Here is a 47,464-nt window from a genome sequence, read left to right on the forward strand (position 1 = left end):
ACCCTCTATCGCTACGTCGATGCCAACGGAAACCTCAGGGACCACGGAAGGCGCGTTTTATCGGCTTAGCGTAGGATTTAGCACCGTCCGGCAGCAGACCCCAAGAAGGTCTCCGAATAGCCCGCCCAAGCCCGCGGGGCCGAGCCTGCCGGCCAGCCCTTCGGAACGAAAAGGGCAGGACGAAAAGGGCAGGGAAGTCGCCCATCCCCGCGCGTCACGCCGAATCAGACGATTCCGGCCTTCTTTCTTGCCGAAATATCCTCGGGGGTGAATTGCGGCCCCAGGCCGCAAGAGGGGGCAGACAGCCCCCTCCGCCTCCCTTGACGCTCGGCCGAGCTTGCTCAGCCGACGATGGTCGCCTCGGTCGCAGCGCGCAGCTCGGCCTCGCTCACGCCATCGGCCAGCTCGACGAGCTTCAGCCCGCCCGGAACCACGTCCAGCACGCCCAGATTGGTGATGATCCGGTTGACCACCGCCTGGCCGGTCAGCGGCAGGGTGCAGGATTTCAGCACCTTCGACTCGCCGTGCTTCGACGTGTGGTCCATCACCACCACCACCCGGCCGACGCCCGCTACCAGGTCCATCGCGCCGCCCATGCCCTTGACCAGCTTGCCCGGGATCATCCAGTTCGCCAGGTCGCCGTTCTCGGCCACCTCCATCGCCCCCAGGATCGCCATGGCGATCTTGCCGCCGCGGATCATCGCGAAGCTCTCGGCGCTGTCGAAATAGGCGGTCTGCGGCAGCTCGGTCACCGTCTGCTTGCCGGCATTGATCAGGTCCGGGTCCTCCTCGCCCTCATAGGGGAAGGGGCCGATGCCCAGCATGCCGTTTTCCGATTGCAGCGTCACATGCACCCCCTCGGGGATGAAATTCGCCACCAGCGTCGGGATGCCGATCCCGAGGTTAACATACCAGCCGTCCTGCAGTTCCTGCGCGGCCCGCGCCGCCATCTGGTTGCGGTCCCAAGGCATCAGACAGCCTCCTTCTTGCGGGTGGTGCGCTGCTCGATGCGCTTTTCATGCTGGCCCTGGACCAGGCGATGGACATAGATGCCCGGCAGGTGGATGGCGTCGGGGTCGAGGCTGCCGGTCGGCACGATCTCCTCGACCTCGCAGACGCAGATCCGGCCGCATTTCGCCGCCGGCACGTTGAAGTTGCGCGCCGTCTTGCGAAAGATCACGTTGCCGGTTTCGTCCGCCTTCCAGCCCTTGACGATGGAAAGGTCGGCGACGATGGCGCGTTCCAGGATATAGGTCTGGCCGTCGAAATCCTTGTGTTCCTTGCCCTCGGCGACCACGGTGCCGACGCCGGTCCGGGTATAGAAGCCGGGAATGCCGGCGCCGCCCGCGCGCATGCGTTCGGCCAGGGTGCCCTGGGGGTTGAACTCCAGCTCCAGCTCGCCCGAGAGGTATTGCCGCATGAACTCGGCGTTTTCGCCCACGTAGGAGGAGATCATCTTGCGGATCTGCCGGCTGTCGAGCAGCTTGCCCAGCCCGAACCCGTCCACGCCGCAATTGTTGCTGGCAATGGTCAGATCCTTCGTTCCCGCCCGCAGGATCGCCTCGATCGCCAGTTCGGGGATGCCGCAAAGCCCGAAACCCCCGGCCGCAATCAGCATCCCGTCCTTCAAGAGCCCGTCCAGTGCGGCATCCGCGCTGGGATAAAGCTTGTTCGATCCTGTCATTCGCACGCCTCGATATGATGATCCGACGGCCGGCTTTCTCCTCCGCCGCGACCGAGCTTGTCGCATGCGGTGGAAATACTCTATCCGTAGGAATACGTAGTCGAATAGGTATTCCATGCAGCCAGCCCATCGCCAGTTGACGGCCAGGGATTACGACAGCCTTGGCTTTCAGAACGCCCCCGATGCGACCCTGGTCCTGGCCGAGCGCGTGATCGTCCGCGCCAGCCTGATGGTCGAGGCGGTCTTCGGCTGGACGCCGCAGGAGCTGGCGGGGCGGTCCATGCGCTGCCTTTACCCCGGCCAGACCGATTTCGACCTGGTCGGCGAGCGGGCACGCAAGGCGCTGCGCGAGCGGCCGTTCTATCGCGACGAACGCTTCATGCGGCGCAAGGACGGGCAGATCGTCTGGATGGAGGGTCGCGGCCGGACCATGGACCAGGCCGACCCGCACCGGCTGGCGATCTGGACCTACCGGCCGCTGGATTCCGCGGTTGGTGCCGGCAGCCTGCTGACTGCGGCCGAGAAGCGCGTCGCCGGCTATCTGGTCAATGGCTTTACCAGCAAGGAGATCGCCAAGTCGCTGGGCTGTTCGCCCCGCACGGTCGAGGTGCATCGCGCCAACATGATCCGCAAGATCGGCGTGCGCAACAGTTTCGAGCTGGTGCGGCGGCTGCTCGACACCGGTGCGGGCTGATGACGATAGGTTCTGGTGCCGACGATCAGAGATCGCATTGATCTGCCTGGATCGGGATGGGGCTGGCAGTTTATTTACATAACTCCGGTTATCGGTGGAATACAGCCTTGGGGGTCGCATCGTCACGGCGCAAGCGGTGATTTACCTGTCGCGGTTCTGCTGTGAGGCATGACATGAAAGCCATTCTTCCTGTGTTCGTGAAAGCCGTGCTGCCGGTGTCGTGGGTCGCCGACCATGGTCCCAGCCTATCATGCCGCCGCTTGTGGCAGCGGCGGATGCCATGTTTGCTGCTCCTGTGTGGATAGGCTTGTGGGTGGGATGTGAAAGGCCCGCCCGGTCATGACGACCGGGCAAACCAAAGGGCTCGGGAAATACGGATCACTGCGCCAGAAGGTCGGTTGATCGGCCCGGCCATGACGCAGAGGTCACGATCAAAGCGCAGCTTCGACCTTTTCCGCGACTTCGGCGGGAACCCATTTCGTCCAGATATCCTTGTTCTCCTCCAGGAAATGCAAGGCCGCATCCTCTCCCATGGCCTGATTCTCGGCTTGCCAGGCCATCAGGCTGGCGACGGTGTCATTGCTCCAGCCGCGGGTGTTGAAATAATCCATGATCGCCGGGTGTATGCGGTCGGCGAAAGCCTTGGTCACCACGGTCATGACCGTGTCGACGGGCCATGCCGTCACCTTGGGATCGGGGCAATCCAGGTTGGTGATGCACCTTTGCCATTCGGCGGCATCCTGCTCGGCATTGGGTTCAAGCAGGACCAGATCATACCGGCCCAGAAGCGCGGTCGGCGCCCAGTAATAGGTGATGAAGCCTTCCTGACGCTCATAGGCTCGGGCGATGGCGCCATCCAGGCCCGCGGCCGAACCCGGCCGCATCAGGTTGAAGCCCTTTTTCTCGGCCTCGTAGGCCTTGAACAATTGCGCGGTGACCACCGTCGCCCCCCAGCCTTCGGCGCCGTTGAAGATCACGCCCTTGTCGGGGTTTTCCGGGTCGGGGAAAAGCTCGGGATGCGCCAGGGCATCTTCGACCGTCTTGATGTCGGGATGCGCGTCGGCCAGGTATCTGGGGATCCACCAGCCCTGGATGCCGCCATCGGGCAGGGCCGGCGCGCCATAGACGATCTTGCCGTCCTTGAGCCCCTGCGGCACGATTTCAGGCAGAAGGTCCACCCAGGTTTCCGAAGAAACATCGGGCGAGCCTTTCTCGATCATGGATGTGGTCGAGGGAACCGTATCCCCCGGAATGGTCTCGACACGGCAGCCATAGCCGTTCTCGAGGATGAACTTGTCGACATAGGTCAGCAGTTCGGCGCTTTGGACGTTATGGAGCGCAAGGGTCACGTTGCCGCAATCCTGCGCGGCGGCCGACCAAGCGCCGCCAAAGACGCCGGCAGCCAAGGCTGTGGAAGCGAGTAGTCTGTGCACGTTCTTTCTCCCTGTGTGCGGCATTGATCGGGACAGGGCGCCGCCATTGTTCTCTCCTGACCCAGTTCCAAGTGATCGGGCATTCCACATGCGCGATGGATCGGTCTTGCGTATATTCGTATACGATATTTATGCTACGAAATTTTCTGTGTGAAGGCGATTCTGTCAAGCGATTTTTCCGCATGGGCATGCCGCCAGGCGTTCCCACGCCTGACGGTTTGTCGCGATCATGTGCCGGTGGCGGGCCATTATCGCTGATACGAAGCGACGGGCGCGCCCAGCACATCAAGGCGCGGGGTCACGCCCAGGCCCGGCCCGTTCGGGGCACGGACATGCCCCGCCTCGACACCGAACGCCCCGTCCGCCGTCTTCAGCGAGACCATGTCGCGGCATTCCAGCAAGCATCGCAGCTGACGCTCGGGCACCGTCTGGCCAAGATGCACGATGGCCGCGAAGGCGATGTCCGAGCCGGTGGTCTCCTGCACGCTGACCGTATAGCCGGCGGCCAGGCAGATATCGCGGTGCCGCCGCCCACGGGTCAGCCCGCCGTTCTTCGAGATCTTCAGTCCGATGCCTTCGGCGGCGTCATCCGCGATCAGCTGGATGATGGAAGCATCGCTCAGCGCCAGCTCGTCGAAGATGATCGGCACGTCGGTACGGCGGCGCAGGGACAGGCATTCGCGCCAGGTCGCACAGGGCGCCTCCAGTACGAAATCCAGGCCATGCGGCAGCAGGCGCAGCATGCGCAGGGCGGTCTCGACACTCATCCCGCCATTCGCGTCCACGATGAAGAACTCGCCCGGCCGCTTGTCGGCCAGCGATGCGGCGATGCGCGCGGCATCTTCTGCCGGATCGCCGCCGATCTTGACCGAATGGCCGATATAGCCCCGCGCCCGATGCTCGGCCACGCGGCGGCGCATGTCCTCGGGATCGCCCATGTAGATCGACGAGATCACCGGCATCCGCGCATCGGTGCGCCCGCCCAGCAGGTCGCAGACCGGCATGCCCACGGCTTTGCCGAAGATGTCCCAGCAGGCCACGTCCAGCGCGGTCTTGGCATGCTCGTGCCCCAGCAGCGCCTGATCCATGGCGTCGTTGATCCGATCCACCCGGCGCGGATCCCGCCCCAGCAGGTGCGGCGCGATCTCGGCGATGCCGGCCCGGACCCCGAAGGCATGCGAGGCGATATAGGTCGAGCCGAAGGGCGTGCTTTCGCCCCACCCTTCCAGGCCGTTGTCGGTGGTGATGCGGACGATGGTCGCATCGAAGCTGCGATACTCCCGGCCGCCGGACAGCGTGTAGACCCCGCCCGAATAAGGCAGTTCCACCCGGAACACGTCGATTTTGTCGATTGCAAGTTCGGACATGAATGCCGCCTTATTGGGGGATGGTCAGCACCAGCTTGCCGCCGGTGCTCTTGGACAGGAATTCCTTCTGGGCATCCACGATCTGCTCCAGGGGCCAGGTTCCGGCGACATTCGGCCGGATCTCGCCGCGCTCGATATAGGAGATCAGGTTCTCGAAGACCTCGTCTTCCTGGAAGGTGCAGCCGAAGAAGGTCAGATCCTTCAGATACAGTGTCCGCACGTCCAGTTCGACGATCGGCCCGGCGATGGCGCCGGCCACCGCATAGCGCCCGCCGCGCTTCAGCACCTGGAGAAGCTCGGGGAAAGCCGGGCCGGCCACCACATCCAGGACGACATCGACCGATTGCGGCTCGATATGGTCCGCCAGTCTGTCGCCGCGCGGGATCACATGGTCGGCGCCAAGGGCCTTCAATTGCTCGGCCTTGTTCTGTCCTGCGATGGCGGACACCCGTGCGCCCCTGCGCCGGGCCAGCTGGATCGCCGCCGAGCCGACCCCGCCAGATGCGCCGGTGATCAGCACATGCTCGCCCTCGCCGACCCGCGCGCGATGGACCATGCCTTCCGCGGTCGAATAGGCGCAGGGCACCGAGGCCAGTTCGACATCGCTCCAGTCGCAATCGACCTTGTAGGTCTCGCGCGCCGGCGCCTTGGCATATTGCGCGAAGGCCCCGTCGCATTCCGACCCGAAGGTCCAGCATTCCCAGGGACGATAGCCGACATAGGAACGCAGCATGTTGCGCACCAGCACCCGCTCGCCGATGCGGTCGGGACTGACCCCCTCGCCCACCGCGACGATGCGTCCGCAGCAATCGGCGCCCTGGATGCGCGGGAACGTGAGGGCGGTGCCGGACCAGCTGGCGTCGTCGTCATTCGTCGTTTCATAGCCTTCGGCCCCGCCGGCCGAGGTCGCGCTGGTGACGCCCTTGGAATACCAGCCGATCCGGGTGTTGATGTCGGTATTGTTGATGCCGGCCGCGGCGACCTTGATCAGCACCTCGCCCGGCCCGGGCTCCGGGACCGGCAGGTCGTCCCGGATCTCCAGCTTTTCGAATCCGCCATGGCCGGTCAGCAAGGCGCCGGTCATTCCTATCGGAATTGTATCGTCTGATGACATCGCAGTTTCCCTGGTTCGGTCGGATCGATCCCGGCCCCGGCGGGTGCGAGACGATCGCCCCCATCAAGAAGCGGGTTCGGATTCGGGGCAACGCACGAAAATTTCCAAGTCGAGTTGAGCTGAAGTCAACCGGGGCCGCGGAACCGCTACCAATCCGAATGGATCCCCTGGCACCTCAAGCCGGAGGGCGGCCTCCGCCGGGGCAGGGGGTCTCGCGCACCTGCCGGGCCTGTTCCCTGTAGCGCGCCACGAGGTTTGCGCAGTCGGGACACGAGGTTTGCGCACTTTTCGAGCGGCCGATTGAACGCCATTTAAACGCACCTCAAACCCTCGTTTAAACGTCCGGTGACTGGCCCATATACCAAGGCGCTGATCCCTGCGCCACCACCTGCCCCGACACCTCAAGGCTGGCGCGCATCGAGGCCACGCGAGCCTCGGCGTCTTCCCAGTCATAGGCGGCGATCTGGACCGTCCAGCGGCGACCGTCATGATGCCAGTCGATAGCGAATAGCAGCATCGGCCGCCCCTCGCTGTCGCGCACGATGCAGTTGCTGTCGGGACCGTTCAGCGCCGCCTCGCGCCGCTCGCGCTCCTTGCCCAGATCAATGAGCATAGCCGCCTCCGCTGATGATCAGCTCGCCCACCCGGCTCGCGCCCTTGCTCGACAGGGTATAGGTGGTCTCGACCGCCTCGATCTCAAAGCCTGCGAACAACGCCCGAACTTCGGGCGTGTCGTTGATGGACAGGATGAACCGCCCCTTGAGCTGGTGCAGCAGCACCGCCAGCCGGAGAAAGTCGCGCCGAGCGAACATGCCTGCGCCATAGTCGCCCTCATTGCCCCAGTAGGGCGGGTCCAGATAAAAGAGCGTGCCCGGTCGGTCGTAGCGCGTCAGGAAGGTGTCGTAAGAGAGGCACTCGATCACGACGCGAGCGAGCCGGGTGTGAACCTCCTCAAGCATCGGCCCCAGCCGGGTGATGTCGAATCGGGCTGGCCGGCCGTAGGACACGCCGAAGCTGCGGCCGCTGACCTTGCCGCCGAAGGCGGTGTTTTGCAGGTAGAGGAACCGCGCTGCCCGCTCCAGATCAGTGAGGGTGTCGGGGTCGGTCGAGCACAGGCGCTCGAACTCCACCCGCGTGGTGAGCTGGAAGCGCATCATGTCGATGAAGGCGACGTAATGACGCTGGAGCACCCGGAAAAAGGTCGCCACGTCGCGGCTGTAGTCGTTGATGACTTCGGATTTCGGGGCCAGATGGCGACGCAGGAACACGCCCGCCATACCGACGAACACCTCGGCGTAGCAGTCGTGGGGCGTGGCGTCGATCCGCTGGATGAGGGTCTTCGCAAGGTTGCGCTTGCCGCCGATATACGGGGCCAGCGGGGTCAATGGCTTGACCTGCGACCGGCTATTCATGGGGCCTCCTTTGGCGCGGTGGCGGGATGAAGGCGACATCGCCGAGGATGCGGCTGCGCAGCCTGAAGGTGTCGGCGTGGCCGGCATGGCCGACCCAGCTCATCACCACTTGAGTGACCTGATCGAGCGTGATCTTGCCCTCGTGGTATTGCCGGGCCATCCGCTTCATCTTCCGTCTCATGCGGCCGGCGCTGTCCTTCCTGATCTTCCGATGCGTCGGCCATATGCGATAGCCGAGGAAATCGAGCGACCGACCGTTGGTGGTCGATATGGGAAAGACCTGCGTCTTGCCGTTGAGGCGCAGGCCGAGATTGGCATGAAGGAAGTCCTCGATCGTGCGGCGCAGCTCGTGCAGATGGGCCTTGTCGTGGCCGACGATGGCGAAATCGTCCATGTAGCGCAGGTAGCGTTTCTCGCGCAGCTCCTCCTTCACAAAGGCATCCAGCTCGTGCAGGTAGATGTTGGCGAAGAGCTGGCTGGTGAGGTTCCCGATCGGAATGCCGCGCGGCATGATCTCACCCGGTTCGGCGGCGCTGTCGATGATGCCGTCGATCAGCCAGAGCGTGTCCGGGCAGGCGATGCGGCGGCGGATCAGGCGCTTGAGCACGTCATGGCAGATGCTCGGGAAGTATTTCGAGACATCGGCCTTGAGCACGTAGATCGTGCCGTGCTCGCGCAGCTCGGCACGCAGGAAGGACTGGGCGCGATCGGCACCGGCATGAGTGCCCTTGCCCGGCCGGCACGCATAGCTGTCGAAGATGAAGCGGCTGGCCCAGATCGGGTCGATGGTCTCGACCAGCGCGTGCTGCACGATCCGGTCCTTCAGCGGCAGCGCGGCGATGGCGCGTTCCTTCGGCTCGAACACGCGGAAATGGCGGTAAGGGCCAGTGCGATAGGTTTTCCAGAGCAGGCTGTTCTGGATGTCGAACAGGTTGGGTTCGAGGTCGCTCTCGAAGCGGATGACATCGGTCTGGCTGCGGCGGCCACGGATGACGCGGCCCCAAGCGCGGTGCAGCGCCTCGAAGGTGGTCAGCTTCTCAAAGAGGTCGCTATAGGTTTTCGCCATCAGCATCCACCCGGTGAAACGGGCGACCGGAGCGAGGGGCCGCCGCCATGTCGGCGGCTACTGTCCCACCCCGGCCCGTTGTCATTTTTCGGCACTTGGCCGAGGATCGCGGGTCCTTTCGAGGGCGCGCTGGAAGGGACCCCATGAGGTCCCAGCTTCTGGCTTTCCCCGAGAGCGGGCCGGAAGCCGATGTTCGTGCTCGTGTTCGAGCGCGCGTTGTTCAGGTTGAGGGCGAAGACCCCGGCGTTGACGCCGTTGTTCCAGTTGCCCCCACGGATCGGCAGACCGTCAAGCCACATTACCCGCGCCCCTGTTCGTTGAGACTTTTGAACCACCCGCCCACCATCCGGCCGATCTCGTCCAGATGGCGGCTCCACACCTCGTAGTTCTTGAAGGGGAGGAAGCCGAGCTTCTGGGCGATCCTGATCTGGCTGCGCAGCAGGTCCAGCTCAGCGTCAAGCTCCTGCATCGTCGTCTTTTTGAAGTAGCGGCGATTGCAGATGATGATGAGCCGAAGGAGCGCCCACATGGTGGTGCGGATTTCCTGCGACAGAACGTGACGTTCGGCCTTCGGAAACTGTTTCAGCACTCCATACCCATAGGCGATCATGTCTTCGCACTTGCGACGGATTTTCAGATCGTCCACCGCATCCCCCGGCAGGCAGTTTCAAAATTCTAGAGGGACGGGCTATCGCCCGTCCCGACAGAGGTCAGGTGGCCAGATTTCAGAGCACGAAAGCGGGCCGGAAGCCGATGAACGTGCCCGTGCGCGAGCGCGCGTTGTACAGGTTGAAGGCGAAGACCCCGGCGTTGACGCCGTCGGCCCAGTAGCCCCCACGGATCGGCAGACGCTCGCCGTTGTTACGCACCCAGAAGCGCCCGCGATCGATGTCCGTCGCGTGCGGGAACAAGCCCAGCACCTTGAGCAGCGGTGGCACTGTGACGCCGCTGGCGGCGGTCAGGTCCTTATACTGCTGCGATACGTAGTGCGTGCTCTCGTCTGAAGTCTGGCTGGTGACGGCCGTCGCCAGTTGCGGATTGCCGGTCCCGTCAGCGCCGGTGGCGTTCCACTTGAGGGTGTTGGCGGTGCCCGGATTGACCAGTGATCCGTTCTGAAGGATGGCGCGCCACAGCGTGCTCCCGGCGCTGTGATCGGCTCCGGGCTGGGCGGCGTTGTTCTCGGGGATGATCTGGATTTCGCCATCCACGAGACGCAGGCCGCGCACCCATTCGTGGACATTGCCGGTGAGGTCGGCGATGCCGGCCGGGGTGTTGTCGTGATACCAGCTCACCGGGCCGGAGCCGGTCAGCGTGCGCGCCGTACCTTCGGCGAGGCCGGGCGCAAGGCCATCCTGCCGGCGGCCGGTCTCGAAGGTCTGGCTGTGGTCGCGGCCGTAGTTGGTGTTCCCGCGCGGCATGAAGCCGTTCTTCCAGCACCAGAGCGCGACCGCCGACCACTCGGCGTTCGTCATCATATGCCAGCCCGGCCCCTTGGCCGTGCATCGCAGATCGGCCGTGTCGAAGTTGATCGAGGCGTTCGGGTCCTGTCCGGGCAGCGAGAGCGCGTGGCTGTCATGGATGCGGGCGAGATACTTGCCGACGAAGATTTCCGACTTCTGCACGCCGCCGACGAGGAACGCCGGATGCGTGCCGGTGCCGAGGTTGGGGTGGATGTCCTCGATATTGAAGCGAGGCACCACGCACATGACGGAAGGATAGCCCTTGCTGTCGTAGAGCACGGTGTTGACGCCGCCGGTTGCGGCTTCGACGGACTGGCGCAGCGCGTCCGGCGCGGAGATGGTGACACCCATCGGGTTTACTCCTGTTCAGGGGTTTCGGGGTTTTCGGGCAAGGCCCACAGTTGCAGCGTCACGGCATCGGCCTGACATGGCTGCGGCACCGGCACGATCTGGGTCACTTCCTCCCCCTCGACCGTCTCGGTGACCTCCTCGTCGACGTAGCGGCGCGGAGGAATGATGATGAGGGCGGCATAGGCATCACCCTCAAGTTCGGGCTGCCCTGCGGCGTCGGCGAAGACCGAAATCACGCGCTCGGTGTCTTGCTGTTCTTCGGCAAGGTTGATGGTGAGCGTGCCGCCGAGGGTCAAGACGCAGCCTTCAAGCTCGAAAGCGAGCTTGGCCCCCTCGTTGAGATGTACGATGTTCATGGTTGCCCTCACTGGTAGCGGATGTTGAGAAGCGTCCAGCGGACGCGTACGTTGTCGGCGCTGCCGGTCATCCTGATCTTGAAGCCGTTGGTCGCCCGGTCGTAGGCTTCAAGCGCGCCCACGGCCGCGATGTTGGTGGCGCTCTCAACCTCAAGGGCGACGCCGTAATCGGCGGCCGGAAGCGTCGCCGGGAAGGCGATGGTGGCGAAGGGATCGAAGGTCGACACCCACGCATTGGACGGCTGGATGACGCGCAGGTCCGTCAGGGTGACGGCCGACAGGCTGTTGCCGTAGTTCTGGGCCGGCACGTCGATCCGGTAGAGTGCGAGGCCGGTGGGCGGCACCTCGTCGGCAATCTGCACGCCATAGGTCGAGCCGCCGGTGTTGATGAGATAGGCGTAATAGACCTTCGCCTCGTCGGTCTCGTTGCTCGGCACCGAGACGTGGTAATCGTCGTCGGGGAGCGAGACGATGATGCCATCGATCCGCGCCCGCGACACGCCGGTTCCAACCGTGCCTGACAGCGACAGATGCAGCGCCCTGATTTCGGATTTGGTGAGCACCAAGCCGCTGATGACGTGCTTGTTGCGGATGGTGACGACGCCCTGCGCGAAGATGCGCTGGCGCAGCGCCGCAAGGTCGCGGGCGAGAACACCCGCCAGACCGAGAGCCTCCTGCACGCCGGCGATGATGGTGGTCTGCTGCTCGGGCGCGAAGGCGTCGTAGCCAGCAAGGCGGTCGCCCAGCGTCTCGCCGCCGCCCCGCGCCGCGATCACTTCGTCGGCGACGTTCTTCAGCCAGCGGGTTCGGTTGGCGAGCTGACGCGCCTGCACGTTCGAGATGCCGTCAACGCCGCCGACCACCGGATCGGTCAGCTCGATCTGATAGATGCCGGCGGGAAAGGTGTTGGTTTCGGGAAGGTTCGCCATTCCAGAGGCTCCGTTGCTAGAAGATGATGGTCCACGCGCCGTCGAGGCTGATGTCCTCGGCCTTCTCGATCGGAGCGCGGGTCTTTCGGGCGAAGAGGGTGTTGTCGGCCGCGATCAGCCCGAACTCGCGGATCACCTTGCCGTTGGCCTCGGTGGTCTCCAGCTTCCAGTTGAACTGCACACGGCCGGCGGCCGGATACTCGTGGCCTTGCAGGTTCTTGATGAAGGAAGAGGTCAGGGCGGTGTCGGCGGGCGTCGGCCCGCTGCCATTGGTGCCAACCCCGATCTTGGTGATGATCTTGCCCGCCCCGTCGCCGGCCACGAGCTGGGCCAGCGCCACGCGGGCGGCGACCATGATCATGTTGTCGTCGCGCCAGCTCTCGACGAGCACGCCGGCACGCCGGACGTTGACAAGGAGAGAGCCGCGCAAGGTCAGGATTTCGGTGGCCTTCATAGCGTCCTCAAATGACTGTTAGCGGGGTTTGGACGGGGCCGGAGTGGAAGACCCCGGCATAGTAGGGATGCCCGCCGTCATGGGCGGTCTCGCCGTCATAGATGTCGCCCGCGTGGCGGTGACGGCCATCATGGCGCAGGTGGCGCGTGACGATGATCGACATGGTCGGATCGGCGACGGACGGCTGATCCTCGCCATAGGTAATGCCGGCATGGACGTAGCGGCCGTCATGGAGCGGCTCGACCGCCACGCGGTCCTCGATCGTCATGTCAAGATGCGTGGTCAGTTCGACCCAGCGGTTGCTGTAAAGCTCCCCGGTCTCGCCCCAGCCGGTATGATCGGCCGCCCCGTCATAGACGAGCGCGCTGCCGAAGAAGTGGCGCACGCCGTGATCGTGATCGATCGTGCCATCATAGCGCCGGCCCCACGGATAGGTGTCGTCGGCCGCGTGGTGGCCGGCCGCGCTCAACTCGTCTCGAACATCGAGCGCGTCGGACGTGTCGGCGCGAAAGCCGATGTCAACGAGGTGCGACCGGGCATTCTTCCAGACGTTGATGAGGGCGACGAGCTGGGCGATGCGCGTGGCACTGACACCCTTGTCCTCACCCAGATCGAGCAGCACCCGGAACATGGCCCAGCGGATGCCGCCGCCATAGGTCTCTGCGGCTGAATGGCTCTGCGCCCCGTTATAGAGGGCGACCGGCAGCCCCTCGACGATCTCGGCATCGGCATAGCCGAGCGCCTTGATCGCCTCGCGGATCGCCCAGGGCGTGCCGGTGTGTCGGTGCAGGTCGATCGCCCGCTTGATGAGCGCTCGGCGCTCGGCGGCCGTCTCGGCAAGGTCCCAGCCCTCGACGCCGAGGATATGGAACTGCCACGCGAGCAGATAGAGCGCATCCTCCTGAAGCTCGTCGACGCGATAGATCAGCAGCTTGGTCAGGTCGAGGTCGCCCTGCCGGCCGATCAGCCGCATGAGTGCGCGGGTGCGCGCGTCGTCTATGCCCGGCGGGATCAGGCGCAGATCGTCGTCAGCCATCGGCCACCCCCGCAATCGTCAGAGTGATGGCGGTGCAATCCGCCCATTGCGACGGCCCCAGCTCCTGCCATTCCGGGGTGATGAGCTGGACGCGGTAGACGCCGGCGACCGACAAGGCGGCAATGCACTGGCTGGGCACGAGGTCGCGGCCGAGGCCCCGGCGGCGTTCGGACGCAAATGCGGCCGCTGCCCGGTTGACGGCCTCCATCGTCGCGTCGGGATCGGCATCTCGGTAGAGCGTGATCGTGCCGGTGATGGTGTAGGGAACGCGGTCAGGCGGAGCGACCTGCACCGTATCGGTCAGCGGCCGCACCTTATCGTCGGAGAGCTGGGCATGAACGAGGTCGAGCAGCTCGGCGCTGGGCAGGCCCTCGTCGGTCAAGATATGGACGCGCACTGTGCCGGGCTGCGGGCTCAACACAGCCGCGTCGATGATCGACTGGTGCGCCGACATGGCGTGCCAGCTATAGGCCCCGACAGGGCCGGCCACCGAGAACCGCTCCGGGGCCTCGCGGATACGATCGCGCAGCCTGTCGTCGGTCTCGCGGGCGCGGCCGCCATAGGTGACCGAGATGTTGACGGCCGTGGCGACAAAGGCGACCGGATCGAGCAGCGTGGCGATCTGGCCCGACACATAGCCGTTGGCGGCCTCGCCCGGCGCGTCGGCCTGCGCCGCGACCTCGCCAGCAAGCTGGCCGGCCTCGATCTCCAGCGGTGCGGTGGTGACAAAGGTCGCAAGGCCGTCGCCCGAGCGCACCCGCGTTCCGGCCGGCACGATGATCGCGCCGGGCTGGGCGGCCGATAGCGTGAAGCGGATCGTGGTCAGCGCCGACGCCTCGGGCAGGCGCACAACGCCGAGCAGCTCGCCAAGATAGTCGAGCATGGGGAAGCGGGCGAAGGCGAGCAGGTTCTGCTTGGCCGCCTCCTGAATGGCGACACGGACAAGGCTTTCACGGTAGGAGATGAGGTCGATGATGAGCCGCTCGACCTGCGCCGGCTGGAGCTTGCGGCCGGTATAGTTCTCATAGTCGGTGATGAGCTGCTCGGTGAGGGCGGCGGGGTCGCGCTCGACGAAATCGGGTTCAGGCAACGTCATCGCGAACCTCCGTGGCGATCAGCTCGCCCAGACCGTTCAGACGCCACTCGACCGTGATGTGCAGGTGATGCTGGAGCGAGGTCGGCACGAGCCGCACCACCTCAATGCGCGGCTCCCAGCGCCGCAGCGCGTCGATCCCCTCGCGCACCACATGCGGCACTGCCTCGCCGTTCGGATGATCGACATAGTGCCAGAGATCCGAGCCGAACTCGGGCCGGTGCGGGTCCGAGCCTTTCGGGGTGAGCAGGATGATGCGGATGCACTGATGGATGTCGTCGAGGTTTTCGACGATCTCGCCATGCGCGTCGAGCCGGGGCTGCCAGTTGGCGGCAGTTATCTTGCGGACATCCTGAACCATGCGGCGAGGATGACGCGCGGGCGCAAGGCGTCATAGCCGGACAGCTGTCCGGCACATCGGCGGGCCGGCATGGTCGGGAACGGCGTTATCCTAGCACCGGCGCGCCCGGCCATCAAACGGGGACATCGGTGATGCCGCCGCCGGGGACGATGCCGCCATGCTTATGGGTGTCGTCGATCGTCGTGCCGTTATGCGTGATCGAGCCGCCGGTGATGGCGACGCCACCGGGCGAGATTTCGATCGTCACGCCGCCGGTGACGAGCCGGAAGGTCTGGCTTCCCTTGTCATAGGTGAGAGAGGCTCCGTCGCCGTAGACGATCGTATGGACGTTCGGGTCCGACGATGGCGGGGCGTCGGCCTCCGAATAGATCGCGCCGGCCACCACGCCGGCCTCCTCGCCGGGGTCCATGATGCACACGACATGCTCGCCCACCACCGGCATCCAATAGGTCTTGTCGCTCTTGGTCTTGCCCTGAAGCACCTGAAGCCAGAACGATTGCACATCGTCATGATCCGGGAACTTCACCCGGACCTTGGCCTTGGCGGGGTCGGTTTCGGAGACGATACCCAGTCTAAGGGACACGGCGCACCTCGATCTCTGTGGTATAACCCGCCCCGCGCTCGATCCGGTGGCGCGAGGTCTCGACGTAATATTTGCCCGAGAGCTTGCCCAGCATGGCGACCTCGATCACGTTGCCGGCCACCATGCGGTGGTCACCGACGATGAGGATGCGCCCGCGCAGCTTCTTGGCGTTGGCTTTTTTCAGCTCGGCCTCGGCGCGCTTCTTGGCCTGCGCCTCGCTCTCGACGCGAGCCTTGATGCGCAGCGTGTCGCCGGTCTTGACGTTCGGGTCCTCGACCGTCACCTCGATCAGCTTGGCCGTCTCGGGATCGTGGTAGGAGAGCTTGCAGTCCTTGTAGACCTCGTGAACCTTGTCCTGAAACGAAAAACGTTTCATCTCGGTGCGCGGGATCACGGCGACGGGACCTTGGCTTTCGAGGTCCTCGACCTTGGAGAAGAACAGCACCTTGCCGCGAACGGCAAAGACGTGGTGGTACTCTTCGGCGATGCGCTTCAAAAACTCCAGATCGCGCTCGTTGTCCTGTGTCACCCGCTTGAAGGTGATGTTCTCGATCGTACCCTCGACCGACAGGCCGTTCTCGCCCGCGATCTGCTCGGCGATCTGGCGCAGGGTCTTGTTCTCGAAAGCCCGCGTCTTCTTGGTGCGCAGACTTTCCGAGACCGGCGCGGCAAGCCCGCGAATGGTCACGGTATCGGGCGCGCCGTCGAAGTCGATCTCGTCGATCTCGAAGGTGCCGCAGGGCAGCAGCCCTTGCCCGAGCCACCCGATCGACAGGTCGAGCACGTCGCCGTGCTCGGGATACCAGCCACCCTTCCAGCGGTGCAGCTTGTCCTCGAAGGTCGCCTCGATCTCGTCAGACTTGCCGTGGTCGAAGTCCGTATAGATGACCGAGATGGCGTCCGCGCCGATGTCAGCACCCTGATAGGTCAATATCCACTTGGCCTGCGGCACCATCATCGCAGGTTGCTCCGCTTCCATGGCGGCAGGTCGCGATCGAGCACCACCTCGTCGGGGATGATCGGCACGCGCAGCCGGATGCCCGAGGCGAGGAAGGGCCGTATCGGCACGGTGGGGTTCGCTGCGATGATAGGCTCATAAAGGTGCGGGTCGCCATAATAGCGCCACGCGATCAGGTCCCAGCGGTCGCCCTCGGCGGTCAGGTGCTCGACATATTCGGTCATTGCCGCACCACCGAGGAAGACGAGACCGAGGACGGATCGCCGGACGGCGAGGCGGATGCGCCGCCGCGCTGGGTGTTGGAGCCGGCCCCGCTGGCGCGGGCGGCATTGTTCACCACCGAGATGATCGCGCCGAGCAGGCCGCCCAGCCCCGCATACTCGAGCAGCGTCACGCGCGCGGTGATGGCGACCAGCGCGCCGGAGCCGGTGGTTTGCCTCGTCGTCGATTTGATGGATTTGACGACGAACATGCCGACATAGTGGCCCGAACCATAGACCAGCGGCAGCGCGGTGTGCATGGACCCGGCGATGCGCAGCTTCGCCAGCTCGGCCTCGGGGTTGCAGTAGGAGACATGGAAGAGCAGGTCGATGGTGACCTCTTGCAGATCGTCACCGATCCATTGCAGGCGCGGCTTGCCCTCGATCACGGCGTGCTCGGCATAGTCGTAGCCGATCTTGTTGCTGACGCCCTCGAAATAGGTGATGAGCCGGAAGCTGATCGGCCCGAGCACGGCGAACATGGCTGGCCTCCTAGTAGTTGCGGCGCTGGATGCGCGCCAGTTCGTCTTGAATGACCTGCACCAGCTCGTGGCTCATGGAGCGCAGCAGGTCCTGCATCTGCTCGCGTGAGGCGAAGTTGTCGCCGCCCCCGCCGCCGCCCTGCATGGTGACGGTCGGACTGAAATTGACCTCGACGCGCACCGCCTCCGCACCGCCGCGCGCGCCGGCCGGGCTGGCAGCCCCGTCACCGCCAGCCGGCACCACGCCGACCTGCGGCACGGCGATTGAGATAGAGGGGGCGGTGATCTGGCCGGCCGCCTCGACGGCGGGCATCTGCGCGGCGGCGGCCGGCACCGTGAGCGACGCGCCCGCCAGCACGGCCGCCATGCCTGCGGTCAGGCGCTGCACGGCCTCGACGGCCGGGCCGGGCCGGATCGCGCCGGCCAGCGTCTCGGCGAAGCGGACGCGGTGCAGGTCGGAGAGCGGGCCGATCTTCGCGGGAGAGTGCGGCAGGTGGTCGCGCATGGTCTGCACGGTGTCACGCACCGCCTCGACGGCGACCGCCGCCCCGGCGCGGATGCCGGCCGCCAGCGTCGCCATCATCGCCACGCCTTCGGAGAAGAATGTGACACCGGCCACGATGGCGCGGGCGCTGCGCACCGCGTCCTCGGCAGCCGCCGGTATGCCGCCCGCCTGGGCGATGGCATGGGCGGCCGCTTCGGAGACCGCATTGACGCCCGCCTGCGCGGCCGAAAGGTCGAGGCCGGCCACGCCTTCCAGCGCCACCGCCAGCTCGCGGGCTGCCGCCGTCGCCCGCTCGATCGAGGCGGGATCGCGCGCGGCCAGATCGACGGCATCGGCGCTGGAGAAGATGGAGGTGACGCGGTTCCATGCCGCGCCGGCCATGTCGGCGGCGTCGGAGATGAAGCCGACCAGCGTCTCGCCAATACCGCCGAACGACGCCCGGATCGCCTCAAGCGGCGACCACTCGAACAGCGCCCGCAGCCGGCCCCACACCGCGTCGATCGCGGTGAAGGCCAGCTCGAAGGGCGCGGCCATCGCCTGCGTGACGGCCGACCAGTCGATCTCCGGCATGGCGGGAACGATCGCCGCCCAGTCGACGGCCGGGATCAGGCTCGACCAGTCGAAAGCGGCGACACCGGAGAGCAGCTCCGACCACGAGAAGCCGGGGATGAAATCGAGCCACCGAAGCGGCGAGACCCAGCTCACCCAGTCGAGCGCCGTGAGCACGTCGCCCCACGAAAGCGAGCCGATCCATGCTCCCCAGTCGAGGTTCGTGACATAGCCGGCCCAGTCGAGCGCACCCTCGATCACGCCGGCCCACGAGAAGCCGGGGATGAAATCCAGCCACCGGATCGGCAGCAGCCAGCTTGCCCAGTCCAGCACGGTCAGCACCGTGCCCCAGTCGAGCGTCGGGATCAGGCTCGACCAATCGAAGCTGCCGTCGAACACGGAGCCGATGGTTTGCCACCAGCCGGAAAGCCAGTTTGAGAAGCCCTCAAAGGCCGTTTGAACGTCACCCCAGAGCGAGACGAAGAAGGCGGAAATCGGCTCCCAGTATTGCCAGATGAGATAGGCGGCCGCCGCGACCGCCACCGCGATCAGCACGATCGGGTTGGCGAGCAGCGCCAGCCCGAAGGCCCGCGCCGCCACGGCCGCCGCCCGCAGCCCGGCCGCGACGCGCCCTGCCATCGCCGCGCCAAGCGACACCACACCCGACAGAAAGGGGGCGATCGAGCTGGCGGCCGCGAAAGCCAGTCGATAGGCAAAGCCGAGAACTGCACCGGAAGCGGCCAATATCCTCGGCGCGAGCCACACGAAGGCCATCCCGATCTTGGACAGCGCCACCAGTCCGGCCCCGGCCATTGTGGCGAAGCCGCCGATCAGGGTCAGGATCGGCGCGACGATGGCGAGCGAGAAGGCGGCGATGGCCGCCAGCGACATGACGATCTTGGCCAGCCCCGGATTGGCCTGCACCCATTCGCCGAAGCCCGACATCACCTCGGCCAGCCACAGCGTGATCTCGGTCAGGTGCGGCAGCAGCATGTCGCCGAGCACGATGTTGAGCGTCTCGATCGCGCCGGCGAACTCCTCCTGCGCGCCGCGATAATTGTCGCTCATGTCGGCTGCCACCTGCGCGGCGCGCCCGGCCGAGCCGGAGAGCCGGTCGACGTAATCGGAGATGGCGATGCCCTGATTGAGCAGCTCGGCCGCGCCGGCCGCCGCCTCGCGGCCGAACACGGTGCCGATGACGGCAAGCTGCTCCTGCGTGCCTAGCGTCTCGATCGCCGCGCTCACCTCGCCGAGCAGGGTGACCATGTTGCGCATGTTGCCCTGCTCGTCGGCGATCGAGATGCCGAGCGCCTCCAGCACCTTCGACGCCTCGCCCGCCGGCGAGGCCAGCCTTTGCAGCATGGAGCGCAGCGTGGTGCCGGCCTGACTGGACTGGATGCCGGCATTGCCGAGCAGGCCCGCCATGGCCGCCGCCTCTTCGAGGCTCATGCCGGCCGCGCGTGCCACCGGCGCGATATACTTCATGGTGTCGCCGAGCATGGGGATGTCGGTATTGGCGGTGGTGAAGGTCGCCACCATCACGTCCGCCACCCGCGTCATCTCCGAGGCTTCGAGGCCGAAGCCCGACAGGATGTTGGAGGCGATGTCGGCGGCCAGCCCCAGTTCCACCGCGCCGGCGCGGGCAAGATCGAGCATGGCCGGCATGGCGGCCATCTGCTCCTGCGCGGAAAAGCCGGCCTTGGCGAGGAAGCCCATACCCTCGGCGGCCTGACTGGCCGAAAAGGTGGTGGCCGCGCCCAGCTCCAGCGCCTGCGCCCGGAGCTGGTCGAACTCCTCGCCGGTGATGCCGGCCGTCACCGCGCGCACCAGCGCCATCGCCTCCTGAAACTCGGCGGCGACCTCGACCGGGCCGCGGATCGCCCGCATCATCGCGCCGGCCGCGCCCTCGGTCAGCGCGCCCGCGACCGACATGCGCGATCCCCACTCGATCATGCCCCGGCCGCGCTCGGCCATCTCGTCGAAATTGGACAGGGCGCGCGCCATCTCGCGGGCCGGCCCGGTCAGTTGATCGACCGCCCTGACGATGACCGCGAGGTTGAAAATACTGTCCATTGCGCGCTAGGGTCCGATGGTTACAAGTAAAGACGGGAGGGCATCGTGGGATTTGTCGCTTTTTTCCTCGTTCTGTTCGGGGCCGGAGCCGCTCTCGGCCTCCTCTATGTTCTGATCCGCGCGATCATCATGGCGTCGCGCGGATCGGTCTGGTTTGCGAAAGAGCTGAAGCGCACCAACAGCGAGGCTTGGGCGCGAGCGAAGGCCGAGCACGAAGCTAAGAAGCGCGCTCGCGCGCAGCCTTGATCGCCTCGTTGACTTCCCTTGCGTGCTCGGCGGCCTCTTCCAGCCAGTCGGTCAGGTCGGCGATCTCCATCCCGTCGATCTCGGCCGCCGACCATCCCGTCACCGTCACGAGCTGGAAAGCATCCCTTGGGGTAGGGACTTTCCCGGCAGCGCACCCATGATCGCCCCCACCTCGTCCATGTCCATCTCGTCGAGGTCTTCCGGCACCAGCGGCTTGCCGTCGATCTCGGTGAGCTGGGCGGCCAGCGCCATCGCATAGCCGATCGGGTCCTGCGCCGGGTTCACATGGCGCGCGGCGATCCGCATGTCCTTGCCCTTGCCCTTGCGCACCACGGCGACCTTGCCCGAGGGCAGCGTCACGGTCTTCGCGCCGGGAACCGCCCCGGCCTCCTGCGCCTCGGGCGCGTTCTGGGTCTTGTCGGTCATAGCCTGTCTCCTGTTGCGGCCTGATGCTGGATGACGGCGGCGGGCGCGGTCAGGCCACCCGTCGCCCGCCGCCGTCACCGTCACGCCCCGATATTGAGGCGATAGGTGGTGAGCACGTCTTCGCCCGCGACCTTGTAGATGTTGTTGAGCACGTCGAACTCGAAGATGTGGTTCCCGTCGATCTCCATCTTGGCGTAATAGACCGACAGGTTGCTCTCCGGCGTGCCGCGCTCATGCTGCTTGTAGGAGCCGAGCGGGAAGTCGTTGTGGGCGGCGGTCAGCAGCACCACCACCGGCACCTCGGCGACGCGACCCTGCCCGGTATAGGTCTCCAGCGAGGAACGCGCCTGAAGCTGCACCGTCTTGAACGGATTGGCCGCCTTGCGCAGCACCTCGGGGTAGAAGGACGCCCACTTCACCTTGCAGGTCATCTTCTCGACGCCCGAAAAGAACTCGGCGGTGCCGACCATGCCGAGCGCCTTGTGCTCGGTCATCTTGTGCTTGACCTGCGGCAGCTCCAGCTCCTCGGCGCGGCCGAGCAGCGAGAAGCCGTCGATATAGATGTTGGCGTTGGTGACGTGGTTGATCGCGATCTTGTCCGTCATGGTTCACGCGCCTCCTTAGCTCGCGCTCGTGCCGAGCTGGCGCAGCAGCTCGATGTTGATGAAGCTCTCGAAGGTGATGCGCTCGGCCGGCGTCGGCGGCATGAACTCGATGTCGAAGGTGACATGCCCGAGGGCAAGCTCGGTCGCCTCATTCTTGGCCGGATCGTAGATGCACTCGCCGTCGATCAGCGCGCCCCTTCCGATCAGCGTGCGGATGAAGGCGTTGACGCTCTCGCGGATGTCGTCGATCAACGCCTGATTGAGCGGGCGGTCGATGAACTGGAGCATGGAGTATTCGATGCTCTCGTGGAGAACGTCCGCCACCCGGCGCACGTTGATGAAGTTCTTCGGGTGCGTGACGGACGGCCATGCCGCCGAGCGGTTGCCCCACGTCCGCAGGCCGGTGCCGAACGAATTGAACAGCGTCACGATGCCGTTCTCGTTGAGCAGGTTCACCTCGGTGGTCGGATCGTTGATCATCGCCGAGAGCTTGCGCTCAACGCCGGTGATGCCCTTGATCTCGTTGTTCGAGGGCGACCACCAGTAGCCCCGGTCGTTGTCGACGGCGCAGATGACGCCGGCCAACCGCTGGCTGAACGGCTCCAGCCGTTCGGTGTCGGTGTCGATGTCGTAGACCTTGAGGTGCGGATAGCACAGCACCATCCGTTCCGACGAATAGTTGAAGTTGATGTCGCCGTTCGGCCCCCGGCCGGTGATGGCCTGCTGGAAGGTGGTGCCGATCGGCGCGTCGACCAGAGCGATGGCGCGCAGCTTGGACGCCATGACGTTCAGCTCGGAGGCCACCCCGTTGAGCGTGCCGTAGACCGGGGCGATCAGGATTTTGGCGAAGAAGCCCAGATCGTTGTAGGTGTCCTGTAGCGCCTGAAGGCCGGTGCGGTTGCCCGCGCCGTCCACCGTGCCGATGATGTCGGACGGCATAACCTTGGTCGGGTCGGCATAGCTGTAGGCGACCTTGACCTCGGCGGCCGCAGCGATGTCGCCGCCCGCAACGCGGGTGATGACGCCGCCCGCCGGATCAAGCAGGTAGTCGTCGGTCAGGTCGTAGGTGATCGCGCCGGCCGCGTTCTTGACGGTCAGGCCCACGATGCCGCGATGATCCAGCTCAATCTTGTCGTTGGCCCCGAAAGTCTTGGAGATTTCCGCCTGGGCGCTGGTGTGCTCCTCGGGGTCGAAGACGTTGACGACGATGGCGATGCCGCGTCCCTGATCGAAGATGGCGTCGAGCGCCTGCGGGATGGTGTAGCCCTCGATCTGCGGCCCGAAATACTGGGCGGCGTCACGGTCGGACAGGACGAGCACCGGCTCGTTGACGGTCGCCAGCGTGCCGTCGACGGCGAAGATCGGCGCGGTGCCGATCAGCCCGACCACGGCGGTCTTGACGCCCCGGATCGGGCGCGGCCCCTTGTCGATCTCGATCGTCTCGACGCCATGAAGGAAGTTCGCGGCCATTACTTGGTCTCCTTTTCCGCAGCCTTGCGGGCAGCAGGCTCGGCCTGCGCCTTCGGCGTGTCGGTCGTGGTGGTGGCAGCCCCGGCCGGCTGGGCGGCGGGCTTGGTGATTGGGGTGAGCCGCTTCTGGGCGACGAGGCTCTTCACCCATTCGTTGGCGGCGGGCAGATCGACCTCCGCCCCGTTGAACAGGATCACGTCCGTGCCGTCGCCGAGCGTGGCGGCCGACATGGGACCGTTGTAAATGTAGCGTGCCATCGGCTTGAAAACCTCCATGATGCCGGGTCAGTCGTCGGCCGGCGGCGTGCCGCCACCGGGTTCGTCTTCAGGGTTGCCGCCCTCGTCGGGATCGGCCGGCGGTGCCTGTGTGGTGCCGTAGTCGTCGGTCGTGTTGACGCGCTTGAGCAGCGGCAGGTCCTCTTCCTCGGCGCACTCGACCGCCGGGATGGTGTGCGCCATCGTCAGCACGTAGGTCCAAACGCCCTGCTTCTGGTCGAGGAACTCCTCGCGCACCGGCATCAGCTTGCCGGCCCCGCTGGTGCGCCAGCCGGTGAGCACGAGCCGCACCGCGTCGAGTACGTCATAGGCCCCGGCATGGTCGCGCAGGTTGCGCATGAGCAGCGTGATGTCCCACTCGATCCGCCGCTCCTGCACCACGAGGTCGATGGTCTTGGGCGCGGAATAGGTGGCGCGGCCGAAGGCGACGAGCACCACGCCCTTGGGATGGTGCATGGTGTAAGTGTCCGGCTTATCGGGGAACGCCTCGACCTTCACCCCGGTCAGGCGACCGGCGAGGCGCTCGACGATGGCCTTTTCGATCTCGCCGATCATTGCCGCACCGCCATTGCCAGATGGTCGGTCAGGATTTCGCCGATCATGCGCCGGTCTGCGTCGCTGACCCCGAGATAGGGCCGCGCCGGAATGGTGACCTTGCGCCCGCGCCCGGCCTTGCCGCCGAGCTGGTGGACGCGCGCATAGACGCGATTGGTGCCGACCTCGGCCTTGAGGCGCGAGGCGGCATAGGTGAGCGAGGCGTAGAGGTGGCCGCGATCGCGCAGCTTGGGCGCGCCGGCCCCGCGCCGGAGCACCGTGGCGGCAGAGTGCGCCGGCCACGCGCGGCCGTCCGGGCCGGCCTCGGCCTCGAACCGCTGCTGGGTGGTCGCCAGCAGCGCCGAGCCGATCTCCTCGAACACCGGCTGGAGATTGTGCGTCCGCTCGATCAGGCGGGTGAGCGCTTCGCGGAAGCCGTCATCCTCGATCGTGATGGAAACCTTGACGCCGGCCATCAGTACCCCCGGAGCCGGTCGCGGCTGAAGGTGCGGGCCGGACCTTCCCGCATGGCGGGACCGCCGGCCGGCGTGACTGTCTGGTCGGCCGGCGTCAGGCCGAGATTGATGTCGCCGGCCGCCACCCCGCGCAGGAACTTCACGGCGTCCTCGTACCGCTTGCGCTGATCCTCCATCACGTCGATCTGTCGCAAGGTCAGCAGCCGGTACATGGCGATGTTGCAGGCGATGACGCGCAGACTGCGCGGCGGGTTCGGGAGGGGCAGCCGATACCGCCCCTCCAGATAGCCGTCGATCTCGTCCGAAGCGTCCTCAAGGGCGCGGGCGAGCGCATCGGTCCTGATGGTCTCGACATCAGGGTCCGTCACTTCCTTGAGCTGCTGCTCGGAGAAGCGCGCGATCATGTCCGCAGAGGTCGCGTAGGACGCCATCGGTCAGCCCGCAGCCTTTCCGCCCTTGCCGGCAGGCGCGGGCTTCTCGTCAGGCACATCCACCTCGACCTCCTGCACGACGAGCTGGTCGTCAGCTTTGAGCTGGGCGATCTGCTCGGCCGTGAAGGCGTCGGCCAGATGATCGACCGGAGCGGCGGGGTGGTCGATGCCGGCGCGGCGGCGGCCGGCGCGCTTGGCGGTGATGCGCAGGACCTGGACCTTCGCCATAGCTCAAGCCCTCCCTACGCCAGCCACGAGGACACGAGCAGCTCGGCCGTGCCCTTGTAGACGTTGGTGGCCCCGGCCGCGTCGCGCTCGGCGTTGAGGATTTCGAGCGCGGCACCTTCGAGCGAGGGCGGCACGACGAGCAGCTTGGGCGTCAGGCCCAGCGGACGGCCGTAATCGCCCTTCATGCCCATGAGCGCCTCGCGGGCGGCCTTGTAGGCGGCCTTGTCGAGGGTCTGCCGGCTGCCATAGGCGAACTGCCAGAAACCGAAACCCACGTTCGAGCGGCCGTCGACGCCGTAGACGTATTCCTTGCGGTTGAACACATTGTCGTCGGTCGGCGCATCTTGCCGGATCAGGTCGTAGTCCTTGCGGACCTGATAGATGATCGGCTTGAGCGTGCGGCTGTCGTCGATCAGGAACCACGGCGTGCCGGAGCCGCCGCCGGTATTGGAGACCGAGGCTACCTTGCCGTCCTCGTCGAGAACCGGGTGGTCGGCGTCGAAGAAATTCTGGCCGTCATAGCAGTTGGTCGAGAAGCCATCCTTGAGCAGGCCGAACACCATCTGGTTCGGATGCGCGGCAACCGAGCGGCCCATCTCCTCGAACAGCGGCGCATAGACGCCATACTGATCGTCTTCGAGGTCCTCGCGCGGAACGGCGATGGTGCCTTCCCACGTCTTGTTCTTGATCGCGTAGTCGTGGAGCTGGATGTTGTTGACGACGCGATCGCCCACCCACTCGCGCAGGTTCGGCAGCTTGCCGAGCCAGCCGTACTTCTCCTCGCGCGTGGTCGAGGGGATGCGGGTGGCAAGGCGCTGCCATTGCGGTTCAGCCTGCCCCAGACCCCGGCTGAAGGAGGTCTTGAAGCCGGTATAGAGGCGGCCGAGATTGGCTTGGTTGATGATCATGAAAAGGCTCTCCTGTTAGCCGAGCTGGACCCAGACGCCGAGGTCATCGACATCGACGATGCGCCCGGCCTTCGACCGCGCGGCCGAACCGTCCGTCTTGGCGACGGTCTGATCGTCGACGATCCATGCGTCCGCGCCGATGTCGGCGCGGGTGATGAGGTCGGCCGACGCCGAGTTGTCGAAGCGGAAGACGCCGGCGCGCACCGGCACGTCGATGTCGCCGTTGCCGCCGTTGCGGTTGTCGGCGTGCGCCTCGGCGCGGCCAACAGCGATCAAGCCGGTGGCGGCCTTGCCCGGCTCGGCGAGGCCGGCGGCGAGCACGACGATCGAGCCCGCGAAAATCTGCGTGCTGGCCTTGACCGGGAAGCTGAACTCCTTGCCGGAGCGTTCCGGCGTCTGGCGATCCTTGGTGAGCGCGGCCATTTACTGGGCCTCCTTCTGGCGGGTCTTCTTGAACTCCTCGGGGTCAAGGCCCATCGCCGCGCACATGGCGAGGTCCTCGGCGTCGAGCGGGCTGTCGGCCTTGGGCTTGCCGCCCGGCTGCGGGCCGGCGGTGATGATGACCGGCTGGCCTTCGAGGAACTTGGCGAAGCCCTCGGGGTCCTTGGCGTGATAGGCCACGGCCCAGTCGCGGTTGGCGGGCGGCACCTTGCCGTCCTTGATGGCCTGATCGACCACCGCGCCGGTCTTGTCCGCCATCAGCTCGCGGACCTGCGCCTGCAAGCTGGTGACCAGCTCGGCGGGCACGAACTTCTCCGGGTCCGGCGCGGCGGGCGCGGCCGCCTTCGTGATCGCCGCCTGCACGGCCGTCACCACGGCGTCGGGGGCGTCGTCTTCCTTCGCCCCCGCAGCCTTCGCCATCGTCGCGATCGCGGCGGCCGAGGCGCTGGCGCTGGCGGCCAGCGAGGTTACGCCCGACACCACGGCGGCGCGGTCGCTATTGGCTGGAAGGCCGAGGGCGGCCGCCAGCTCTGCAAGAAGCTCTTCCATGTCTTCTCCTTCGGATTGGAGCTTGCTTTCCTGACTGGCGAGCGCCGCCAGATGCAGGTTCGGATTGTTGGTGAGACCGGCGCGCAGGATTTTGAGGACCTCGCCGGACTTGGTGTGGAGGAAGACCGGCGAGAGGTAGCGGTATTCCTTCGCCGCAACGGCGGCCGCACCCTTTTCAGTCCACTCGATCCGCGCCCAGATGCCGTCTTCGCGGGCCTCCAGCGCTTTCACCCAGCCGGCGGCCGGAGCGGTGCCGCCCACGCCCTTTACAGCGGCAAGGTCGGTCTGGTGGTCGTAGTCGACGACAGGATCGAGGCCGGCGCGCGTCGTCGCCGACAGCACCGCCTCCGCATCCTTGAGCACATAGGGGCCGCGACCGTCCCGACCCTCGAAGCGGCCGGCCGGCAGCAGATGCACCCATTCCGGGGCCTGTCCGGTTCCGGCGAGCACTACCGTGTGCGATGCCACAAGCGTGTTCATGTTTGCGTCTTGCCCGTCTCTCTCGAAATGAGCGGCTTGATTGCCGGCTCGTTTCGGGCAAGTTTTATGGGCGGCCGCGCGCCGTCCCACCCGGACAGCTGTCCGGTCCTGTTTTCATCCTGAATGGTCAGATGCCCGATGAGGCGGCGGAAGCGCCGCGAGGATCGCCGCTGACCCCCCTCAAACGCATTTGAGGCGCGTTTGAGAACTTTGGATGATGTCGGGGTGCGGAAATGGCGCAACGCCCGCTGGCGGGCTTCTGTGTGGCGTGGCGGGCGGTTCAGGAAAAGCCGGCCGATTAGACGCGGTTGTCGTCTTCCAGCCACAACGCGAAGGCGGCCGGGATGCTGTCGACGCAACGGTTCCACCCCTCGACCTGATCCGGCGTCATCTCCGCGCTCTCCGCTTCGTGCGGCGCGATGGTCCATTGCTCGGCGAGCCATGCCGCGAACGCCTCGATCTCGCCGTCGATCATCCCGGCAAGGCGGCGGGACAGGTCCTCGGCCCTGCCGCTCACGGCTCAACCCTGCGCAGGCTGGTGACGATGATCCGACCCTCGGCGCTGGTCTCCACCTCCATGACGTGCGGCTCGCCGTTGAGCACGACATGGCGCACGTTCCCCTGCTGTGTGACGCGGCCGGCGTCGATCATGGCCTGCACCCGCTGCCAGTCGGCCGGGCCAGGCAGCGTGCCCTCCGAAACCTGCCGCTGCACGGTCGCGGGCGGCAGCGTCACTGTCGGGAAACGGCCGCCCAGCTTGAGACCGCCGGTGGCCACCGGCCAGCCCGCGCCCTGACCGGGCGAGCGCAGGTAGCTGCCGAAGGGCTGGCCGCGCATCAGGGCGGCGATCGTCTCGCGCGCCAGATCGTCGTGCGCGCCGTCGAGCTTGCTGACCGCGACATCGCGCATGTGCCCCAAATTGGCGCGGCCGACATTGTAGTCGAAGCCGGGGTCGATGCCGCGCGGGACCTCCCGCACCTCGCCGGTGCGCCTGTTCGTCCACATGCGCGAGGTCACGTCCGGCGGCTCGCTGGGGCGCAGCCCCATGCGGACAAGGTCGGCGTCGGAGAGCTGCTGGATGGTGCAGCGGCAGTTCCAGCCGTTGGGCGGGAAATGGGTGTCCCACCACGGATCATCCCAGCGCAGCACTGTGTTGTGCCACTGGCGATGCTGCTGGCGGGTGCGCTCGTCGAGCACGGCGACATAGCGCAGCCACGGCCGCCGGGCGGCGACGGCCTCGACCTGTTGCCACCGCCCGGCCGCGTAGGACATGCGCAGGTTCGTGTCGTAGATCGTCTGGAGCCGCCGGGGCGAGCCGAGCTGCACCTCGCGCTCCTCGCCGGTCAGCGGGTCGACCATGACATCGCGACCCCACCAACCCTTCTCCTGCAAGATCGGGGTGAGGTCCCTCTCGAACTGGCGCAGCGTGGTGCCCTCGGCGATGGCGCGGTCCATCGCCTCGCGGATGTCCATCAACAGGTCGAGCGTCGCCACCTTCGCGACGGTGAAGTCCCGCGAGTGCTCCTCGCGCTCCATGTCCCGCCAGTCGAAAGTGACACGGTAGCCCTTGCGCCGGAAGGCGTCGATCGCCTCCTGCGGGGCGAGCGGCTCAATCTCGATCCCGGCCAAGCGGCACCCCCAGCCGGCCGGCAAGGCGCGCGGAGAAGCCCGCGCGCACGAGCATGTCTTCCAGCGCCGCCGTGTCCATCTTGGCGATCAGCTCGGCCAGCCGGTCGCGGGCCTCCTCAAGCGTGGCGGCATCGCCGAGCAGCTCGCGCAGCGGGGCGACCATGGGTTCGAGCACCGCCTCCCATTCGTCGCCGGCCTCGGCCGCCAGCTCGTCGATCGCGTCGGCGGCATGAGCGGCGCAGACATGGCGGCCAGCGTGCAGGGCCGGCGGCGGGGCCTGCGGCTCGACCGCCGGAGCGCCGCCGGTCGGGCCTAGCAGCTCGGCGTCCTTCTCCGGCTCGGGCAGGCCGAGCTTGTCGCGCACCACGCTCTGCTCGACCTTCATGCCGCGATCGACGAGCACCGCCACCGCGTCGGCGTATTGCTTCATGTCGATGTTGGAGGGCAGGCCGATGACGATGCGGGGATAGCGTTCCTGCGGCCCCCTGTTCAGCATCACCAGCGGGCGCACGAGGTCGCGGTTGATCGTGGCGGCGAGCTGGCCGGCGTCCGAGCGCATGATGTCGCGGCGCACGTCCTCGTGGACCTTGGCGGCCGCCAGCGAGCCGGACTGCACCTCGGTGGTGAGCGTCTGCCCCAGCACCGCCTTCGACACCTGCCTGTCGAGCCAGTTGGCGAGCTTCTCGTAGATGTCGGCCCCGCCGCCGCCCTGCTTGGTCGCCTCGACGAACTCGATCAGCATGGATTGCGGGATGATGGCGGCCGCATCAGATCCGATATTGGCCACCGCGCGGAGCAGCACCTCCTTGTCGGCCTCGGTCGCGCCGGTGTGATATTTGCCGACGCGCAGCGGCTGGCCGTGGACCTCGATATAGGTCACCCAGTCCTTGAGGTCGTAGTTCTTGAACAGGTAGGACCATGCCGCCGCCCGCGCGAGACCGCCCCGGATCGGGATGCCCGACTTCGCCTTCGTCACATGGATGATGTATTTGAAGGGGTGCAGGTCTTCCGGCTCGCCAGCGCCGCGCAGCCGGATCGTCTCGCCGTCCTCGCGGTCGAACTCGAACCACCGCTGATCGCGGCGCTTGAGCTGGGCGGGCCACCATTGCCGGGCCGAGGTCTCCCAGATGATCTCGGTCACCGAGAAGCCCTTGCCGATGGCGTCGAGGATGTCGAAGATTTCGTCTTCCAGCTCCTCGCGCCGCAGCCACTCGCGGACAAGGTCGGCGTTCTCGACATCGCGCTTCTCGTCGGAGGCGCTCTCCACCGTGATTTCGAGCTGGGCGACGGCGCGCTTACGGGTGCCCATCACGGACAGGTAATGGAGGTCCTTCTCCTCCATCTCCTCGGCCAGCTCCAGATAGGCGATGGCGTCGCCCTGCTCGGCGTCGCGCAGCAGGCCGGCGAGCCGGGCCGGCGTCAAGCCCTGCGCCGGATGCCCGCCGACGATCTGCCGGACGGTCGAGAGCGACGGCCGGGCCTGCTCCTCGCGCAGCCTGTCGAGCTTCACCGGGCGTCCGAACTGGTCGAGCAATTGCGCCATCACCATGCCCCCCTGCGGCCGAAGCGCGGGCCGGCGCGCTCGTGCCGATCATCATCGTCATGGACCTCCGAGAGCCGCTCCGGCTTCGGAGCCGGCCGGTAGCCGTAGTCGATCGCGCCGCCGGCCGCGCCGGCCAGCCCCATGAAGGCCGCCCACGTCCGGTCGGCATGACCCGCGCTGTCCCGGTCAGCGACGAGGCGCGGGTGCCCGGTCGGACCGACCGTCTTTTTGAGCTTGTGCAGATCGGCCCGCAGCGCCGGGTCGCCTTCAGGGATGCGCACGCGGCGATCCTCGAACAGCTGCTTGGCGTTGGTCGCCATGTCGAGCTGGCGGGCCGGCGTCATCAGGACGCCCTCGACACGCAGCTCGCCGTATCGCCGCTGCGCGTCTTCCACCGGCTTCTCGCCCATGCCGGTCTGATCCATGACCAGCCGCACCGGGTTGTAGCGGGCCATCAGCTGATGCAGCCGGTCTTCCTGCTCGGAGAAACTCGCGCCCTTGAGCGTCACGATCTCGCGCGTCCAGAAGGTGTCACCGAGCTGCTCCCAGACCCACGCGACCCACAGGTCGTTGCGCCGGGCGATGTCGTTGCCGATGAAGCACGGCCCGCCCTGATAGCCGGCCGGGTCGCCGGCCTCCTCGCTCTCAACGGCAAGGATCAGATCGTAGGTGAGCCACGCGCTGGCCTCGTCGAGCCATTTCAGTTCGTATTCCTGCGCCCACGCATCCTCGTCGGCGATGCCGGCCCGCAGCTCGTCGATGTCGCGCGGCAGGCCATCGGCCACCGCCTTGTAGATGTCGACTTCGTGGCGCGACCACACATTGCCGTCCTCGGCCGTCATCAGCTCGAAGAACTTGTTGCCCTTGCCGTTCGGCGTCGAGACCACGCGGATGTTGTGGCCGGCCGAGATGACGGGAAAGAGCGCCTTCCAGATCGCCCGGCTGTCATGATGGAAGGCGAACTCGTCGAGGAAGACCGAGGCCGAAAAACCGCGCGCCGTGTCGGGGTTGGCGGGCAGCGCGGTGATGCGCGAGCCACCGGGCAATGTCACCTCAAGCGCCTTGTAGCGCGCGTCGCCCGCGCCCTCGACCTCGTATTCCAGCTCGGTGAAGCCGAGCTGATAGGCTTTGGCATGGACCTTGACGCCCTCGTCCATCGCCTCCTTCGCCTGCCGCTCGCCACGCGACAGGATGACCCAGCGCCGGCGCTCGCCGCGCGTGAACGCCTCAAAGCAATCGTCGACGATCTCCAAGGTGGTGGTGAAGGTCTTGCCGGTCTGGCGGGCGAACATGCCGATCTTGAAGCGGGACCTGTCGAGGAACCACCGGCGCTGGAAACCGTAGAGCGGAACCGCCGGCCCACTCATGAGAAAATCCCGTAGATGTCCTCGCGGATGCGCCGCAGGACTTCCTGCCGATCCGCCGGCGAGCTGGCCTCGCTGGCAAGCGTTACCTCGGCCTCGGCCAGCTTGCGGTCCACCTTCTGGGCGAACTCGCGCTTAAGCAGCGCCTCACGGTCGACCTCCTGCTTGCTGGCCTGGGCGAGCTTCTGCATCGCCGTGGCGATCTGCATGGCCTCCTTCGGCTCAAGCTCGACTTGCCGGCCGTCCTCGGAGAACATGAGCTTGCTGATCAGGCCGTGCATCAGCTCGATATTGAGCTTCGCCGTCCGGCTCTCCGGGGCCTCGCCGTAGCGCTTCACCAGAGCCTCGGCGATGGCGCGGGACCGGCGCAGCTCCGCGCCGATGGCGTCGAGCTGCTTGACGTGGCGGCCGAGCGCCGAGCGGGACACGCTGACATCCAGCTCGCGCAGCTTGTCGAGGATTTCGTCGATGGTGCGCCCGCGCTCGCGCAGGTCGGAAATCACCTCGCGGACCTCGGGCGGCAGCCGGCGGATGGAAGATTGACGCCCCATGCCGGTCACCCGTTCCGGCGCGGCCGCGTCACGCCGTCCACTTCGATGTCGCCGGAAACCACATATCCGCCGCGCTCGGTCAGCTTCACCACGAGGACCGTATCGTCCAGCCAGTCGAAGGCGACGAGGTGGCGCTCGCGCAGCCATTCAAGGTCATCGTGAAGCGCGTCGCGCGTCAGGCCGCGATTGGGAACGAAATGGCGACGGCAGACATCATAGACGATGCCCTCGCTGGCCTCGCCGCCGACCTCGTTGAGGAGCTGGAGGATGAAGAGCCGTCGATGATCGGTTACAAAGTCCTTGAAGCTCATTTTCCGGCCTTCAGTAGATAGTCCTCGATCCGCGCGAGCGAGATGCCGACCGCCTTGAGCTGCTGGGTCTGGGCCTTGCTGTCACCGGCCAGCGCCGCGACTGCCTCCTTCAGCGTCGAGAAGTCCTTCTGGTCGGGCAGGTGCTTGATGTCGCGGTCGAGCAGATCGGTGCGGCGTTCGAGATTGGTGATGCGGGTCGCCTGCACGGTCAGGTCCTCTTTCGATGCAAGGTCCTTCTTGAAGGTGCGCAGCAGCCACCCGGCGATCGGGATGATGATGACGTTGAGCAGCGGCAGGTAGGGGAGGATAAGATCGACCCTCATGCTGGCACCCCGGATCAGAAGCCGCGCGCGTCGAGGGCGATTGCCGCCACCATCAGGGCGATGCCGGCAATCGCCAGCACCCACTGGACGATACTGAAGCGCCGGCGCTCGCGGCGGGCGGCGTCCAGCCGATCGTCATCATCGGAATAGTCGAGCGGGCGCTGGGCCATGTCATCTCCTTTCGTCATCGCCCGGTGGGCGCGGTATTGGCGCAGGCGCGGGCCTGCGCCCGCATTACGGAAAAATCGGCCAGCATCTCCTCGACGGCGCTGCCTGATGGCAGGTGCTCCAGCTCGTCGGCGGCGCGATCGAGGAAGTCCTGCGGATAGGTGGCGACCGGCGCGCAGGCGACGCTAGAAGGTCCCGTCGCGCAGCCGGCCAGCAAGCTCGTCACGGCTACGAGGGCGATCAGCCCCGGCTTCGAGCATCCGTGCATTGGCATTCTCCCTTTCCTCGGCCTTGGCCTGCGCGCGCCAGTCGCTGATCGCGTCCTGCACGATCCGGGCGACAAGGCCGATCAGGAACGCAAGGACGCTCTCCAGCATGGTCAGACCTCGCCGATCACGCGCATGAGCTTGGCGCGCACGATCGCCTCGACATCGGCGGGCGACAGGCCGAAGCGGGCGACGGCATCGGGCGCGCCCTTGGTCATCACCCAGTTCACGGCTTCGGCGATGACGGGCGATTTGAGGTCGAAGGTGACCTCCTCGCCGCGACTACGCAGCGCGGAGACTGCGCGCTCAAGGCCGGTCAGGGCTGCGCTGTGCAGAACCTCGCGGTGCCGGCCCTCGATCTCGACGCCGAGCCAGTCGTTGAGGCGCTTCGACAGCCAGCCGAGCAAACCAGCCACCAGCGCGCCAAGGATCGAGACGATGTAGGGCGCGGCCAGATCGACGATCGGAGCGAGCGAGACCGAACTGTCCGTATTCGCCCAGGCGGGCGCGGCGGCGGCCACGAAGATGGTGGCGAGACAGACGGAAAGAAAAAGGCGGAAGGCGTACATGTGGTTCTCCGGGTTGGTTAGAGCAGCGCGGCGACCTCGCGGCGCAGCCGGTCGCCGACCTTGCGGGCGGTGTCGAAGGATCGGTCGAAGGAAAGGATGGCGATGTCCCACTTGCCGTTCTGGCGGATGCCGAGGTTTGGCTGCACCTCGGCGTGGGTCAGCACCGTCTTGTCGGTGACGGGGATGCCGTAGAAGCGGCAGAGGTCGGCGATAGCGCGCACCGCCAGCTCCCATTGCTCGCGCTTCATGGGATAGGCGCCATGGTTCGCCATCGTCACGCCCTTGCCGCCCATGCAGCAGATCGAGATGCCGATCGCGCCGGAATTGGCGTTGAGGGTATGGGCGGCGTAAGCGCCCTTCGGGCAGTTGACGTTGGCGCTGATCGGCCACTTGCCGCGCACCAGCGTCGCGGTGCCGTCGACGAGCAGATGATAGGCGCGCTGATCGAGGCCGCTCGCGCCATAGGCTCCGGCCGTCCAGTGCAGATGCACCCGCTTCATCGCGGCACGAGGCATCCACACGGCCGGCACTACGCCAGCGGTGACGGGCTGCGCCGGGGTGGCGGAAGCCGCACCCTGCAATGCGGCATTGAGCGCGGCCCGCGTCTGCGGGCCGACGATGCCGTCGACCATCAGCCCGCGCGCAGCCTGAAACGCGCGGATGGCCGCGATCGTGCGCGGTCCCCTGATGCCGTCGATCGGCCCCGGATCATAGCCGAGAGCCGCGAGACGGCGCTGGATTTCGGTGATGTTCATGTCGCCGCAGTTCCGGTTCGTCGTTTGCGAACCATCTTGCTCTGCGGCATCGGCGCGATCCGCCCGGACAGCTGTCCGGTCGGGTCGGCTTCCTTACTACAATGTCCAGAAATCGCCCGAAGGCGCAAGGCTCCGGTCAGTCGAACAGGTCGAGCTGGGGAGATGGCAGCTTGGCACGGTGCCGGCGCACCGTGCGGATATGGCAGCGCAATGCACGGGCGATCTCGCGCTCGGACTGACCGGCTGCATGGCGCTCGGCGATCGAGCGGGCGAGCCGCGCGCCGTAGCAGTTTGGACCCATCGGGACTTCGAGCACGCCGGCCCCGAGCGCGTCGAGGATCAGCGCGGCCGCGCGCATCCCGACCGAGCGCACGAGGACATGGTCGTTGTCGAGCTTCTTGCGGATGTAGATTTCCGTGCCGCCGTGATCGCGCGCGAGCTGGACGGCCGCCACGACGCCGGCCACCTCGGCGATACGCCGAAGCACCGGAGGCAGGTCATCCAGCTCGGGCGTGTCGGCGTCGTCAGCCATCGCCGCCACCCAGAACGATACCGCGCACCGTATGGACGATGCTCACGCTGCGGTCGGCCACCCGATAGACGAGCCGGGCCGTGAAGGTCCCGCGCCGGGTGCGCCACAAGCCGGAGGTCCGGCACATGACGTAGCCGCGCGCGAGCAGCCCCGCATGGTTCGGCACCACCTCGGCCGCGAGCTTCTCGATCGCCTCCGGCGTCACCTTCACGCGCCACGATCTGTATTTCCGGCGGCCCATCACACCAGCCCCCGGTCGATCGCCAGCCACTCGGGCATCGTCACCACATGGTGGCGGCCGCGCGGGGCGACCTCGATATGGGGAAGCGGAAGCCAGACGGCCTTCTCGCGATCGCCATCGTCCGAGACGAGGATCGCCCGCTCGGTGCGGGCGTGGATTTGCAGGGTGAGGTCGACGAGGTCACTTTTCATCGCCGACCTCCTGACCGCTGGCCACGCGGGCGAGGACCTCGGCGAGGGCGGCGGCCGTCTCGCGGCTCACCACCACCTGCACGGCCATGCTGCCCGAGGTCATACCGATCACGACATGGTCGGCCTCGGCCCCGACCTCGATCTTGAGCTGGTTGTCAGACATGGGCTTCCTCCCGCTTCGACAGGACGCGCTCGCGCCACCCTTTCAGCGCCTCGGTCACCATCCGGGCGTCGCGCGGATCGAGCCATTCGGGATCGCCGACGCCGTCCGGGCGATCTTCCCGGCGCGTCATGTTGGCGACGAAGGCGCGCAGGCCCTCGCGCGTCGGCTTGTCGGGGATGCCCTCGCGGCACATGCCGCCCCAGATCGCGAAGACCTTGCGGACGTGCGCCTTGTCGGACTTGCGGAATGGCCGGGCCGCCTTCGCGCCGCGACGGCGCAGCTCCTCGACCACCGCCTCGCGCTGGCGCTCGGTCATGGCGCGCAGCGAACGCTCGCCGGTGACGTGTTCGAGGAAGGCCCGCCAGTCGCCCTCATCCTCAAGGCCGGCAACCTGACGGCGGCTCGCATGGATTGCTTTCATCGACTGGCTCATGCCCGGACCCTCCAAACGATGGCCTTCCGGCCGGAACGGTTCGCGCGGCGCGATCCCGCGTCCACGATCGAGCCGGCCTTGCCCAGCTCGGAGACGCGCGGCCGCACCGTCAGGACGGAAAGGCCGAGCCGGTCGGCCGCCTCGTCGGCGGTAAGCCCGGCCGGGCCGGCGGCCCGGATCGCGCCCAGCACCATCATGCGCAGGCGCGCGGCCGAGGGCGTGATCGCGCCGGCGGCGGCGCGGCTGGTGTCGGTGTCGCGCGCGGCGGGAGGCGCTTCAAAAAGCGGCAGGTGTCCCGTCATGTGGATTTTCCTCTCGGGGTTTTGCGCATAAACATCCAATCGTCCTCGTGCAGGGCGAGCGCGGTGCGCAGGCCGCGCAGCTGGGTCAGCGTGCGGATTTCGACGCGGCCGACCACATGGTGCGGCGGCAGCTGATGGCGGTCGAGGATGACCAGCATGTCGCGGCCGCCGTTCATCCAGTCCGGCTCGACCACGGTGCTGATGCCGGGCTTCGCGTTCGTCTGGGCCATGTCGTCATCCTCCTGTTGCGGGGGTGACAGCCCGCCTTCCGGCGGGCCGCCAGATTGCAGATGGTCAGATGTCAGATTGCGAAAGCGGGCCGGAAGCCGATGTGCGTGCCCGTGCTCGAGCGCGCGTGGGTCAGGTTGAGGGCGAAGACCCCGGCGTTGACGCCGAGGCCCCAGCTGCCCCCACAATACGCGACGGTCTCGCGGCCTTCCCAATGACCCCACACCCAGTCGCCGATCAGCGCATCATCCTGATCGGAGGTGACCTCGCTGGGCAGGAACAGGAGCGAAAGGTCGAAGCCGTTGCCGCGCTCGGAATGGAGGCTGACCGGATAGCCGTGGTCGCCGCCGGGGCCGTACTGGACGCCGGTGCTGACCCACTCCCCGCTGCCGGGCCGGTCGATGCTCCAGACGTTGATCGTGCCATCGGCGGCGATCCGCAGGCCGTCCACCATCTGCCAGACGTTGCCCCATAGCTCGTGAATGCCCCGCCATCTGGCGCGGCTGTCGCCCCCGGCGACCACGCCGCCGCCATCGACCTGACCGCGCCCGATCAGGTCCTGCATGTCGGTGCCGCCCATCTCGATCATGGCCAGTATCTGGATGGCCGACAGGTCGTAGATCGACCACATGCGCCAGCCCGGCCCGATGGCCTCGCACCGCTCCTGCGCGGCGTCGAAGCTGACCGAGGTCCACGGCTTGAGGCCGGCCCCGACCGCCACGTCGCCATCGCGCTGGCCGGCCGCATAGGCACCGATGCGAATGGCCTTCGCGACCGAGCCATCGGGGTTGCGAAACGCCGGGTGCAGAATGAAGCCCCCAGCCGGCCGGCTTGACACCAGCCACGTCTGCTCGTCGCCGGTCCGCTCGGTGCGGACATAGAAGGCCGGGATTTCGACCAGATGCTGATCATCCACACAGATCGGGCCGATGCGGGAGTAGATCGGATGGGAAGCAAAAACCGCCGGCTCCGCATCATAAACGACACGATTGGCCGCTATGCGATGCCACTGGCCATCAGCGCCATGACGGATGCCGATGATGTCACATTCAGCGAAGATGTCGGCGGCATCGTCCGTGACGGTTACGCTGATCATGTTGTTGCCGTAGTCGATAAAATCCCAGAGCTTCCGGGCATGGTCGAGGGCGGTGAGCGGCTCGATGCCGGTGGCGAGGACCTTGCCGAGCAGCTCGGCGCGCATCTGCATTTCGTTGGTCAGCATTGTGGCTTCTCCTGTGTTCAGCCTGTTGAGAGGGCGGTCTAGTGAAGGTCCGGGGCCGAGCGCAGCGTTTTGAGGCTGCGCTCGATCATCAGTCGGAAGCTGGTGGCGGCCGCGACCGCCTGATCGTTGTCGGCAGCTTCGGGCAGGCCGGGCACGAGCAGCGTTTCGCCGTCATGGGCATGACGTGCGACGCCGGAGAGCACGGTCTCCAGCAGCTCGCGCTTGCCGGTGGCGAGCACGAGCGCGCCCTCGGGCACGATGCCAACCACCTCGGTTTCGCCGGAGCGGTAGCAAATGATGCTTGCCATTGCCGCCTCCTACGCCGCCGCCAGATCAATGGTGATCGGCTCCCAGCGGGCGCGCGTGTCGGCGCGGCGGTAGAAGCGCACATACTCCTTGGAGCCGATGACGCGGATGGCATCGCCGAGCGCCTCCATGGCGGCCTTCCAGTCGGCGTCGTCGATGTCGAGGCGGCGCAGCTGGAACAGGGCGGCGCGGTTGATCCGACCTTCCTTGTCCACCTGAAAGGCGTGCTCGACGAGGGCGCGGATATTGTCGTTCGCGCCTGCGCTCCAACGGCCGATGCAGTCGTCGACCAAGCCCTTGGCGATCTGCAATTCCGGCCCGAAGGTGAGCTGCTCCTGCACCTGCACGGTGACCTTGAGCAGGCCGTCATAGCTGGTCAGCGTGACGTTGCCCTTCTGGCCGCCGCGCTTGGTGCCGTACTTCTCGGCCATCAGGTCGAGCGTGGTGGCGATGTCGTCGACCGTGTGGCCCCGGAAGCGGGCGATCTGCGCGGACAACTCCTCGGCATAGGCAATGATCTTGCGCACCGTCTGGTCTTCGAGGCGGTGCTCGGGCTTGACCAGTTCGGTCGGCACGAGGCGGCCGCCCGCGTCTTTCATGTAGTAGTCGCCCATCAGCTCGATCTGGCCGGTCTGGGCGTAGTTGTCCGGTTCCGGCTCGCGCCGGGCGGTGGTGGTCGCTTCAATGTCCTGCATGGCGGCTCTCCGTTTTGAAGTGGGTTGAAAGGCTGTTTAAGGTTCGCTCGAAGGCTGCCCGCTCGGCACGTTCGCGGGCGGAGAAGCGGGCGTTTTCGAGGGCGCGGAACGCCTTGAGTACGTCCGCGACGGGCGGCGGCATCGCTGGCCTGGCCGAGGGCCGGCGCGCGGGAACGGACGATGCCGGATCGGGTTCGGGCCGGGCGGCCTGCGCCGGGGCAGGTGCATCCTCCTCGGCCGGCGGGCGGCGCAGGATGACGGCCTGCGCCAGCGCGTGCATTTCCGGCAGGGTGAGGCCCCATTCAGTGGCGGGCGTCGAGATGATCCGCTCGGCGATCTCGAACGGGTCGAGGTCCGGCTCCGGCACAATGAGATGCTGCGCCAGCATCGCCTCGCGCTCGGCGAGCAGGCCCTCGATGTCCCGTAGCTCGCGCGCCACCTCACTGTCGGTCTCGCGCAGATGGTCGATCTTGCGGCAGGCATGCAGCACGGTGGTGTGGTCGCGACCACCGCAGCGCCGGCCGATCTGGGGCAGCGACAGGTTGGTATGGCCGCGCGCCGCCCACATGGTCACCTGACGCGGTCGCACGATATGCTGGCTGCGACGCGCCGAGGTGATGTCGATCCAGTCGACGCCGTAATAGTCGGCAACCACCTGACCGATCGTGCGGATGTTGAGGCGGGACCGGCTCATGGCAACCGTCCTGCCGGAGCCGGATGCTCCGGTCGCCGGGCGTCGAGCCGGATGACGTTGCCGTGCTGGCGGCCGCTCTCGGGCAGGCGGTGGGCGGCCGGGATCGTGAGCTTCTCGATCGCCTCGACGCGGTCGGCGATGTCGAGCAGCGCCGCGCCGGCCAGCCGCAGGTTGTTGTTGGTCAGCGACCGGGTGAGCATCTGCGCGTTGATCTGCGAGATGAGGGTGCGGATTTCCTGTGCGAGCATGGCCGTTACTCCTGCGCGCCGAGGTTCGCCCAAGCGTGCCGGAGCGCGCTGACCGTGATCTCGCTGCCGCCCGCGCTCATTGAGGCGAGCGCCAGGACCTTCGAGACGCCGCGAAGCGCGCCGGGCTTGCTGGCCATCTGCTGGAGCAGGTCCAGTTCGGCCTTGCCCTTGACGCCCCACGCGGCCGCCAGCGCCCGCACGTCGCCGATGGTCGGCCGCGAGATGAACAGTCGGGACCCGATGCGGCTGAACAGCTGGGCGAAGTGGCTGGCGCGGGTGCCGCCGGTCAGGCGGGCGTAGACGCTCTCGTTGCCCACCAGCGCCAGCCCGATGCCGGTGGCGTCGTGGATCGAGCGCAGCTCCTCAAGGGCGGCGACGGAAAGGTGCTGCGCCTCGTCGATGATGAGCAGGCCGCGCGTGCCCTCGACCTTGCGGCGGATAGCTCGGGCGATCTTGCGCGCGCCGCCGGTCGCATCCCGCAGCCCGACCGCTTCCGCGACTTCTTCGAGCGCAGGCACCACCGGCGCGCTATCCGGGGCCATGGTGGCGATCCACGTCGCCGGATTGGTGTCCCGATACTGGCGCAGGCTGACCGTCTTGCCGACGCCGGGGCCGCCGTAGATGCAGACGATGTCGCCGGCCATCTGGGCGTAAGCGAGGGTGTCGATGATTTTCTGCGAGGACGGCGAGGTGAAGTAGCCCGGCTTGCCCGGCATCCGCGACGAGGCGTCGAACTGGCGCGCCTGCGCATCCAGCCAGCGCTCAACCTTCTCCTCGATCTCCTCGTTGTTGCCGAGATATTTGCCGTTCAGCCACTGATTGAGCGTCGGCGGCGAGACGCCGATCTCCTTCGCGGCGGCGGCCTGCGAAAGACCGGACTGATGCAGAGCATCCTTTGCCCGGCTGCGCGCAGTCGCGGGCAGGCCGACCGGCACATCATCACTGTTGGAAACCTCCGGCGCGTGGCCGTCGAGGTGGACAATGTTCGTTTCTTCAGTCATTTATTGGGTCTCCTTTCATCGGGGATGGCCGGTAGGCGGTGGTGCGCCTCCGGCCGCTTTTCCAAGGGACGGCCTAGAGCTGCTCCTTGCGAAATCTCTCGTGCAGCGCGCGCACATTCCGGGCGAAGTTCTCGGCAAACTGATTGGTGTCCTCCTCGGGAAGCGGCGTGAGTGGCGTCACAATCCCGGCTCCATCCGTGCCAGTGCCGCGCAGGGCGTCGCGCTCCGGGTCGATCGGCCGGATGAAGCTGGCGGCGACGACATTGCCGCGCTCGGCCGGGGCCGGATCATCAGGCAATGGGCTGGTGGCCTTGGCGTAGATTTCCGCGTGCTCCAGCTCGCTCATACGCTTGAGCGCGGCCAGCTCCTTGTCGGATGCCTTCTTCGCCTGCCGGCGGAACTTCGACAGCTCGCGGGCCTTCTGGGTGTCGTTGAAGGCGACGCCCGGCTGATATTCGGCAGTGCAGAGATATTCGCCGGTCAGAGAGTAGACGTCGATGCCGGCATGCAGATTGTCCGGGTCGAACAGCGCGACAACGCGCTTGCCGGCCAGCCGAGCCGTGGCCTCACTCCAGTAGCGGTTCTTGCCGTAGGCGCTCTGTCCGGCCTTGATCGCCACCACACCGGTATGGTCGATCCGCACCGGCTCGCGCGACATCAACAGCATGTTCCGCTGGCGCTCGGTGAACTTGCGGAACGTGATGCTGCGGGTGGCTTCCTCCCACGCCTCGTCGAAGCTCAATTGCCCCCGGCAGGCATCGGTGCGGCGACCCTTCTGCGCGTTGTGCCGCGCGATCTCCTGATCGAGCACCTCCCGCAACTCGTCGGAGCCGATCGCCGTGGCCTTGCTGAAGCCGCGACCAGCGAAGCGCGGGTGGCTCGCCACCTTGCTGTGAATGCCGCCGATGCCGAAGGCGCGCTCGATCGGCTTCGCGCCGGGGTTGCCTGTGATTTCGTCCGGGCCGGTGCGATGCACGTCAATGCCGAGCGCCGGCAACAGGCCGAGGCCGTCATGCTCATTGTTCTTGAAACGATAGCGCGACGATCCGGCCGTCATCACCTTGTTCGAGGCGGCGGGCGTATTGTCGATCTGGATGATCTTGGGCGCACAGACGGCCATCAGGTCATAGGTCGCCAGCCGGAAGATGTCGGTGTTTTCCGTTTTTCCGAGGCGGTGAGCCAACACCTTGCCAGTGCGGATGTCCTGATAGACCCACGCTGTGGCGGTGTTAATGATCTCGCCGTCCGGGAAGCGGACCCAGAGCGTGTCGAACTTGAGGCCGTCGCCGCTAACCGCTTCACCGGCCGCATAAACACTCCGATCGCGCTTGATACGCATCTGACGACGCGCCCAAGCCTCCTCGCCCTCCCGCGCGAGCACGAGGGCGAGCGGCTCGACCTCGCGCTCGACCATGCGGATCATCGTGCGCGCCGAAGGGATCGCCCAGCCCTCGGCCTTGGCGATCTCCTCCAACCGGCGATAGGTTTCCGCATGGGTCGGCTGTCGGCGCGACAGGTAGTGGGTGAGGTACCAGTCCCGCGCGCGCTGATCTATTTCGGCCTTCGGCTCTGCAAGGCCAGCCCAGCGCGGGGTCAGGGCGGCGAGCCAGTCCTGCCGCTCGACACCCCTGACATCATCGTACCAGCGCCGGATCGTGGATGGATCGACACCCGCCTGCGACGCGACGGCCTCAATCGCCTTCATCTTCCCGAAATCGGGACCGCGCAGCTGCTCGACGGCGAGAAGGATGTCGTGCCGGCGCTGCGCCTCCTCCCGGCACTTCAGGGTCGCTTGGGTGTACCGCTCCCACAATTGCTCCTGATCGTAGCCGGAGCTGCGCTTGGCCTTTTTCGCGGGAGCGGGCTTGGGCGCGTGGCGCAGGACGTAGGCGGCGCGGGCCTGTTCCGGCAGGCTCGAATAGTGGTACTCGAAGCCGCCACCCCGACCGGCGCGCTCGCGGCGCTTCCAGCCCTCGCGATCAGCCGCCTTGATGAAGCCGAACTTCGACGTAGGCAGGCCCGGAAGCCCCTGATCGACCCATTCTGACGCTGACCGCCACTCAATCATGCGTTGCACCGCCGTTCGTCTTCGGCGCTGCGGGCCTTTCGCAGCCAGGGATCACGTATTGCGGGCCGATCTCGGTCATCTCGACCGGGAAGCTGCCCGGATTTTCAGGGGCGTGCTCGGTCGCGCGAGCCGGGAAACGATCAGTCATGCCCCCCCCCGGAAAAGAAGCGGCCGGACGCGCCGCACGAGCTGCGCGACGGGTCCGGCCAGTTGGGGAGGAAACCATGCGAGGCTGCACCGCCTCGGCGAACGCGATCACCATCACGGCGTGCCGCAGGTCCTCGACATGCGAGAGAACATTGAGGGCAAGACTGCCGTCGAGGCGGCGCACCGAGTTAAACGACGCCGCCCGCGCCATGAGGTAGGCAGCGCCGACCGTGAAGCCGGTCGAGGTGCAGGCGTCGCATAGCTCGGTCAGGCGGTCGCTCACGATGGCGTCGGGCAGACGCAGGATCAACCCGGCCCGTTCGGCGTTGCACGTCGCCGCGATGATCTGCTCGGCCGGCGGGAAAAGGGTGCTTCGGGTCGGGGCGTTGCGTGTCATACCGCCCTCCGGTTTTTGCGATGGCCCGGACGTTCCACCTCTGACGGCCAAGGCGTTCCCTCGGGCCAGATTTCCGATAGGCGCTGCATCGCCCGCGCAACTCGATCCGTGGTGATGCGGTGCCGAGGGCGACCGCTTTCATCCACAACACGAAGGCGTCGGATGGTGTCGCCGCTGCCAGTCACAAGGCGAGAAATCGTGGTCGGAGAGCGCCCCGTCGCCTTGGCGGTAACGTCGATCAAGTCGCAGAGCGTGTTAACCGTGCTATCCATAACACGCTTGTGTCATACATAACACGCTGGTGTCAACCCGAAAGATCGGATACGTGTCACGCATGACACAAGGTGACATCAACATGCTGCGGGCACTGGTTCAGCACCATGTCGAGAAGGAGGGGTTGCGACCTTTCTCTCGACGGATTGACCTTCCCGTAGGCGTGATCCGGTCAATCCAAGATGGCCGCGATCTCGGCGTGTCGAACCTGCTGGCCGCTTGTGAGAAGCTGGGGTTTGAGTTTTATATCGGCCCGAAGCGTGACGTTGGTCCGCCCGACCCATCCCGCCCAGCGCCGGGCGACGTGCGGATCGGTGACGAGGAGTACTCACTCATCCCGCGCTATGAGGTGAACGTCTCCGCCGGCGCTGGCCTTATTCCGGTATCGGAAGACATCGACGGCGGGGTGGCCTTCTCCAGATCGTGGCTCATCCGGCATCGCATCAACGCCGATCTCGCGGGTCTCGTCAGGGTCAAGGGCGACAGCATGGCCCCGACCGTTCCTGATGGGGCGCTCGTCCTCGTCCATTGCGCCGAGATGCTTCTGGAGCGTGAGGGCATCTATGCCTTCAGTCGTGATGGCGAGGCATATATCAAACGGCTGGTGCCGGTCGACCGCCGGCCGGACGGCTATCCGTCCTCCCTTGTCATCATCTCGGACGGCGGCAGCTTCCCGCCCGAAGTGGTCACTGGCCCCGCCTTAAACGAGCTGCGCATCGTCGGCCGCGTGCGCGCCATTTTAATCGACCTTTGAAGGCCGATTAAACGCCGTTTTCAGTTGACGGTTCGAGGTCGGGTGATACGCCGCGCCCGCCCTTGCAAAGTTGTTGTAAAACAACGTGTTATCATAAACCGTCAACTACAACGCCGCGTTGACGGTTTAGTTGACGGTTTGCTACCCCTATCTGGAAACTTCTGCCCCCGGCCGGCAGGCGGTAGCCGTGGGTGAAGCGCCGTATTATCAAGGGTTTAAATAGCCGCGCGGCGGGCTGGGCGATGTGCGCAAACCTCGTGTCCAATTTTCCGGTTTCTCCCCGGACTGCGCAAACCTCGCTCCCTTGATCATCTGCGCCGTTGCGGTTTCTAAGTGTTTGATATTGCGCCGCCTATCCCCCTAAATCTACCGAGGTCCATTTATATCCCGGACTGCGCAAACCTCATGTCCCCTAACACTGTTCCCGGATCCAGTCGCGCATGACCATGGCGGTATCCGACAGTTTGCGCGTGCTGTTCCTAGTCAGGTAATAGCCCCCAGGTGCCGGGATGACCAGATCGGTGAAACGGACCAGGGCGCCCTGCTCGATCAGCGGCCCGACCAGCCGGTGCCATCCGATCACCAGCCCCTGGTCGGCCATGGCGGCCTGCAAGGCGATGCTGAACTTTCCGAAGCGCCGTCCCCTCAGGGCCCCTGCCCTGACCCCGCCGCGCAACAGGATCTCGTCCCAGCCCAGCCAGTCAGGCTCGACCCATTCCACGCTCAGCAGCGGCAGGTCCACCAGATCGGCGATCCCGGCCCCCTCGTGCTGCCGCGCGAAATCCGGGCTGCATACCGGATAGATCCAGTCGTCAAACAGCAATTCCGCCGTTTCATCAGCCCATGAGCCGAGACCGTATCGCACCCGCAGCTCGACATCGCTTCTGCGATAGTTTCGTGCGTTTTCCCAGATGACGTGATCCACGAACACCCTGGGATGCCGGGCCCAGAAATCCGGCATCCTCGGGATAAGCCACATGGTCGCAAAGACATCGCTGCATGCGATCGCGACGATGTTGGAGGCCTCGCCTTCCTTGATCGAGCGGATGACCTCGGATGCGCGGGAAAAGCCGCTTGCCAGGACGTGGAACAGTTCCTCGCCCGCCCCGGTCAGCACGACGCCCTTGCCGTTTCTCAGGAATAGCGGTGCGCCCAGCTCCATTTCGACGGACTTGATCTGACGGCTGACCGCGCCCGGTGTCACGTTCAATTCTTGCGCCGCGAGCTTGAAGCTCGAATGCCTGGCCGCCGCTTCGAACACGGCCAGCGCGCTGAGGGACGGAAGATCATAGTAACGACGAACCAAGATTGCCTCTCGTCTCTGACGGAAATAAAATCGATGCGACTCGTCGGGAACAGTCGCCGACGCATCGCACCCTTCAATAAGGCATGGCCGCGCGGATGGATTCGCCCGCATGCATCAGGTCGAAGCGCTTGCCGAGGCCATCGAGCGACAGGGTGCGGGTGATCATCGGGGCGAGTTCGATCTTGCCGTTCATGTACCGGTCGACGATCTGCGGCAGGTCGGTACGGCCGCCGCCGACGATCACCACGTCGTAATCCATCGATTCGCGTTCAATTTCGGACATGGCTCGGCCCCCTTGGCTGGCTGATGGTGGTTGCGGTGCGCAGGGTCCGGGGGCTCTGCCCCCCGCGGCCCCGTGGCCCCTCGACGGGGCCGCGGGGGCGCTCCCCCCGGGGTATTTGCGGAAACGGTGAAAGCGCTCAGAGCTTGCCGGTCAGTTCCGGGACCACGGAGAACAGGTCGCCCACCAGGCCGTAATCGGCGATCTGGAAGATCGGCGCCTCCTCGTCCTTGTTGATCGCCACGATCACCTTCGAATCCTTCATCCCCGCCAGGTGCTGGATCGCGCCGGAGATGCCCACCGCGACATAGAGCTCGGGGGCGACCACCTTGCCGGTCTGGCCGACCTGCCAGTCGTTCGGGGCGTAGCCCGAGTCCACCGCCGCGCGCGAGGCGCCCACTGCGGCGCCGAGCTTGTCGGCCAGCTCTTCGATGATCGCGAAGCTCTCCTTCGAGCCGAGGCCCCGGCCGCCCGAGACCACGCGTTTCGCCGAGGTCAGCTCGGGACGGTCGCTCTCGGCCACCTCGTCGGCGACCCAGCTCGACAGGCCCGGATCGGCGGCAGCGGCGGTCTCGGTGACCGGGGCGTTGCCGCCGATCCCCGCCGCGTCGAAGCTCGCCGTGCGGATGGTGAAGACCTTCTTGGCGTCCTTCGACTTCACCACCTGGATGGCGTTGCCGGCATAGATCGGCCGCTCGAACGTGTCCGCGTCGATGATGGCCGAGACGTCCGACAGCACCATCANGGCGTCCTTCGACTTCACCACCTGGATGGCGTTGCCGGCATAGATCGGCCGCTCGAACGTGTCCGCGTCGATGATGGCCGAGACGTCCGACAGCACCATCACGTCCAGAAGCGCCGCGACGCGGGGCATGACGTTCTTGGCATCCGTGGTCGCCGGGGCGGCGATGTGGTCGTAATCGCCGGCCAGCGACACGATCAGCGCCGCGGTCGGCTCGGCCAGGCGGTGGCCGTAGAGCGGCGCTTCCGCCACCAGCACCCTGGCGACGCCGGCGATCGTCGCGGCCTCCGCGGCCGCCGCCTTGGCCTGCGCGCCGGCGCAGAGCACCGTCACATCGCCAAGCGCCTTGACCGCCTGCACCGCCTTCGCCGTCGCATCGCGGTTCAGCACCCCGTTCGTCACTTCCCCAAGCAGCAGAACAGCCATCAGATCACCCCCGCTTCTTTCAGCTTGCCCAGCAGCTCGTCCACCGA

Annotated in this window: 65 protein-coding genes and 1 pseudogene; 3 read left to right on the forward strand and 63 right to left on the reverse strand. The window is 66.5% G+C overall.

The genetic code is table 11. From position 1 onward, the window contains the following. Positions 1-341 precede the first annotated feature (341 nt). Both ACDP63_RS16645 and ACDP63_RS16650 read right to left on the reverse strand, forming a co-directional pair. Positions 342-971, reverse strand: coding sequence for a 3-oxoacid CoA-transferase subunit B (locus tag ACDP63_RS16645; protein WP_024843882.1), 630 nt, complete (start codon positions 969-971; stop codon positions 342-344). Then, a complete protein-coding gene (locus tag ACDP63_RS16650) occupies positions 971-1,684 on the reverse strand; it encodes a CoA transferase subunit A (protein ID WP_024843881.1) in 714 nt (237 codons plus the stop codon). Before ACDP63_RS16650 ends, ACDP63_RS16645 begins: the two co-directional genes overlap by 1 nt. 115 nt (positions 1,685-1,799) lie before the next feature. Here ACDP63_RS16650 and ACDP63_RS16655 point away from each other — a divergent pair, with 115 nt between their 5' ends. Further along, entirely contained in the window at positions 1,800-2,378 is a 579-nt protein-coding gene (locus ACDP63_RS16655; RefSeq protein WP_024843880.1) for a LuxR C-terminal-related transcriptional regulator, read from the forward strand. A gap of 431 nt (positions 2,379-2,809) precedes the next feature. Here the strand turns inward: ACDP63_RS16655 and ACDP63_RS16660 are convergent, their stop codons facing one another. The 19 genes from ACDP63_RS16660 to ACDP63_RS16750 form a co-directional block, all read right to left on the reverse strand. Further along, the gene (locus tag ACDP63_RS16660) at positions 2,810-3,727 is read right to left on the reverse strand and encodes a glycine betaine ABC transporter substrate-binding protein (protein ID WP_231486983.1); all 918 of its coding nucleotides are present in this window, start codon (positions 3,725-3,727) and stop codon (positions 2,810-2,812) included. A 332-nt stretch (positions 3,728-4,059) separates the two neighbouring features. Then, positions 4,060-5,178 carry a mandelate racemase/muconate lactonizing enzyme family protein gene (locus ACDP63_RS16665; RefSeq protein ID WP_024846065.1) on the reverse strand — a complete coding sequence of 373 codons (1,119 nt, stop codon included), beginning with the start codon at positions 5,176-5,178 and terminating at the stop codon, positions 4,060-4,062. A gap of 10 nt (positions 5,179-5,188) precedes the next feature. After that, positions 5,189-6,262: an alcohol dehydrogenase family protein gene (locus tag ACDP63_RS16670; protein WP_024846064.1), complete on the reverse strand. Its 1,074-nt coding sequence runs from the start codon at positions 6,260-6,262 to the stop codon at positions 5,189-5,191. A gap of 364 nt (positions 6,263-6,626) precedes the next feature. Further along, positions 6,627-6,905 (reverse strand): hypothetical protein, encoded by a 279-nt coding sequence (locus tag ACDP63_RS16675; RefSeq protein ID WP_409928295.1) that lies wholly within the window; start codon positions 6,903-6,905, stop codon positions 6,627-6,629. After that, complete coding sequence (locus ACDP63_RS16680; protein ID WP_409928296.1) at positions 6,895-7,704, reverse strand: DNA adenine methylase; 810 nt, start codon at positions 7,702-7,704, stop codon at positions 6,895-6,897. The genes ACDP63_RS16675 and ACDP63_RS16680 overlap by 11 nt, the downstream gene beginning before the upstream one ends. Further along, positions 7,697-8,770, reverse strand: coding sequence for a reverse transcriptase domain-containing protein (locus ACDP63_RS16685; RefSeq protein ID WP_409928297.1), 1,074 nt, complete (start codon positions 8,768-8,770; stop codon positions 7,697-7,699). Before ACDP63_RS16685 ends, ACDP63_RS16680 begins: the two co-directional genes overlap by 8 nt. A 298-nt stretch (positions 8,771-9,068) precedes the next feature. Continuing rightward, complete coding sequence (gene avd / locus ACDP63_RS16690) at positions 9,069-9,416, reverse strand: diversity-generating retroelement protein Avd (RefSeq protein WP_409928298.1); 348 nt, start codon at positions 9,414-9,416, stop codon at positions 9,069-9,071. Positions 9,417-9,495: 79 nt separating this feature from the next. Beyond that, positions 9,496-10,581 carry a hypothetical protein gene (locus tag ACDP63_RS16695; protein ID WP_409928299.1) on the reverse strand — a complete coding sequence of 362 codons (1,086 nt, stop codon included), beginning with the start codon at positions 10,579-10,581 and terminating at the stop codon, positions 9,496-9,498. A gap of 5 nt (positions 10,582-10,586) precedes the next feature. Next, positions 10,587-10,937, reverse strand: coding sequence for a hypothetical protein (locus ACDP63_RS16700; RefSeq protein WP_409928300.1), 351 nt, complete (start codon positions 10,935-10,937; stop codon positions 10,587-10,589). Between the two features lie 8 nt (positions 10,938-10,945). Then, a complete protein-coding gene (locus ACDP63_RS16705; protein ID WP_409928301.1) occupies positions 10,946-11,866 on the reverse strand; it encodes a hypothetical protein in 921 nt (306 codons plus the stop codon). A gap of 16 nt (positions 11,867-11,882) precedes the next feature. Then, entirely contained in the window at positions 11,883-12,320 is a 438-nt protein-coding gene (locus tag ACDP63_RS16710; protein WP_409928302.1) for a hypothetical protein, read from the reverse strand. Between the two features lie 7 nt (positions 12,321-12,327). Further along, positions 12,328-13,356 carry a phage tail protein gene (locus ACDP63_RS16715; RefSeq protein ID WP_409928303.1) on the reverse strand — a complete coding sequence of 343 codons (1,029 nt, stop codon included), beginning with the start codon at positions 13,354-13,356 and terminating at the stop codon, positions 12,328-12,330. Then, positions 13,349-14,452: a baseplate J/gp47 family protein gene (locus ACDP63_RS16720; RefSeq protein WP_409928304.1), complete on the reverse strand. Its 1,104-nt coding sequence runs from the start codon at positions 14,450-14,452 to the stop codon at positions 13,349-13,351. Before ACDP63_RS16720 ends, ACDP63_RS16715 begins: the two co-directional genes overlap by 8 nt. Then, on the reverse strand, positions 14,439-14,810 hold the full coding sequence (locus tag ACDP63_RS16725) for a GPW/gp25 family protein (RefSeq protein WP_409928305.1): 372 nt from the start codon (positions 14,808-14,810) through the stop codon (positions 14,439-14,441). The genes ACDP63_RS16720 and ACDP63_RS16725 overlap by 14 nt, the downstream gene beginning before the upstream one ends. A gap of 112 nt (positions 14,811-14,922) precedes the next feature. Next, positions 14,923-15,393, reverse strand: coding sequence for a phage baseplate assembly protein V (locus tag ACDP63_RS16730; RefSeq protein ID WP_409928306.1), 471 nt, complete (start codon positions 15,391-15,393; stop codon positions 14,923-14,925). Next, positions 15,383-16,351: a phage late control D family protein gene (locus ACDP63_RS16735; protein WP_409928307.1), complete on the reverse strand. Its 969-nt coding sequence runs from the start codon at positions 16,349-16,351 to the stop codon at positions 15,383-15,385. Before ACDP63_RS16735 ends, ACDP63_RS16730 begins: the two co-directional genes overlap by 11 nt. After that, positions 16,348-16,575: a tail protein X gene (locus ACDP63_RS16740; RefSeq protein ID WP_409928308.1), complete on the reverse strand. Its 228-nt coding sequence runs from the start codon at positions 16,573-16,575 to the stop codon at positions 16,348-16,350. Before ACDP63_RS16740 ends, ACDP63_RS16735 begins: the two co-directional genes overlap by 4 nt. Further along, positions 16,572-17,093 carry a phage tail protein gene (locus ACDP63_RS16745; RefSeq protein WP_409928309.1) on the reverse strand — a complete coding sequence of 174 codons (522 nt, stop codon included), beginning with the start codon at positions 17,091-17,093 and terminating at the stop codon, positions 16,572-16,574. Before ACDP63_RS16745 ends, ACDP63_RS16740 begins: the two co-directional genes overlap by 4 nt. 10 nt (positions 17,094-17,103) lie before the next feature. Beyond that, positions 17,104-20,220, reverse strand: coding sequence for a phage tail tape measure protein (locus ACDP63_RS16750; RefSeq protein ID WP_409928310.1), 3,117 nt, complete (start codon positions 20,218-20,220; stop codon positions 17,104-17,106). Positions 20,221-20,265: 45 nt separating this feature from the next. On the opposite strand from ACDP63_RS16750, the gene ACDP63_RS16755 reads away from it, so the two are divergent. After that, the gene (locus ACDP63_RS16755; RefSeq protein ID WP_409928311.1) at positions 20,266-20,466 is read left to right on the forward strand and encodes a hypothetical protein; all 201 of its coding nucleotides are present in this window, start codon (positions 20,266-20,268) and stop codon (positions 20,464-20,466) included. Here ACDP63_RS16755 and ACDP63_RS16760 read toward each other — a convergent pair. The 39 genes from ACDP63_RS16760 to ACDP63_RS16950 form a co-directional block, all read right to left on the reverse strand. Then, positions 20,438-20,575, reverse strand: coding sequence for a GpE family phage tail protein (locus tag ACDP63_RS16760; protein ID WP_409928312.1), 138 nt, complete (start codon positions 20,573-20,575; stop codon positions 20,438-20,440). The two genes, ACDP63_RS16755 and ACDP63_RS16760, sit on opposite strands and share 29 nt — an antisense overlap. Then, positions 20,572-20,892: a hypothetical protein gene (locus tag ACDP63_RS16765; RefSeq protein ID WP_409928313.1), complete on the reverse strand. Its 321-nt coding sequence runs from the start codon at positions 20,890-20,892 to the stop codon at positions 20,572-20,574. Before ACDP63_RS16765 ends, ACDP63_RS16760 begins: the two co-directional genes overlap by 4 nt. Positions 20,893-20,972: 80 nt before the next feature. Then, positions 20,973-21,497, reverse strand: coding sequence for a phage major tail tube protein (locus ACDP63_RS16770; protein WP_409928314.1), 525 nt, complete (start codon positions 21,495-21,497; stop codon positions 20,973-20,975). Positions 21,498-21,512: 15 nt separating this feature from the next. Then, positions 21,513-22,967: a phage tail sheath subtilisin-like domain-containing protein gene (locus ACDP63_RS16775; RefSeq protein WP_409928315.1), complete on the reverse strand. Its 1,455-nt coding sequence runs from the start codon at positions 22,965-22,967 to the stop codon at positions 21,513-21,515. Then, the gene (locus ACDP63_RS16780) at positions 22,967-23,224 is read right to left on the reverse strand and encodes a hypothetical protein (RefSeq protein ID WP_409928316.1); all 258 of its coding nucleotides are present in this window, start codon (positions 23,222-23,224) and stop codon (positions 22,967-22,969) included. The genes ACDP63_RS16775 and ACDP63_RS16780 overlap by 1 nt, the downstream gene beginning before the upstream one ends. Before the next feature lie 27 nt (positions 23,225-23,251). After that, positions 23,252-23,797: a Gp37 family protein gene (locus ACDP63_RS16785; RefSeq protein ID WP_409928317.1), complete on the reverse strand. Its 546-nt coding sequence runs from the start codon at positions 23,795-23,797 to the stop codon at positions 23,252-23,254. Continuing rightward, complete coding sequence (locus ACDP63_RS16790; protein WP_409928318.1) at positions 23,794-24,252, reverse strand: phage virion morphogenesis protein; 459 nt, start codon at positions 24,250-24,252, stop codon at positions 23,794-23,796. The genes ACDP63_RS16785 and ACDP63_RS16790 overlap by 4 nt, the downstream gene beginning before the upstream one ends. Further along, on the reverse strand, positions 24,252-24,683 hold the full coding sequence (locus tag ACDP63_RS16795; RefSeq protein ID WP_409928319.1) for a gp436 family protein: 432 nt from the start codon (positions 24,681-24,683) through the stop codon (positions 24,252-24,254). The genes ACDP63_RS16790 and ACDP63_RS16795 overlap by 1 nt, the downstream gene beginning before the upstream one ends. Positions 24,684-24,686: 3 nt before the next feature. Continuing rightward, complete coding sequence (locus ACDP63_RS16800) at positions 24,687-24,911, reverse strand: HI1506-related protein (protein ID WP_409928320.1); 225 nt, start codon at positions 24,909-24,911, stop codon at positions 24,687-24,689. Positions 24,912-24,925: 14 nt separating this feature from the next. Beyond that, on the reverse strand, positions 24,926-25,819 hold the full coding sequence (locus ACDP63_RS16805; protein ID WP_409928321.1) for a Mu-like prophage major head subunit gpT family protein: 894 nt from the start codon (positions 25,817-25,819) through the stop codon (positions 24,926-24,928). 15 nt (positions 25,820-25,834) lie between these two features. Next, entirely contained in the window at positions 25,835-26,242 is a 408-nt protein-coding gene (locus ACDP63_RS16810; RefSeq protein WP_409928322.1) for a hypothetical protein, read from the reverse strand. Then, a complete protein-coding gene (locus tag ACDP63_RS16815; protein WP_409928323.1) occupies positions 26,243-27,289 on the reverse strand; it encodes a phage protease in 1,047 nt (348 codons plus the stop codon). It abuts the gene before it with no gap. 298 nt (positions 27,290-27,587) lie between these two features. Beyond that, positions 27,588-27,806, reverse strand: coding sequence for a hypothetical protein (locus ACDP63_RS16820; RefSeq protein ID WP_409928324.1), 219 nt, complete (start codon positions 27,804-27,806; stop codon positions 27,588-27,590). Continuing rightward, complete coding sequence (locus ACDP63_RS16825; protein WP_409928325.1) at positions 27,803-28,918, reverse strand: phage minor head protein; 1,116 nt, start codon at positions 28,916-28,918, stop codon at positions 27,803-27,805. Before ACDP63_RS16825 ends, ACDP63_RS16820 begins: the two co-directional genes overlap by 4 nt. Next, positions 28,899-30,461: a DUF935 domain-containing protein gene (locus ACDP63_RS16830; RefSeq protein WP_409928326.1), complete on the reverse strand. Its 1,563-nt coding sequence runs from the start codon at positions 30,459-30,461 to the stop codon at positions 28,899-28,901. The genes ACDP63_RS16825 and ACDP63_RS16830 overlap by 20 nt, the downstream gene beginning before the upstream one ends. Continuing rightward, a complete protein-coding gene (locus ACDP63_RS16835; protein WP_409928327.1) occupies positions 30,461-31,828 on the reverse strand; it encodes a terminase large subunit domain-containing protein in 1,368 nt (455 codons plus the stop codon). The genes ACDP63_RS16830 and ACDP63_RS16835 overlap by 1 nt, the downstream gene beginning before the upstream one ends. Continuing rightward, complete coding sequence (locus tag ACDP63_RS16840; RefSeq protein WP_409928353.1) at positions 31,825-32,376, reverse strand: phage protein Gp27 family protein; 552 nt, start codon at positions 32,374-32,376, stop codon at positions 31,825-31,827. Before ACDP63_RS16840 ends, ACDP63_RS16835 begins: the two co-directional genes overlap by 4 nt. Positions 32,377-32,381: 5 nt before the next feature. Next, positions 32,382-32,687, reverse strand: a complete 306-nt coding sequence (locus ACDP63_RS16845) for a hypothetical protein (protein ID WP_409928328.1) — start codon at positions 32,685-32,687, stop codon at positions 32,382-32,384. Continuing rightward, positions 32,684-33,010 carry a DUF2730 family protein gene (locus ACDP63_RS16850; protein WP_409928329.1) on the reverse strand — a complete coding sequence of 109 codons (327 nt, stop codon included), beginning with the start codon at positions 33,008-33,010 and terminating at the stop codon, positions 32,684-32,686. The genes ACDP63_RS16845 and ACDP63_RS16850 overlap by 4 nt, the downstream gene beginning before the upstream one ends. Positions 33,011-33,024: 14 nt before the next feature. After that, entirely contained in the window at positions 33,025-33,180 is a 156-nt protein-coding gene (locus ACDP63_RS16855) for a hypothetical protein (RefSeq protein WP_409928330.1), read from the reverse strand. A gap of 14 nt (positions 33,181-33,194) precedes the next feature. Beyond that, complete coding sequence (locus ACDP63_RS16860; RefSeq protein WP_409928331.1) at positions 33,195-33,446, reverse strand: hypothetical protein; 252 nt, start codon at positions 33,444-33,446, stop codon at positions 33,195-33,197. Continuing rightward, complete coding sequence (locus ACDP63_RS16865) at positions 33,364-33,555, reverse strand: hypothetical protein (protein ID WP_409928332.1); 192 nt, start codon at positions 33,553-33,555, stop codon at positions 33,364-33,366. The genes ACDP63_RS16860 and ACDP63_RS16865 overlap by 83 nt, the downstream gene beginning before the upstream one ends. 2 nt (positions 33,556-33,557) lie before the next feature. Then, a complete protein-coding gene (locus tag ACDP63_RS16870; RefSeq protein ID WP_409928333.1) occupies positions 33,558-34,013 on the reverse strand; it encodes a hypothetical protein in 456 nt (151 codons plus the stop codon). A gap of 17 nt (positions 34,014-34,030) precedes the next feature. Then, positions 34,031-34,768: a peptidoglycan-binding protein gene (locus ACDP63_RS16875; protein WP_409928334.1), complete on the reverse strand. Its 738-nt coding sequence runs from the start codon at positions 34,766-34,768 to the stop codon at positions 34,031-34,033. 136 nt (positions 34,769-34,904) lie between these two features. After that, the gene (locus tag ACDP63_RS16880) at positions 34,905-35,300 is read right to left on the reverse strand and encodes a hypothetical protein (RefSeq protein ID WP_409928335.1); all 396 of its coding nucleotides are present in this window, start codon (positions 35,298-35,300) and stop codon (positions 34,905-34,907) included. Next, on the reverse strand, positions 35,293-35,511 hold the full coding sequence (locus ACDP63_RS16885) for a hypothetical protein (RefSeq protein WP_409928336.1): 219 nt from the start codon (positions 35,509-35,511) through the stop codon (positions 35,293-35,295). The genes ACDP63_RS16880 and ACDP63_RS16885 overlap by 8 nt, the downstream gene beginning before the upstream one ends. A 29-nt stretch (positions 35,512-35,540) precedes the next feature. After that, positions 35,541-35,732 (reverse strand): hypothetical protein, encoded by a 192-nt coding sequence (locus ACDP63_RS16890; protein ID WP_409928337.1) that lies wholly within the window; start codon positions 35,730-35,732, stop codon positions 35,541-35,543. After that, the gene (locus ACDP63_RS16895; protein WP_409928338.1) at positions 35,722-35,895 is read right to left on the reverse strand and encodes a hypothetical protein; all 174 of its coding nucleotides are present in this window, start codon (positions 35,893-35,895) and stop codon (positions 35,722-35,724) included. Before ACDP63_RS16895 ends, ACDP63_RS16890 begins: the two co-directional genes overlap by 11 nt. Continuing rightward, positions 35,888-36,328, reverse strand: a complete 441-nt coding sequence (locus ACDP63_RS16900; protein WP_409928339.1) for a phage protein GemA/Gp16 family protein — start codon at positions 36,326-36,328, stop codon at positions 35,888-35,890. Before ACDP63_RS16900 ends, ACDP63_RS16895 begins: the two co-directional genes overlap by 8 nt. Further along, positions 36,325-36,630 (reverse strand): hypothetical protein, encoded by a 306-nt coding sequence (locus tag ACDP63_RS16905; protein WP_409928340.1) that lies wholly within the window; start codon positions 36,628-36,630, stop codon positions 36,325-36,327. Before ACDP63_RS16905 ends, ACDP63_RS16900 begins: the two co-directional genes overlap by 4 nt. Beyond that, on the reverse strand, positions 36,627-36,860 hold the full coding sequence (locus ACDP63_RS16910; protein ID WP_409928341.1) for a hypothetical protein: 234 nt from the start codon (positions 36,858-36,860) through the stop codon (positions 36,627-36,629). Before ACDP63_RS16910 ends, ACDP63_RS16905 begins: the two co-directional genes overlap by 4 nt. Positions 36,861-36,931: 71 nt before the next feature. Continuing rightward, the gene (locus tag ACDP63_RS16915; RefSeq protein ID WP_409928342.1) at positions 36,932-38,080 is read right to left on the reverse strand and encodes a hypothetical protein; all 1,149 of its coding nucleotides are present in this window, start codon (positions 38,078-38,080) and stop codon (positions 36,932-36,934) included. 38 nt (positions 38,081-38,118) lie between these two features. Beyond that, the gene (locus ACDP63_RS16920; RefSeq protein WP_409928343.1) at positions 38,119-38,388 is read right to left on the reverse strand and encodes a hypothetical protein; all 270 of its coding nucleotides are present in this window, start codon (positions 38,386-38,388) and stop codon (positions 38,119-38,121) included. A 9-nt stretch (positions 38,389-38,397) separates the two neighbouring features. After that, positions 38,398-39,081, reverse strand: coding sequence for a DUF3164 family protein (locus ACDP63_RS16925; RefSeq protein ID WP_409928344.1), 684 nt, complete (start codon positions 39,079-39,081; stop codon positions 38,398-38,400). Continuing rightward, positions 39,068-39,775, reverse strand: coding sequence for a helix-turn-helix domain-containing protein (locus ACDP63_RS16930; RefSeq protein ID WP_409928345.1), 708 nt, complete (start codon positions 39,773-39,775; stop codon positions 39,068-39,070). Before ACDP63_RS16930 ends, ACDP63_RS16925 begins: the two co-directional genes overlap by 14 nt. Next, positions 39,772-40,023, reverse strand: coding sequence for a hypothetical protein (locus ACDP63_RS16935; protein ID WP_409928346.1), 252 nt, complete (start codon positions 40,021-40,023; stop codon positions 39,772-39,774). Before ACDP63_RS16935 ends, ACDP63_RS16930 begins: the two co-directional genes overlap by 4 nt. Before the next feature lie 5 nt (positions 40,024-40,028). After that, positions 40,029-41,024, reverse strand: a complete 996-nt coding sequence (locus tag ACDP63_RS16940) for an AAA family ATPase (RefSeq protein ID WP_409928347.1) — start codon at positions 41,022-41,024, stop codon at positions 40,029-40,031. Between the two features lie 73 nt (positions 41,025-41,097). Continuing rightward, positions 41,098-43,092, reverse strand: coding sequence for a transposase domain-containing protein (locus ACDP63_RS16945; RefSeq protein WP_409928348.1), 1,995 nt, complete (start codon positions 43,090-43,092; stop codon positions 41,098-41,100). Then, on the reverse strand, positions 43,085-43,636 hold the full coding sequence (locus ACDP63_RS16950; protein ID WP_409928349.1) for a hypothetical protein: 552 nt from the start codon (positions 43,634-43,636) through the stop codon (positions 43,085-43,087). The genes ACDP63_RS16945 and ACDP63_RS16950 overlap by 8 nt, the downstream gene beginning before the upstream one ends. Before the next feature lie 355 nt (positions 43,637-43,991). On the opposite strand from ACDP63_RS16950, the gene ACDP63_RS16955 reads away from it, so the two are divergent. Then, positions 43,992-44,663: a helix-turn-helix transcriptional regulator gene (locus ACDP63_RS16955; protein ID WP_409928350.1), complete on the forward strand. Its 672-nt coding sequence runs from the start codon at positions 43,992-43,994 to the stop codon at positions 44,661-44,663. Between the two features lie 412 nt (positions 44,664-45,075). Here the strand turns inward: ACDP63_RS16955 and ACDP63_RS16960 are convergent, their stop codons facing one another. From ACDP63_RS16960 to ACDP63_RS16970, 3 genes and pseudogenes are all read right to left on the reverse strand, one after another. Then, positions 45,076-45,969: a LysR family transcriptional regulator gene (locus ACDP63_RS16960; RefSeq protein ID WP_409928351.1), complete on the reverse strand. Its 894-nt coding sequence runs from the start codon at positions 45,967-45,969 to the stop codon at positions 45,076-45,078. Positions 45,970-46,042: 73 nt separating this feature from the next. Then, positions 46,043-46,198 (reverse strand): annotated as a pseudogene (locus ACDP63_RS16965) (S-(hydroxymethyl)glutathione dehydrogenase); the annotation flags it as partial. A 190-nt stretch (positions 46,199-46,388) separates the two neighbouring features. Beyond that, positions 46,389-47,417, reverse strand: coding sequence for an electron transfer flavoprotein subunit alpha/FixB family protein (locus ACDP63_RS16970; RefSeq protein WP_409928352.1), 1,029 nt, complete (start codon positions 47,415-47,417; stop codon positions 46,389-46,391). Positions 47,418-47,464: the final 47 nt, after the last annotated feature.

Origin of the sequence: Paracoccus sp. P2, from assembly GCF_046335115.1 — a bacterium.
In the GTDB taxonomy this organism is placed as follows: Bacteria; Pseudomonadota; Alphaproteobacteria; order Rhodobacterales; family Rhodobacteraceae; genus Paracoccus; species Paracoccus pantotrophus.

Excerpts from the sequence above, each read along its gene's own strand:
- ACDP63_RS16665 (WP_024846065.1), bottom strand. The coding sequence starts at position 5,178 with ATGTCCGAACTTGCAATCGACAAAATCGACGTGTTCCGGGTGGAACTG.
- ACDP63_RS16920 (WP_409928343.1), bottom strand. The coding sequence starts at position 38,388 with ATGGCAAGCATCATTTGCTACCGCTCCGGCGAAACCGAGGTGGTTGGC.
- ACDP63_RS16710 (WP_409928302.1), bottom strand. The coding sequence starts at position 12,320 with ATGAAGGCCACCGAAATCCTGACCTTGCGCGGCTCTCTCCTTGTCAAC.
- ACDP63_RS16810 (WP_409928322.1), bottom strand. The coding sequence starts at position 26,242 with ATGGCCGCGCTCACCAAGGATCGCCAGACGCCGGAACGCTCCGGCAAG.
- ACDP63_RS16925 (WP_409928344.1), bottom strand. The coding sequence starts at position 39,081 with ATGCAGGACATTGAAGCGACCACCACCGCCCGGCGCGAGCCGGAACCG.
- ACDP63_RS16695 (WP_409928299.1), bottom strand. The coding sequence starts at position 10,581 with ATGGGTGTCACCATCTCCGCGCCGGACGCGCTGCGCCAGTCCGTCGAA.
- ACDP63_RS16855 (WP_409928330.1), bottom strand. The coding sequence starts at position 33,180 with ATGGCCCAGCGCCCGCTCGACTATTCCGATGATGACGATCGGCTGGAC.
- ACDP63_RS16875 (WP_409928334.1), bottom strand. The coding sequence starts at position 34,768 with ATGAACATCACCGAAATCCAGCGCCGTCTCGCGGCTCTCGGCTATGAT.
- ACDP63_RS16680 (WP_409928296.1), bottom strand. The coding sequence starts at position 7,704 with ATGAATAGCCGGTCGCAGGTCAAGCCATTGACCCCGCTGGCCCCGTAT.
- ACDP63_RS16905 (WP_409928340.1), bottom strand. The coding sequence starts at position 36,630 with ATGACGGGACACCTGCCGCTTTTTGAAGCGCCTCCCGCCGCGCGCGAC.
- ACDP63_RS16845 (WP_409928328.1), bottom strand. The coding sequence starts at position 32,687 with ATGAGCTTCAAGGACTTTGTAACCGATCATCGACGGCTCTTCATCCTC.
- ACDP63_RS16835 (WP_409928327.1), bottom strand. The coding sequence starts at position 31,828 with ATGAGTGGGCCGGCGGTTCCGCTCTACGGTTTCCAGCGCCGGTGGTTC.
- ACDP63_RS16900 (WP_409928339.1), bottom strand. The coding sequence starts at position 36,328 with ATGAGCCAGTCGATGAAAGCAATCCATGCGAGCCGCCGTCAGGTTGCC.
- ACDP63_RS16935 (WP_409928346.1), bottom strand. The coding sequence starts at position 40,023 with ATGCTCGCACAGGAAATCCGCACCCTCATCTCGCAGATCAACGCGCAG.
- ACDP63_RS16940 (WP_409928347.1), bottom strand. The coding sequence starts at position 41,024 with ATGACTGAAGAAACGAACATTGTCCACCTCGACGGCCACGCGCCGGAG.
- ACDP63_RS16800 (WP_409928320.1), bottom strand. The coding sequence starts at position 24,911 with ATGGCGAAGGTCCAGGTCCTGCGCATCACCGCCAAGCGCGCCGGCCGC.
- ACDP63_RS16910 (WP_409928341.1), bottom strand. The coding sequence starts at position 36,860 with ATGGCCCAGACGAACGCGAAGCCCGGCATCAGCACCGTGGTCGAGCCG.
- ACDP63_RS16860 (WP_409928331.1), bottom strand. The coding sequence starts at position 33,446 with ATGCACGGATGCTCGAAGCCGGGGCTGATCGCCCTCGTAGCCGTGACG.
- ACDP63_RS16850 (WP_409928329.1), bottom strand. The coding sequence starts at position 33,010 with ATGAGGGTCGATCTTATCCTCCCCTACCTGCCGCTGCTCAACGTCATC.
- ACDP63_RS16955 (WP_409928350.1), top strand. The coding sequence starts at position 43,992 with ATGCTGCGGGCACTGGTTCAGCACCATGTCGAGAAGGAGGGGTTGCGA.
- ACDP63_RS16650 (WP_024843881.1), bottom strand. The coding sequence starts at position 1,684 with ATGACAGGATCGAACAAGCTTTATCCCAGCGCGGATGCCGCACTGGAC.
- ACDP63_RS16705 (WP_409928301.1), bottom strand. The coding sequence starts at position 11,866 with ATGGCGAACCTTCCCGAAACCAACACCTTTCCCGCCGGCATCTATCAG.
- ACDP63_RS16775 (WP_409928315.1), bottom strand. The coding sequence starts at position 22,967 with ATGGCCGCGAACTTCCTTCATGGCGTCGAGACGATCGAGATCGACAAG.
- ACDP63_RS16915 (WP_409928342.1), bottom strand. The coding sequence starts at position 38,080 with ATGCTGACCAACGAAATGCAGATGCGCGCCGAGCTGCTCGGCAAGGTC.
- ACDP63_RS16780 (WP_409928316.1), bottom strand. The coding sequence starts at position 23,224 with ATGGCACGCTACATTTACAACGGTCCCATGTCGGCCGCCACGCTCGGC.
- ACDP63_RS16725 (WP_409928305.1), bottom strand. The coding sequence starts at position 14,810 with ATGGTTCAGGATGTCCGCAAGATAACTGCCGCCAACTGGCAGCCCCGG.
- ACDP63_RS16890 (WP_409928337.1), bottom strand. The coding sequence starts at position 35,732 with ATGAAAAGTGACCTCGTCGACCTCACCCTGCAAATCCACGCCCGCACC.
- ACDP63_RS16870 (WP_409928333.1), bottom strand. The coding sequence starts at position 34,013 with ATGTACGCCTTCCGCCTTTTTCTTTCCGTCTGTCTCGCCACCATCTTC.
- ACDP63_RS16740 (WP_409928308.1), bottom strand. The coding sequence starts at position 16,575 with ATGACCGAATATGTCGAGCACCTGACCGCCGAGGGCGACCGCTGGGAC.
- ACDP63_RS16685 (WP_409928297.1), bottom strand. The coding sequence starts at position 8,770 with ATGGCGAAAACCTATAGCGACCTCTTTGAGAAGCTGACCACCTTCGAG.
- ACDP63_RS16945 (WP_409928348.1), bottom strand. The coding sequence starts at position 43,092 with ATGATTGAGTGGCGGTCAGCGTCAGAATGGGTCGATCAGGGGCTTCCG.
- ACDP63_RS16950 (WP_409928349.1), bottom strand. The coding sequence starts at position 43,636 with ATGACACGCAACGCCCCGACCCGAAGCACCCTTTTCCCGCCGGCCGAG.
- ACDP63_RS16815 (WP_409928323.1), bottom strand. The coding sequence starts at position 27,289 with ATGAACACGCTTGTGGCATCGCACACGGTAGTGCTCGCCGGAACCGGA.
- ACDP63_RS16745 (WP_409928309.1), bottom strand. The coding sequence starts at position 17,093 with ATGTTCGCCGTGCTCGGGCCGATCAGCTTCCGGCTCATCACCTATTTC.
- ACDP63_RS16670 (WP_024846064.1), bottom strand. The coding sequence starts at position 6,262 with ATGACCGGCGCCTTGCTGACCGGCCATGGCGGATTCGAAAAGCTGGAG.
- ACDP63_RS16675 (WP_409928295.1), bottom strand. The coding sequence starts at position 6,905 with ATGCTCATTGATCTGGGCAAGGAGCGCGAGCGGCGCGAGGCGGCGCTG.
- ACDP63_RS16785 (WP_409928317.1), bottom strand. The coding sequence starts at position 23,797 with ATGATCGGCGAGATCGAAAAGGCCATCGTCGAGCGCCTCGCCGGTCGC.
- ACDP63_RS16720 (WP_409928304.1), bottom strand. The coding sequence starts at position 14,452 with ATGACGTTGCCTGAACCCGATTTCGTCGAGCGCGACCCCGCCGCCCTC.
- ACDP63_RS16770 (WP_409928314.1), bottom strand. The coding sequence starts at position 21,497 with ATGACGGACAAGATCGCGATCAACCACGTCACCAACGCCAACATCTAT.
- ACDP63_RS16795 (WP_409928319.1), bottom strand. The coding sequence starts at position 24,683 with ATGGCGTCCTACGCGACCTCTGCGGACATGATCGCGCGCTTCTCCGAG.
- ACDP63_RS16655 (WP_024843880.1), top strand. The coding sequence starts at position 1,800 with ATGCAGCCAGCCCATCGCCAGTTGACGGCCAGGGATTACGACAGCCTT.
- ACDP63_RS16735 (WP_409928307.1), bottom strand. The coding sequence starts at position 16,351 with ATGATGGTGCCGCAGGCCAAGTGGATATTGACCTATCAGGGTGCTGAC.
- ACDP63_RS16930 (WP_409928345.1), bottom strand. The coding sequence starts at position 39,775 with ATGAGCCGGTCCCGCCTCAACATCCGCACGATCGGTCAGGTGGTTGCC.
- ACDP63_RS16750 (WP_409928310.1), bottom strand. The coding sequence starts at position 20,220 with ATGGACAGTATTTTCAACCTCGCGGTCATCGTCAGGGCGGTCGATCAA.
- ACDP63_RS16865 (WP_409928332.1), bottom strand. The coding sequence starts at position 33,555 with ATGCTGGAGAGCGTCCTTGCGTTCCTGATCGGCCTTGTCGCCCGGATC.
- ACDP63_RS16700 (WP_409928300.1), bottom strand. The coding sequence starts at position 10,937 with ATGAACATCGTACATCTCAACGAGGGGGCCAAGCTCGCTTTCGAGCTT.
- ACDP63_RS16840 (WP_409928353.1), bottom strand. The coding sequence starts at position 32,376 with ATGGGGCGTCAATCTTCCATCCGCCGGCTGCCGCCCGAGGTCCGCGAG.
- ACDP63_RS16805 (WP_409928321.1), bottom strand. The coding sequence starts at position 25,819 with ATGATCATCAACCAAGCCAATCTCGGCCGCCTCTATACCGGCTTCAAG.
- ACDP63_RS16830 (WP_409928326.1), bottom strand. The coding sequence starts at position 30,461 with ATGGCGCAATTGCTCGACCAGTTCGGACGCCCGGTGAAGCTCGACAGG.
- ACDP63_RS16880 (WP_409928335.1), bottom strand. The coding sequence starts at position 35,300 with ATGGCTGACGACGCCGACACGCCCGAGCTGGATGACCTGCCTCCGGTG.
- ACDP63_RS16645 (WP_024843882.1), bottom strand. The coding sequence starts at position 971 with ATGCCTTGGGACCGCAACCAGATGGCGGCGCGGGCCGCGCAGGAACTG.
- ACDP63_RS16765 (WP_409928313.1), bottom strand. The coding sequence starts at position 20,892 with ATGACCGACAAGACCCAGAACGCGCCCGAGGCGCAGGAGGCCGGGGCG.
- ACDP63_RS16895 (WP_409928338.1), bottom strand. The coding sequence starts at position 35,895 with ATGTCTGACAACCAGCTCAAGATCGAGGTCGGGGCCGAGGCCGACCAT.
- ACDP63_RS16790 (WP_409928318.1), bottom strand. The coding sequence starts at position 24,252 with ATGGCCGGCGTCAAGGTTTCCATCACGATCGAGGATGACGGCTTCCGC.
- ACDP63_RS16715 (WP_409928303.1), bottom strand. The coding sequence starts at position 13,356 with ATGGCTGACGACGATCTGCGCCTGATCCCGCCGGGCATAGACGACGCG.